Source organism: Psychrobacter sp. 219-2-C (genome assembly GCF_049560815.1).
In the GTDB taxonomy this organism is placed as follows: domain Bacteria; phylum Pseudomonadota; class Gammaproteobacteria; order Pseudomonadales; family Moraxellaceae; genus Psychrobacter; species Psychrobacter faecalis.
Genome location: NZ_CP186933.1, coordinates 2,018,217 through 2,075,887, shown reverse-complemented (window position 1 = coordinate 2,075,887; position 57,671 = coordinate 2,018,217). Strand labels below are relative to the sequence as shown.

The following is a 57,671-nucleotide window of genomic DNA, read 5'->3' as shown; positions in this document are numbered from 1 at the left end:
GATCAACACGCCTTCATCACGTAGTGAGGCAAGCGCTTGGCCCGCTTTTAGATGTACTTTTGGGTCTAAATCATGACGCAGAGATAGCTGTACTACTGGAATATCGGCGTCAGGGAACATCAGTTTCAGTGGAATAAACACCCCATGATCAAAACCTCTGGAACTGTCCTGCTTATTGCTGAAACCAGCATCGATGAGCAAATGACCAATCCGCTCAGCCAGTACTGGCGCACCAGCTGCTGGATAAGTCAGCTGATACGTATGCTCAGGGAAGCCAGAGTAATCATAAATCAGCTCAGGCTGCTTGCTGGCAGTAATACTAAACTCCCGCGTTTGCCAATGGGCACTGACTATTAAAATAGCTTTGGGACGCTCTGGCAAACCATTTGAGCTATTGGTTAAAAAGTCAGCCATCTGATCCCAAGTGTCTGCTGGTTGCCAATCCATAAAAAAACAAGGCCCAGCACCATGAGGTATAAACAATACAGGTTGCTTGACTGTGGTTGATTCATTATTCATGAACTTTACTCCTTTATCTTGCTAAATATGTTCAGGCCCTGTGGGCACGATTCCATTGGGATTTAACGCTTTGATAGAGTAATAGCCTGCTTTGATGTGCTTGATACTCACCGTCTCTGAAATGCCATCAAGCGCTAAGATTCGTAGCATATAAGCATGTAGAGAACTCATATCTTTGATCAAGTTACGGTTGCATTTAAATAGACCGTGATAAGCGGCATCAAAACGTACTAAAGTCACAAACAGTCGAATATCTGTTTCCGTCAGCTGCTCACCAAATAGATAATGACGACCATCACTCAGGCGCGCCTCAAGCATATCTAAGGTGTCAAATACTTGCTGATAAGCTTCTTCATAAGCCCCTTGTGTCGTCGCAAATCCTGCTTTGTATACGCCGTTGTTTAAATTCTCATAGATAACTAAGTTTAGGGCTTCGATATCATCAGCAAGCTCTTTTGGAAACAAGTCAACGTAATTTGGCACGAGTTCTGTAAAAGCGGTATTTAGCATACGTAAGATATCAGCAGACTCATTATTAACGATAGTATTGGTTTTTTTGTCCCAAAGCACAGGTACAGTCGCGCGTCCGGTAAATTGAGGGTCTGCTTTGGTATAAAGTTGATGAGCAAATTGGGCATGATTAATAGGATCACTGTCAGCACCGTCAAAGCCACCAAACTGCCAGCCTTGATTGCCAAGCTGCGGATTGACCACGGTAATATCGATTATATCTTGCAGACCTTTTAACTGACGTGCCATCAAGGTACGTGAGGCCCAAGGGCAAATCAGCGCTACGTATAGATGATAGCGGTCTTTTTCTGCTTTAAAGCCCCCAGTACCCGTTGGTCCTGCTTGTCCATCAGCAGTAATCCAATGACGGAACGATGAGGTTTGACGAATAAAACGCCCTTGCTCGTCTTCTGCTTGTACCGGTTGCCAGTCTTCAGTCCAATTGCCATTGATTAACATAATACTTACTCCTAGTCAGATGATTGCTTTTAAAAAGCATGACCCTACTTTACCATCAACATAAAAAAAGAGTAAGATAGGTGATATTGATTAATTAACAACATATCGTTGATAATGGCTTTATTGTTCAATTTCGATAGTTAAAGAAAAACAGGGCAAAATATGGATAGAATCGATGCGATGCGTGCCTTTGTAGCGGTGGTGACCGAAGGCAGCTTTACTAATGCGGCAAATACTCTGCAACTGTCACCTCAATTGGTGAGCAAATATGTCTCTAAGTTGGAGGAGCAGCTAAATAATCGTCTGCTGAATCGTACCACCCGTAAAGTAAGCCTCACCGAAGCTGGTAGTCATTACTTTGGTCATGCGCAGCAGATTTTATTGAGTATGGATGATATGGAGTCGCAACTAAGTGGTTTGCAGCAAAACCCTAAAGGTGTGTTGCGCATAAGTGCGCCAGTATCTTTTGCTTTAAAACATATGGCTAAATTAGTCACTGACTTTCAGATCCGTTATCCATTGGTCACAGTCGATCTACAATTGACTGATCGTAAAGTCGATATTGTTGAAGAAGGGTTTGATATTGCACTGCGTATAGGTCAACTGAAAAGCTCATCACTTATTGCGAAGGAAGTGGCACCTATTCGTGTGGTTCTGTGTGCGTCGCCTGAATATTTGAAAAAGCATGACACACTCGATAAGCCTGAAGATTTAGAGAAACATCGCTATTTACATTATAGCTATATGAACATGGACGCGAAGGAAGAGGTCTACCAATTATTAAAGGCGAAGATTCTCAAGCAAGGTAGTGAGTTTCTTAGTAATAACGGTGATGTGTTGGTAGAAGGAGCTATTGAAGGTGCAGGATTGGTATTACAGCCGACATTTATTGTCAGTGAAGCAGTTAGCAGTGGCAAGCTGGTGATAGTATTGCCTGAACTTGAACCTAAACGCTTAGGTTTATATGCCGTCTACGCCCATAGAAAGCTACTACCGCACAAAGTCAGGTGTTTTATCGATTTTATGGAAGACTATTATGGAGCGCCGCCTTATTGGGATGAGTCTATAGCCAAAAGCCAGTTGCTCAGTAATATAGTGAGTGAAAAGTAATATCGATACATCACACACTGCTGATATCAATTTTTCTTGCTTGCTGTGCCTGCGCAGACAGAGGCTACAAAAAATTGATATCAGCAATACCGTAGCGTTTTTAGGATATTTTGACTATACGTGAGGCACTGGATAACTAGCTTCTCCTAAGATAGATGCGGCTTGCTATTTTTTATGCTACTACACTTTACGGCGGTTGAGATATTGCTGTTAGTATCCGCTTGTAACTATTCCCTAAACTAACACAGCGATTATTTTATTGAGACGTTATGAATCCCCGTATTTTTTAAGCCCAGCGCAAGCACATATCACTTGGATTCTAAAGGGCGTTGATGGTATTGAAAAAGACTATGAGCATTTTTCGCCACCATTTTTGTTAGCCTTGGACGAAGTTTATAACAAAATCCGTAACATCAATTATCGCTACATGGCGTCAGGTTCGCTGTTTCCTGAAGAGGTGCAGCAGTATGATCCTTATAGTATTCGTGAAGCATTAAGCAATGCCATGGGTCATCAAGACTATCGTCTGGGTAGACTAGCTGACTTTGATAAGATGCTGACTAATAAATTACCGCAAGTACTAAATGATAAACAGCGTAAAAACAAGGTGCGTAATCTATTACAGAAAATGTGCCGTGATACCCTAGTGGCTTCTAAAGATCAAACTTGGTATCTTGCAGATAGCTAGAAGTGGCTAAACGTAGCTAGATGCGGTTAAGGACAGCAAAAAAATAAGCCGCGTAGTGCGGCTTATTTTCTATCCTTGATCAGTGAATCCGATCAGCCATCTTACTCTCAATCCAAGCAGCCACTTCGCTTTCTACCCATGCTACACGTCCCTTTGATAGCTTTACTTGAACAGGGAATGTTGGGTCGTAACGATCAGATTTTTTATTGACCATCTCATAAATCGTAGTACTGCTAAGCGCCGTATAATGCATTACCTGCTTGAGCGGTATCATGCGAGGTATCTGTAAAGTGCTAGCTGTTGATACGTTTTGTTGTGTGTTCGCATTTAATAATTGCATGATTATCTCCTTTGTAAATTAATGAGAATCTTTCTTCTCATACAGTTACGGAGTCCCATATTTTTTTACGGCATCCCATGTAGTCCAGTGACTGGCCTTGTATGAAACAATAAAAGAAGGAGCTGAATGATCAGCTCCTTTTTATGTCGCATCTCTAGCCCGATGGTTTTAGCTCACTACTGTCACGCTTTTTCGTAAGCCTTGCTCAATGATGTTCACGTTCTGAGTGGCTAACCCATTCTGATAATTCCCTTGCTGGTCACTATATTTGTCAGGACGTGAAGGCATGCATTTCTCACTTGGTTTGAGCTTGCGAATCTTACTATCGCTTAACATGTTGGTCTATTCCCTGTGGCTACAAGCTATATAAATCAAGCGATACAACAAAAACGTTGGTCTAAAGCTAAATCATAAAGCTTTTAAATGTTGGTCTTTTTGAGGTCTAATTGAATCATAGACCAACGAATAGACCAACACAAGCCACAGGATAGGTGGGTCACGTTGGGTTGCATTGGGAAAATAGCAGGCATAAAAAAAACGCTAGACGCGTTATTTATAAGGGGTTTGATTGGTATGTGGGTAGAATTGGGGCAAGGTGGAAAAACTAGGAATTTATAAGATTGGCGGTGAAGGAGGGATTCGAACCCTCGATACGCTATGAACGTATACACACTTTCCAGGCGTGCGGTTTCAGCCACTCACCCACTTCACCGTTTTTTGCACGACCAAGATTTTTGGCTGCCTCAGTATAGCGGATAGCATTTAAAATGTCACCACTTACGCCGCATCTTTCTTTATTGCTAACTGCCTGCTAGGATAGCGCATACGTAATGGCAGGCATAGATGGTTGAGAGTGGCATGATAAGTTTTTTTAAAGATAAAGCACGGGTTAAAAATAACCTCATAATGGCAGTATTCACTGTCTTAATAGGGATGTCCTCTGCACACGCGGATGACCTCAGCCCATGTAGCCAGTCTTTTTATGGTGGCGTCTATCCTGAATTTACCAATCCTAAGCTCAGTAACAACACCCAAGCGCTATGTATGGACGGTTTTGCCGTTATGTACTCGGGCGTATCACGCACCCCGCTGTGGTCAGCAGAATATCTCGACCGCAAGCGCTTGCAGCAAGCCAAAGAGATTGACCGTGAAGACAGCTTTCATGAAGAAAGCCGTCTGCCAAAATCCATGCGCGCCAAACTGTCCGATTACTCAGGCTCAGGTTATGATCGCGGGCATTTAGCACCCAATGGCAATATGGCCAATCGCAGCCAGCAGTACGATAGCTTTAGCCTTGCCAACATCGCGCCGCAATCGCCGCGCAATAATCGCTATATTTGGCGTAATATCGAGTCAGCCACCCGCTATTTGACCCAGCAATACGGTGAAGTTTATACCATTACTGGAGTTGCATTTACTGATAAAAAGACCAAACAACTGGCGGATCGTGTACTGGTACCCAGTCATTTTTTTAAAGCGGTCTATATTCCAGCGAGCAACCAAGCAGGCGTGTATTATGCGCCCAATGATGAATCAGAGCGTATAGAAGTGATTAGTCTCGATCAATTAACTGCCAAGATTGGCATCGACGTGTTGCCCGTATTAGATGCTCAAACCAAAGCGCGCGCTTTTGATCTGCCGTTAAAAGCAGGTGACAGCTCAGATTTACCCGAAGACTCACCAGAAGAGCCCACTTGGATGTTATTTGTGCTGGCTATTATCGATTGGCTCATGGCACAATTAAAAGCATAAGGCATGTAAATATCACCATATTCTCACAGTATTGCAAAATCACGTAAATTGCTGTTAAGGTAGAGGAAGCATAAATGATTGAACCCTTTATGAATAATCATGAAAGTATGCAAATTGGCGATTTAGTCATCGAAAACCAAGAAGATAAAATCATCATTTATGGCGACATTAATCTAGTATTTGACGAAGGTGGATATGAGCAAGCACAGCAACTACACGAGTTAACGAGCAAAATTATGCTGGCATTTGAAAACCGCAATCAATATAGTAGTTTTGATGATAAGTCAAAACAAAAAGATGACCAATCGGGTAAAATTATAGACAATCCGTTTCTATAACTGTTTGATATGCTTTTGATTTTAGAGAAATAATAAACTATAAAAAAATTACTAGGCAAAATCTAAAAATTGCTTATAATGGGTCAAGACATCGCTTATGTCGATCGAGATTTCTCTGTCAAACCAATCATTAGTAGCATTTAATAGCATATTAATGAAGGTTACTTGCTTAAAATGAGCGTAGGATCGAAGGGTTTGCAATAAAAGAATGTCGATAAAAGGATAAGCGAAGACATTAGAAACGCAACGTTTCTAGTAATCATTAAATGAAGGGAGTCAGTTTATGAAATTATTCACAAAAACCACTTTAGCAGTTGCTGGTATCAGTATGGCAAGCATGGCATTTGCCGCTGACCCATTACATAACACCACTTGGCAGACTTATGATGAAGGTAAGCCAAAAGGTTTGGTTAAAATTACTGAATCTAATGGTGTCCTAACTGGTACCTTGGTTGATACCAACTCCGCTAAAGGTAAGAAACATATTGGTACAACTATCATCAAAGGTCTAAAGGCCGACGGTGGTGGTAAATATAGTGGCGGTACAATCACCGACCCTGAAAAAGGTAAAGACTATCGTATGACCGCCAATCTAAGCGGCAGTACCTTAAAACTAAAAGGGTATATCGGTCCATTCTCACGTAGCCAAACGTGGAAAAAGAAATAAACTAATATAATCTTACTCTATAAAGGTCAGTTATTAGACTGGGCATTATAAAAAGACAAACTGTTAAAGACTATAGTGTTAGAGAATAAATAATCCCGCAAGACTGAAAGGTTTTGCGGGATTTTTGATGGGATAGGTTTTTACTAAAGAAGTTTTATCGATGATTAGCAAATCAACAATAAAACCCTCTTAAATACTTGTTACCTTATAAACTCTGGATAGGCTTCCATACCACATTCAGCGATGTCTGCTCCTTGATATTCTTCTTCTTCAGAGATACGCAGACCTATGACAAATTTAATGATGCTCCAGACTATCAGACTACTGATAAACACCCAAGTAAAGATGGTCGCAGCACCAGCAATTTGACCGAGCAATGTAGCGGCTGGATTGGTCAGAGGGACAATTAGTAGACCGAATAAGCCTGCCACGCCATGCACCGAAATAGCACCAACTGGATCATCAATTTTTATTTTATCTAATATTAAGATGGATAGTACAACGATGACGCCTGCCACCATTCCAAATAGGGTTGCCTGAAGCGCCGATGGCGTAGAGGGTTCGGCAGTGATAGCGACAAGACCGGCTAATGCACCATTTAAGAGCATGGTCAAATCTGCCTTACCAAAGATAACGCGCGCGATAATAAGGGCGCCGATGGCTCCACCGGCAGCAGCGGCATTGGTATTTAAAAACACTACCGCAACTGCATTGGCGCTGGCGATATCGCCAAGTTTGAGCACTGAGCCGCCGTTAAAACCAAACCAGCCCATCCATAAAATAAGGGTGCCAAGTGCGGCCAAGGGTAAATTGGCCCCAGGGATAGCACGTATCTCACCGTTAGGTCCATATTTACCTCTACGCGCCCCTAACAGCAAGACCCCTGATAGCGCGGCAGCGGCTCCTGCCATATGCACGATACCTGAGCCCGCAAAATCAGAAAATCCCAAATCGCCAAGGCTAAATAGGCCAAACACGGCTTTACCGCCCCACGTCCAGCTGCCTTCTAATGGGTAAATAACTCCGGTCATAACAACGGCAAACAGCAAAAAAGACCATAACTTCATGCGTTCAGCTACGGCACCTGAAACGATTGACATACAGGTGGCGACAAAAACCACTTGGAAGAAGAAATCAGAGGCGGCCGAATATACGGCATCGCCAGCAAAGCCATTTTCAGCTGAGGTCGCTAATGCATCTGCTACTAAAGTTTCAGTGCCAGCAATACCACTCAAAAACAGATTGCCATCATACATAATGGCATAACCGCATATCATATACATGGTACAGGCGGTGGCAAAGAGGGCGATATTTTTGGTGAGGATTTCGACGGTGTTTTTTGAGCGTACCAGTCCAGCTTCTAACATGGTGAAGCCGGCGGCCATCCACATGACTAGCGCGCCACAGATTAAAAAATAAAATGTATCTAGCGCGTACTGGAGCTCAAAGATTTGGTTTTGCATATTAATTCCCCCTTGAATAGATGCAATACAGTGATCGAGATAACCTATAAATCTGTGTTTATAAGTGGTCTAGCGCTTAATTATTCTTAACTACTAAATAGCGTCAGGACCTGTCTCACCCGTACGAATACGAATGACTTGCTCAAGATTGGTCACGAATATCTTGCCGTCACCGATTTTGCCAGTACTGGCGATACGCGTAATGGCTTCGATAGCAGGTTCGACCATCTCATCCATCACCGCTACTTCGACTTTTACTTTAGGTAAAAAGTCCACCACGTACTCGGCGCCGCGATAGAGCTCGGTATGACCTTTTTGACGACCAAAACCCTTGACCTCGGTGACGGTGACACCCTTTACACCGATGTCAGAAAGCGCTTCGCGCACATCATCGAGCTTAAATGGTTTTAAGATCGCAGTGATTAGCTTCATAAAAAAATCCTTATATAGATGATGTCGCAGGTTAATAGAGACCGTTTGCTGGCTCGTATTATTGTCAGGCTCATGGTAAATAGTTCAAGAATTGTGCCAAACCTACTCAAGGGGGTTGGTAGGGTTGCGCGCATTTGCTTAAAAATAACCATGATAATGACAAAAACTCTTGCCTATATCGCAACAATAACTATGCTTTTAGGGATATAAGTTGGAGTTATCAACCTTTAACGTTGGGAGAATAAACACTTTATTATAACCAACTTTTTAAGCCCTTGGGGAGGCTATCACTTTATTTCATGTGACGATTTGATAAGAGGTTTGATAAGAAAAATGGGAAGAGATAGGAGAAAAGTAAGCGCGTAAGCATTGTAAAAACGTCGATTATTAAAAACGCCATTATGAATAATAGCGTTTAAAATCAAAAGTTTATACATAAAAAGAAGGTTTTAAGCTTTGGGGAAGAGTAAATACGGGGTTTTGGTACTGCCAAGTAGTTTTTTGGTTTCACTACCTTTTAGCAGCTCAAGCAGACGCGGTTGCCCAAAGGCGCCGGTCATCAGCAGCCCAATATCATTTTTGCTTTGATAGTAATTTAAGGCAGCGGTCACATCACGGCAGTCGAGTAAGGCTTTTTTACACTTGATACCCGCTTGTTTAAGGCGCGCATAGGCTTCCCGCAGTGCATCGCAGTTTTCTGAGTTTTCTTTAGCAACCATGACAATATGTACGGTCAACGCACGAATAAGCGGCGTTTTACACAGCCAATTGAGCAGCTTATGCGAAGTTGGACTGTTATCAAAAGCAAATAACGCCGTCGTTGGGGGCAAAAATGGTGCATGCGTCACCAAAATGGGGCAGTGGCTCAAACGTATCAGCTGACTCAAGGTTGATTTGCAAGTCACATGATGACCGATGACCATTAATTGTGCTTTGTCATCGACGTAATCAATACTGTCACTCAGACTTTCATGCCGATGTAAGGTATAAGTTTTAAGCTTGTGACTTTGTTGCTCACAATAAGTGCTGGCCTGATGCAGCAGCAGTTTACCTTGGGCTTTTAGCTCGCTATTGCTCAAATGCTCTTGTGCGGTGAATTGGTCTAGCAAGACATTTTCATCGTCAATATTGAGACAACCAGAATAATCAACGGCAGCTTTTTGTTGCAAACTTGGTACAGAATGCAGCAGACCAATGGGTGCCTGCAGACGAATAGAGGCCCACATACTAGCATCCAATACCGCTTGCACATGATTGGGGCAGTCCAAGCAAGCAATCACACTATCTGGCTTCAAATTACTCATAAGGGCACCACATATCTCAATAATAAAATCAGGCTCACGGTTTAAAGGAGTGCCTTTAAGCCGCGAGCCTAATTTTATATACCAATATAATTGCTGAACAATAAAGACACTATTGCGCTCAGCTTGATAACAGCAATACCGTTTTGTTTAATCTAACAGTCCAATATCTCGGCGATCGTGAATCGAAAAGCGATCGATAAGGGTACGGCTGGCGCTGTTGAGTCCAACCACTTTGACATCAATACCTTCGCGCTGCAAACGCATGACCAGTTTGTCCAAGGTATCGACGGCACTCACGTCCCAAAAGTGGGCGTGGCTAACATCGATTTGTACGCTGTCCAACGCTTCTTTGGTATCAAAGCTTTGCAGAAACTGCGTCGTTGACGCAAAGAAAACCTGTCCTTGCACGTAGTAATAACGCGTATTGCTACTGTCGTCATACTCACTAAAGACCGTTAAGAATTGCCCGATTTTATTGGCAAACGCCAACGCTGAGAGCAGCACGCCAACGCCGACGCCGTACGCGAGGTTATGGGTAAACACAGTGGTTATCACGGTCGCCAGCATAACGATATTAAAGGACAGCGGGTGGGTTTTAAATTCTCGAATAGATTGCCAATTAAAGGTACCGATAGAAACCATAATCATCACCGCTACCAATGCCGCCATCGGAATTTGGCTGACCCACTCACTTAAAAATACCACCAAGATGAGTAGCACCACGCCAGCAATAAGCGTTGATAAACGCGTACGGCCGCCAGATTTGACGTTAATCATTGATTGCCCAATCATCGCGCAGCCTGCCATACCACCAAAGAAGCCTGATACGACGTTGGCCATACCCTGACCACGGCATTCGCGGTTTTTATCACTGGGCGTATCGGTCAATTCATCGACGATGGTCGCGGTCATCATAGATTCTAATAAACCTACGATGGCAAGCGCGATAGAATAAGGCGCGATAATGAGCAAGGTTTCAAAGTTCAGCGGAATGTCAGGTAATAAAAACACCGGTAAAGAATCGGGCAAATCGCCCATGCTACCGACGTTACGAATATCAAGATTCATATACATGGCAACCGCAGTCAAACCAACGATACAAATCAGAGGTGAGGGAATCAAGCGTCCGATTTTAGGAAGCAGCGGAAATAAGTAAATAATCGCAAGGCCTGCCGCCGTCATGATATAAACTGTCATGCCGACGCGCTCAGTCATCGGGTTCAGCTCAGGCAGCTGGGCGGCAAAGATTAAAATCGCCAGCGCATTAACAAAACCAATCACCACCGAGCGCGACACAAAGCGCATCAAGTTACCAAGTTTTAAAATACCCATGATGATTTGAATGACGCCGCAAAGTAGCGTAGCGGCAAGCAAGTACTGCAGCCCGTGCTCGGCGACCAAATCAACCATCACCAGTGCCATCGCGCCGGTCGCCGCCGAAATCATACCCGGACGTCCACCGACAAAACTGATGACCACGGCGATGCAAAATGAAGCATATAAACCGACTTTTGGGTCGACACCAGCGATAATAGAAAAGGCAATCGCTTCTGGAATCAAGGCCAGTGCGACCACTAAACCTGATAACGTATCACCGCGAATATTGGAAAACCACTCTTCACGCAAACTGCCAAAAAAAGATGTCATAAGTAAACTGTATAAGGTTAGAGGCAAAAAAAACAACCATTTATGATCGAGCAATAAAGCGTCACCCTAAAATGATTGTATCGAGACTGACGGTTATCGACCTTTATAGCGGTATCGCACAAACCGTCACCCTTAATCAGTAGGATAACAGCTCTTAAAAACATCAATAAGTGTTTGCCGTGAAATACGGCGGAAGAAGATACGTCTCTTGTCAGACAAAACGCCAAAATATGGGGCAGCGGTTGCCTGTCATATCCACCTCAGCATAAAAAACATAACTGCAGGACGATGACAATGGCGCGATAAAGGCGACAACATGCTAAACTAAAATGCTAAATTAAAGATTTGGTTAAAGAGCGCTTACTATCGTGGCGGTTCTTATTAAGGCGGCTATTATAGCATTAGCGGCGCAATATAAAAACAGGCGCATAATAACACAAAGCCTCAAAAAACCAGTACCGAAATTGTGGCAATGGCTTTATGATGCTCATCATCCACAGCAGCTTACTTATACTGGTTCAAGCTGGTTCAGACTTGCTAGAACTGGCTGAGATTAGTTGTAGCCCTGACGTTTAGCGTAAAGCCCACTATAAAAAGCCATTATCAATACTATTGATAAAGCCAAGATGCTTGATACAATTTTGTTCGTCCAATAGATAAAAGGAATAGATATGACCACTAACACCGCAACAGAATCCTTACTTCATAAGGGCAGTGGTTTACAAGTCGTGGTCGGTTTGGGGCAGTCGGGGCTGTCGGTTGCGCAGTATTTGACCAAGCAAGGTTACCAAGTCGCTGTCACCGACAATCAAGTCAGTCCCACTTTAGCAGACCAATTGCCTGCTGCTGTTGAGATTCGCCAGTTTGGCGCGATAGATGCCGATTTATTGCAACAAGCGGCTCGCATTATCATCAGCCCAGGTATCTCCTTAAAAACCCCAGCGGTTGCTGCGGCGCGAGAGGCTAATATTCCCGTTGTCAGTGACATTCAATTATTTTGTGAAGCGTGCCGCGTACCGATTGTTGCGATTACAGGCTCTAATGCTAAAAGTACCGTCACCACCTTGGTTGGACAAATGGCCGCCGATGCTGGGGTCAATGTTGGCGTAGGCGGCAATATTGGCGTGCCAGCACTGACGTTACTGTCCAATACCGAGATGGAGTTGGCAGTTCTCGAGCTATCAAGTTTCCAGTTAGAGACCGTAACCAATTTAGGCGCGCAAGTAGCTACTGTGCTCAATATGTCGCCTGACCACCTAGACCGCCATGGCGATATGCTCGGCTACCATCAAGCCAAGCATCGCATTTTTCAGGGCGCCAAGTCAGTGGTTATCAATCGCGAAGATGCCTTGACGCGCCCGCTAGTGGCGGATAATTTGCCACGCTTAAGCACGGGCATTCACGCCCCTGACAAAGGTCAATATGGACTGATTACCGACTCAGAAGGGCAGACGTATTTGGCCCGCGGGACAGAGCGCTTGCTATCGGCAGATAAACTGCGTATCAAAGGTCGGCACAATTTACTCAATGCGCAAGCGGCCTTGGCTTTGGGTGAGCTTGCCGGTTTACCGCTTGATAGTATGCTCGCTACCTTGCAGAGCTTTACAGGACTTGAGCATCGCTGCGAATATGTGGCTACGGTCGATGGCATTGATTATTTTAATGATTCTAAAGGTACCAATATTGGCTCAACCATGGCGGCAGTCGAGGGCTTAGGAGCGGTATATGCGCCTAAAGATGGTAAGCTACTATTAATTTTAGGTGGGCAGGGTAAAGGTCAGCAATTTGGCGAATTAACGCCATTTATCAATCAATACGTCAGCCAAGTGTTGTTTATTGGCGAAGATAGCCAGCAGATTGAGCAACATTTACGCGCCGCTGGTATCAACGACGATGATGTCTATATGCATCAATGTCAAACGCTAGAAGGCGCTTTTGCGACGATACAGCAAGTCACAAAAAGCAGTTTATCGCAGGTACAAGCGGTGCTCTTATCACCAGCTTGTGCCAGTTTCGATCAGTTTAGTGGTTTTGCCGAACGCGGCAAGTACTTTAGTCAGCTGGTCAACCAGTTAGACAAGGCTTCATAAAGCATCTTGACGTTTTATCATACGTTTTGGCTTGAAGTAGTATCAGCGTTAGGTTTTAAGTAGTTTTACTGATGTTATAAAAATGGAAAGCGTTTTTCGATAAATGATTGTTTTGCTTATAAATTGCTGCTACTGTCAACTAGGTAATAAAGCGGGCGATAAACGATTTGCAAACCATCGTTGCTATTCATGTTGCTAACCACTGTACCATTAATACTGACAAGCTAAACGATTAACAATCGGGGTTTGTCGCCGCTTTGCTGTCTGCTATTATCTATTGGATAAAATCAACTTCATTTTTTTAAACGGTGGCGTTTTATAATGCCGTGTTTTCTCGTTTGTTAGTGTATACAAAATTATGGCGCTCTCTTCTTTTTTTCGATCAAACTCTCAATCGCCGCGAGCTACTGGCTCAGATGGCGTTCTCTCCATGCCCTCAGCGCGCGCCATTTTATTAGCAAGCGTTGGCTGTATGTTGGTGCTCAGCTTATTGATGGTAGCTTCTGCTTCTATCCCGTTTGCCCTTAGTCGCGGCATGAGCGAGCTGCATTTCTTTTATAATCAGCTTTTATACATGGCGATTGGGCTGGTTATCGCTGGTATTTCTTATAAAGCAGTAACGCTAAAAAGGCTTTATAAAACCGAAACCCAGTTTATGCTCTTGGCCATCACAGGGTTATTGTTATTTGCCACTTTATTTAGTACGCCTATTAATGGCTCGAAGCGTTGGCTCACGCTCGGCGGTTTTAATTTTCAGGTCGCAGAGCTTGCCAAATTGGTGATGATTATCTTTGTTTCAGACTTCGTTGTACGGCGCTCATTTGAGGTACGTAACGGCTGGGATGGGTTTTTACGCATAGCCATCGTGGTTGGATTAATCACCGTTCTGTTGCTCGCGCAGCCAGATTTTGGCTCGTTTGTGGTTATTATTGGGACGGTCTTTGCCATCTTTTATATTGCTGGTGCGCCTTATAAACAATTTATCGCGCTCGGCGCTGTGGCCGTTGGCGGTGCTGTATTAATGGTGGCGACCGTACAATACCGACTGGTACGGGTAATGTCGTTTTTGGACCCTTTTGATGATGTACAAGATACCGATTATCAGCTAGCCCGTAGCTTAATTGCTTTTGGTCGCGGTCAGTTTACTGGCGTCGGCTATGGCGAAAGCGTGCAAAAACTGTCGCATTTACCAGAGGCGCATACCGATTTTCTACTAGCCATTACTGGTGAGGAGTTGGGCTTCGTTGGGGTGACCATGATTCTCATCTTTGAGGCGCTGATTATCGGAAGTGCGATGCGCATCAGTTATAATGCCCTAAAACGCCGGCAAATGCGTATGAGCTATACCGCCTTTGGTATCGCGGTGGTGTTTATTGCGCAGACAATTATTAATGCGGCGATGAATATGGGCGCGATTCCCACCAAAGGGTTGACCATGCCGTTTTTCAGTTATGGCGGCTCATCGATGCTGATTAGCTTAGTAATGGTCGCAGTATTGCTAAGGATTTATAAAGAAAGCCCTGAGATTGAAAAGAGCCAGTGCCGTTATTACTAAGTCGTGTAATGATTAGAGTGTTTACGGCAATCCAGTTATTGATGATAAAGAAGCGTCGCTTATAGCGGCGTTTTTTGTTAAATGTCGCTTGTATTAAAAGTCTGCATATTTTGTAATGGCGAGTTGTCCCATTGCGCAATTGCTTGGGTAAGCATGTTTGTCGGCGTGTCTCTATCAACGGCAGGTTGCTGTAATAGCTGCAAAGCATGGGCAATTAGATGACTTGGGTCACGGGTATCAATTGGCTGGGCAAGGTTTTGTTTAGAGAGCTTTTGACCATCAGGACTGCATATCAATGGTAAATGGTACCAATGATCGATAGCTGGCAAATGCGCTGCATGCATAATGCTAATTTGCGCGGTGGTCATCGGTAAAATGTCCAAGCCACGCATAATATGCGTCACACCTTGCAAGCCATCATCGAGGCTAGCAGCCAAAATATAGTTGATCATGCCGTCTTGGCGACGCACCACCATATCTCCCAAGCTTTGCTGCGGATTGCTCCATTGCACACCTTGAATACCATCTTGAAAGCCAATACGGTAATCTGGTAGCTGTATACGCAGTTTGTTTTTTTCTTTATCAAGATTGGCATTTAGACAACAGCGCGGATAGCGTTGTCTGTTCAGCAGTTTTTCCTGTGCCTGCTCTGCGTCCATGCTTTCTCCCATCGCTTTTTGCTGCCAATAACGCTCAAGGCTTTTACGCGAGCATTGACAGCCGTAAGTCAGCGGATATAGGCTTGAAGATAAATAATCATTATAAATATCAAGGCGCTCAGATTGGTAGATGACATCGCCATCCCAGTGCAGCCCAAGCACTTCTAAATCAATCAAAATCTGCTCAGTAAACTGTCGATCACAGCGCTCGGTATCGGTGTCTTCGATACGCAGTAGCCATTTGCCACCAAGAGATTTGATCTGACAAAAGCTGGCAAGCGCGGTGGTTAAGGAACCAAGATGCAGCTCACCGGTTGGTGACGGCGCAAAACGGCCAATAGGTTGGGGCAGAGTAGGAGTAATAGGCGTGTTTGCCATAGAGGTAGCAGATGTTTTCAAAATAGACACTTAGCGAAAGTGGAAATAGATAGAATAAATAAATCGATGCCAAAAAGATATTTGCTAAATATGCGTATTTTGTTGGTGCCGTGTCAACCACTAAAAGCTATTTAATAAAAAATAACGCCGTAAAACGCAACGAGCGACCAATGAATGGTCGCTCGTATTTGTATTTAAATGATTAATGACTATTAAAATAACTGGATTTAAGCGCCTTGGTTTTGACGCTCTTTAATCTCAGATAGAGTTTTACAGTCAATGCACTGGGTCGCAGTTGGACGGGCTTCAAGACGACGCAGGCCAATCTCGACGCCACAAGTTTCACAAAATCCATAATCCTCGTTTTCAATTTCAGCGATAGATTTATCAATTTTGCGAATCAGCTTACGTTCACGATCACGCGTTCGCAAGGTTAGGGCAAACTCTTCTTCTTGAGTGGCGCGGTCATTGATATCAGGCATGGCACTGGACTCATCTTGGATATAAGTCTTGGTACGATCTGCTTCGCCAATCAATTGATGCTTCCAATCTAATAAAATGGCTTTAAAGTGCGCCAATTGTTCATCCGACATGTATTCTTCGTTTTCGGCAGGCGCATAAGGGGTGAACTTTACATCACTTGGATTTGGGTTTGGGGTCAGGGTGCTCATATGGGTATCCTACTTTTTCAAATTAATTCAATAAAACGACCTATCGACAGACAAGGCGTTATCAATTTACCAAACGCTATAAATGGTTTCTTTTATAAGCGTTTTACCACTTAGTGACACAAGTAACACAGCTGATCTAAACATACGGTTATTTCGATATGCTGCTAGCGATCTATCGATTATCAATGGTCAGGTATATTGTTATGAATCTTTTTATTTAAATGCTAGCCATTAAATAAAGATACAAATCACTGACTGTGGAAACTTAGCTTGTGGTCAATTTAGCCGTCCTAGCTATTATAATTTTGTCTAAATGTAGACCGTTCTCATTTTTTACATTATTTATGATATAACTTATTTATCATTTTTAGCTTTACGGTTAGGTTGCTAGTATTAGCAATCACGCTGTGGCTGTCTATAACCAGTAATTTTAGCTAGCCCTATAACATACACACTCTGGCGGTATTATACTAGCTAAATACTAGCCAAATTTCTGCCAATAAAACTGGTTGTCAAGTATCTAGTCTTTCGACCCAGCTTGCAACCTCTCCATTGTTGGCTAATTGCAACCAGCGATAGCCGGGCAGGGCGCTTTTATCATAAGCGAAATCATCTTCAAAAGGCTTAAACTGATAGCAAGTGGATGGCGTGCTATAAACCGTTACCCCATGCCGATGGCGGACTTGCTCTTGGTGGGTATGGCCGCTGATAATGACTTTGAGATGCTCAAATGTTGCCAGCCGTTGCCAAAAGATATCGGCGTTTTCGAGCATATGCTGATCAATCCAAGCTGAATCGACCGCTATCACATGATGGTGCAGCGCAATAAGCGCAGGCTTAGCGCATGTCTCTAGCTGCTTACAGAGCCAATCAATGTCGCTTAGCGTCACTTCTCCTTCTACCTTGCCTGTCATCGAAGAATCTATTAACAACAACTGCCAATGGTCGGTTTCGATAACATGACGGTTCAATAAGCGTCTGTCCGCGGGTCTGGCAATCAGTTCACGCTGAAAAAATGGCAGCTCGCTGTTGTTTTCATCGGTAACGTCATGGTTACCGGCGATACAGGCAAAAGGAATCCCCGTTGCTTGTAGTACGTCAAAAATATGATCGTAAATTTCTGCTTGTACTTTATCGACCAAATCGCCTGTCACGAGAATCAAATCGCAGCGCCGCTCTGCGCTCAACGCTTGCTTGATAATCGCCTCAAAATTGTATTGGCAAACCGCTACTTCGCTACTGGTTTCGTCAGCCGCCGCAGGCACGTGGGAGGATAAGTGCAAATCGGTAATTTGCAAAACATTGACTTGTCCGTCGGGCGTGTTGACTGCGCTGGCGGGGTAGCTAAGCATGGGGGTTAGTCCCTTATCAAGCAAAACGATAATAAATTAAAATATGATGAAACGAAAACGTTCGTTAAAAAAACATCTTAAATTGGTGTACCGAGTATTTATTAACTCAAAAATTCGCCAACTATCGCATTGATAGTATTCAGGAAAGTTTATAACATAATGGGCATTAAAGCTCTAGCAATATTGATGAAATAAAGTTCGACAAAGGCCAAGTAAATATCAAAATCACGACCTAAATGTCATGGCTGAGGTACGTGGTAATTTGGTGCTACATGTAAATAACGCTAACGGCGTGGGGACCAGAATTTTGCTAATATGGATTCCGACCCTGATTTTTTGCTTATTAGCTTTGAGATAATGAGCGCCACAAAAAATAAAATAGCCAGTACCAAAACGATAGCAAGCCCCGTTTGGATATCTAGCCAAATGCTGCCCCAAACGCCAAGCGTGACGCCAAGCTGGGCGATGATTAAAGAGATAACAACCATTTGTTTTGGTGAGGCCGACCATAAACGTGCTGTTAATGCTGGCAACACCAATAGCCCGCTGATTAATAAACTCCCAACCGCTTGCAAGGCAATAGCACAAAACCCAGCTAATACGCCCATAAAAAACAAGCGCTGGCGCATCGGATTAATTCCTTGAATGCGTGCCAAAGCTTCGTGGGTGGCAAGCTTGATTTGTGCTGGCCATATATAAATCAGTAATCCTAAGCCCACCAAAACACTTACTGCAATCAACGGCAAATCTGCCCAGTCAAGCTCGAGCAAATTGCCAAATAAAAAACCTAAAACATTGGCTTGCTGATCGGTAAGCTGCGTCAAGGTTAATAAACCTAAACACAGCAGCGATACTGCAACCACGGCCAGCACTGCATCGACCGGCAGACGCTCATCATCGATGAATACTAAGCCCAGTACGACCAAAATACTGACGATGCCAATGCCAATGCCCATCGGTAATTGCCACAAAACTGCCAACGCCACACCAAGTAACGTGCCATGTGCCAAGGCATCGGCAAAAAATGCCATGCGCCGCCATAAGACTAGGCAGCCTAAAGGCGCAGAAAGTAGCGCTAAAATGCTACCAGCAATCCAAGCAGGAGCTATGATGGCTAACCAAGCGGTCATAATAGATATCCGTAACGTTTTTATAAAAGGAACAAGGCAATTTGCCTAAAAAGCTTGGTTTTTTAATTATATCTCGCTTGGGGCATGGTGCTCACAAGCGTGCGGTTGATGCACATAAGGCTGCTCATAATGATGGCCAAAAAGCTTCTGAAACTCCGAACTAATCGCAAGCTCGCTTGGTTGCCCTTCGCAGCAAATGTGCTTATTTAAACAAATGACACGCCTGCTACCTTTCATGACCCAATGCAAATCATGCGACACCACCAGCATGGCACAGCGCAAAAACTCCGGCAGCTCATCGATAAACTGATACAGCCAAACCTCGGTATCAGGGTCTAGTCCTTGCATCGGCTCATCTAAAATTAATAAATTGGGCTTGTCTAATAAGGCACGCGCCAATAATACTCGCTGGGTTTCACCGCCTGATAAATGCAGCATTTGCCGCGACAATAAATGCGTCAACGACAAATTATCAAAGATAAATTGCCGCTGCTCAGCCGTTAAGCGTTTTTTATCGGCTTGCGCCAATAAATCGCAAACGCGTAACGGCAATATCGGCGGCACGGCAAAGCGCTGCGGCACATAGCCGAGTTGTAATTTTTGGTGCGACGTTATCTGGCCACTGGTCGGTTCGATTAAACCCAAAATAAGCTTGACTAAAGTAGATTTACCCGCGCCATTGGGTCCGATCAGACTGACCGTTTCATTAATAGCGATATCGATATCGATATGCGAGAGGATACGTTGCTGCCCGATATGGTAACTGATATCACTTAAGCTTAGCAGTTTAGCCGCGTTAGACATGGATTTATCACTTGTATTCATAGCAGAGGGCTTGGTTGGTAAAATTGCTAGGCTCATAGGGCAGTACTGATGTATTAATGATAATTAAGAAATGACAGAATAATAATTTAGCATAGAAGCGTAAACCTAAAATTCAGATCAAAAATATAAGCAAACCGTTATTTTACTGACACGCTTGGCAACGACCGCTCAATTCAATGACGCTACGCTCAACCGTAAAGCCAACGTCTTGCTCTGCAAAGCTCATCATTTCTTGTACTGGCAAGCTGCTGCATTCTTGTACCCGCTGACACTGGGCACAGATTAAAAACGCCGCTGTATGTTGGGCGCGTGGGTGACAACAAGGCACATAAGCATTAATCGAGGTTAGCTGGTGAATCAAGCCCTCGCTCAATAAAAACTCCAAGCTGCGATAAACCGTCGGCGGCGCGACATTTTTTGGCGTTTGAGTATTTGCTTGATTGTTCGAGCTGTCGCTTTCTGCTTCAGGCTCGGCAAGGCGCATCTGCTGCAATTGAGTGATTAGATCATAAGCGCCCACTGGTTTATTGGCTTCTAGCACCAACTGGTAGATTTGCTGACGCAGCGGCGTAAAGCGCGCGCCGCTTGAGCGACATTGCTCTTTGGCTGCTAGTAAACGCTCATTGACATCGGACGCTGTAAAATCTTGCACATCATGGACATGAGCGCAAACAGATGAATGAGTAGACATGCAGCAAGCTCCTAAAGACGGTTTAGCGGTGTGATGAACAGTATTTTTAGTTAATGGATATTTTATAATGGTTTTTTATATTGTTATAGTATAACATACTAAAACGTAAAACAGAGAGGTCCTTTGCATTTATTCACAGGTCTGCTGTTTTATAACTAGAATAACGTTGCAAAATATTTATAACTATCTTTGTCATTTATCCTTGAACCTTAAAAGCTGCCATTATGATTCCATTATTTAAAAACTTTATGCATTTACCTCTGCGCTTACCGCGATTGCTCATAACTGGCGTGCTTATATTTGCCTCGTTCATGATGAGCGCGCAAGCAGCAACGGTGAGCGTCAGTAACTATCCGCTGTTTTTATTAAGCCAAGCGGTGACGGAAGGCGCGCCATCAGCCAAGCAATTATTGCAAGCAGGGGAGGTCGGACATCACGGCAGTATCAGTCCCGGCGATATCAAGGCCATTCAAAATAGTAAGTTTGTGGTTTGGTTTGGCGAGCCGCTAGAAAACAACCTAGCCACCACGCTCAATAGCGCGCCTAATGCGATTACGTTATTTAAGTTCGACGCCTTTAATCGTCATCCGCTGCGTGATGTTAAAGGCAAAGCCATTGCTGGTACGCTCGATCCGCATATTTGGCTCGATCCTGAAAACGCTAAAGCCATTACGCGAGCGCTTGCTGTCATTCACAGTCATGCCAATCCGCAATATAAAAACCTCTATCATGCCAATGCGCAAAAATTTGCCCAGCGCATGAATAAAGCCGTGGCGTCAGCTCATGCAAACCACGCGCAAAAACCTTTGCCGTATTGGGCCTATCATGATGCTTATCAATATATGGAAGACAGCGCCAAGTTCCAATTAATTGGCAGCTTAAGTACTGACCATCATTTAGCGCCAAAAGCCAGTCAGTTGCGCTGGTTAAATGAGCAGCGCCCAGCAAAACAAATGTGCTTGGTTAGTCCAAGTCAGCCTGCTAAAGGTTTGCTTACAAAGTTACAGCCAGTTAAGAGTACCGTGCAAGCGGAAGATATGAGCAACAGTAAAGATTTCGTTAGCGGCTGGCAGGCAATGGCGCAGCAAATCCGTCAGTGTATTTCCTAAATATCGGTAACCCTAATAGCAAGCTGAGCTTTTGAGCTATTTGAAATGACATAAGTTAAATTAACGGTAGAATAGGTGGTTTTAGAGGTGATTAGCGCTACTTTATTGACTCTGTAGAGAGATTTTCAGCGCTAAATAACTAAATGCTTGATAAAAGGCATATTTCACTTGCTTAAAATCTGCTTGCTCCCTATAATAAGTGGCGTTTTATTTTGGTTAAAAGATAACGTCTGTAGAGTGAGCCATTCACGGATAATATTGTCGCAACGGTGCGGCATTGTCCCCACGTTATAGAGCTATAGAAATATCAATGACCAAACCTGCCAAACGCACCCAAAGAGATAAGATTGCTATTTATCTAAAACGCCAAGCATGGATTTTATTTATCCTGATTGTGCTCGGTTGGATAGTAGATGTTACTTGGTTGGGTAATAACGGCAATACGCTTGTTATCGCAAAGAGTAACGCTATTGGGGCGCTACTCAGTTTTGCCACCCAAGCGGTCTTTGCTGGATTTATCTTTTGGTATACTGGGTATCGCGCGCGCAGACACATTGTTAGCCAGCTATATCGCGGTCAAATGGTCAAATGGTTATTGACCGTATGTGGTTTTGCACTAATTTTTATTACCATACAACCTCTATCAGCGCCTGCGCTATTCGTCGGTTTTATGGTAATGCAGATTAGTCACAGTTGGATGTTGTGGCAGATACGCTAGCTTTATAAGCTATTATAATTTTAATAGCTCAATAATACAGCACATACATTTGTCATCCTGCGGTCCAGCTTCTCTAAGATTACTGTTATAAAGTCATCAATCAATGATTAAGTGACTGAAAACTGTTTTTACAATAAAAGTATGAATAAAGACGCTTAACTAGAGTTAAGCGTGAAAATCGCGATAAGTAACCCTCTCTTTAAGTAGAGGGTTCAAATACAATTAAATTATCGGCTTTGATGGATAGACGCAAAGCCATAGTAGCGAACGTTAACAGCGCTTAACGTATTCATACCGTAAATAAAAAAGTCATAATTGACTTTACACGATTACAACGCTGCATTAATATAGACAGCTAACTGTCTTGCTGCTGAGCACCGTATTGATTGTGATGAAAGTAAAGCAAGATAAGTAAACACATACTCAAAAATTTGCGTAGATATGCAAGGGCCATTAATGAATAATCGTGCGCCCTTTTTTGATAGCTAAAATTTATCCATGACTATCAAATTGAGCCGCCGCAATAAAAAAATTGGTTATTCCGCTTAATTATTTAAGAATAACAGAGTAGTTATAGAGCTATGGGTTGGATGTTATTGGTTACATGAGGGCTGTAAGTGTTTTTCTGGATTTGCTTAATCGCAGATTGGTGACAACGCAAACGCCTCATCAGATGACAACCATATTTTTTGGTAGTTGATTAAATCGTTGATTAATAAGAAGCTTACATTATGGCATCCGAGCAAACATCATCAGAATATATCTCTCACCACTTAACGAATTGGACGTACGGCTATCTGCCGGGCGAAGGTTGGAAAGTTGCCTATACTGCTGAAGAAGCAGGGTTAATGGGTTTTAAAGCTATCCATCTTGATTCCATGTTATGGTCAATCGGTCTGGGTATTTTATTTTGTGCCATCTTTTGGATGGTTGCCAAAAAAGTTACTTCAGGCGTTCCCGGCAAAACTCAAGCAGCGGTTGAGATGATCGTTGAGTTTGTTGATAACAACGTTCGCGATTCTTATAGTGGTACGTCAAAATTGATTGCGCCGCTAGCGTTGACCATTTTCGTGTGGATTTTCTTGATGAACTTGATGGATTTAATGCCTATCGACTTCATTCCAAGTCTAGCAGGTCAAGTTGGCGCTGCGATGGGTCATGATCCACATCACGTGTTCTTCAAGATTGTACCAACGACTGACCCTAATATCACCCTAGGCATGTCATTTTCTGTCTTTGCGTTGATTATTTACTACAGTATTAAAGAAAAAGGGTTGGGTGGTTTTATCGGTGAGTTAACACTGCATCCGTTTAGCGCCAAAAACCCAATCATGCAAATCATTTTAATCCCCATCAACTTTATCTTAGAGTTTGTTACTTTGATTGCCAAACCCATTTCACTAGGTTTGCGTCTGTTCGGTAACATGTATGCTGGGGAGCTAATCTTCGTATTGATTGCCCTGATGCCGTTTTGGATTCAATGGGCGTTATCGGTGCCGTGGGCGATTTTCCACATCTTAATTATTACCCTTCAAGCGTTCGTATTTATGATGTTGACGATAGTTTATATGTCGCTTGCATCATCAACTGAACATTAATTATATACATTCAATAGGTAAATGAGGATACATCAATGGATCCAGTATTAGGTGGTTACACAGTTATCGCAGTAGCACTGCTTATCGGTCTTGGCGCACTTGGCACAGGCATTGGTTTTGCTATTCTAGGCGGCAAGTTCTTAGAAGGTGTTGCACGTCAACCAGAACTTGGTTCACAACTGCAAACTCGTATGTTCATCGTGGCAGGTCTACTTGATGCCGTACCGATGATTGGTGTTGGTATTGCTATGCTATTGTTGTTCGCTAACCCTCTAGCAGGTTAATCAGAAAGCTCAGTTGTAAATGTTTGGTGGTCAAAGTTTGTATATTAAACATAGCCAAAGTTTGGCTATCAAATATGATCAATGAAACTGATTTTTCATTAACAAAGAGGTGATCACGTGAATATCAATTCTACCCTCATCGGTCAAGCCATTGCTTTTGCAATATTTGTGATTTTTTGCATGAAATTCGTGTGGCCACCACTTATCGGTGCCATTAATGAGCGTCAGCGTAAAATCGCTGAAGGCTTAAACGCCGCAGAAAAAGCAAAAGCAGATTTAGCGACCGCGGAGCAAAATGTACAGCAGGAGCTTGATGTTGCAAAAACTAAAGCTGCTGCGCTAATTGAGCAAGCGAACAAGAGCGCCAATCAGCTTGTTGAAGATGCAAAATTGCAAGCCCAAGCGGAAGGCGAACGCATTCGTCAACAAGCGCAAGCCTCTATCGACCAAGAAATCAATCAAGCGCGCGAATCATTGCGTGCCCAAGTTGCTGAACTGGCTGTACTTGGTGCTGAAAAGATTTTGCAAGACAAAGTCGATGTGCAAAAACATGCCAGTATGTTAGACCAACTGGCGGCGAAGCTGTAATTGTGAGGATATCATGGCTGACTTATCAACCTTAGCACGACCGTACGCTAAAGCCGCGTTTGACTATGCCAATGAAAACGGGGTAGTAAATGAGTGGGAAAACTTCTTATTTATTGCCGCTACCGTTGTCAATGACAAGTCGTTCAGTACTTGGCTAGACAATCCAGCTGTTTCTGCTGAGCATAAGTCAGCTGCTTTGGTCGATCTTTATGATACGCAAGTAGCTAGCGCGAATGATTCTGCTTTTAAGCAGTTATTAGGTGAGACCCAAGGGGCTCGTCATGACCAAAACGCCAGCTATCCTAAAGTATCAGTAGCACTTAGTAACTTCGTTAAACAGTTATCAGAACAAGAGCGTCTGGCGCTGCTTCCTGAAGTTTATGAGCATTATCGCCGTCACAAGGCAATAAGCTTAAAGCAGCTTGACGCTTATGTGACCTCTGCTTATCCATTAACTGATGCTCAGCGTCAGACGCTGCAAACGCGTCTTGCTGACTCGCTCAATGCGAGCGTGGTGATTCACGAGTCGGTTGATCCAAGTCTATTGGCGGGCGCTACGATTAAAGTCGGTGACAAAGTTATCGATGATTCGATGCGTGGCAAGTTACAACAGTTAAAAACACAGCTAACGGCCTAATGCCAATCATCCGTGCAGCTTACTAAAGCTTGCGTGATATAAGAGCATTTAAGTCAGTGGCGGGTTATCATAAATTAAAGGAAACAAGGCAATGCAACAATTGAATCCAGCGGAAATCAGTAATCTGATTAAGCAGCGTATTCAAGACCTTGATGCGGGTGCAACTGCAAAGAATGAAGGCACGATTGTCAAAGTATCTGACGGTATCGTGCAGATTCATGGTCTTGAAGATGCCATGTACGGCGAAATGATTGAGTTTGAAGGTGAAATCTACGGAATGGCGCTTAACTTAGAGCGTGATTCTGTTGGTGCAGTAGTATTAGGCGACTTCCTAAAACTACAAGAAGGTCAAAAAGCCTATTGTACTGGTCGCATTTTGGAAGTACCCGTAGGTCCTGAGTTGCTAGGCCGTGTTGTTGATGCGTTAGGTAACCCTATTGATGGCAAAGGTCCTATCGATGCCAAGATGACTGATAAAGTCGAAAAAATCGCCCCAGGCGTAATCGATCGTCAATCAGTTGATCAACCAGTCATGACGGGTTATAAAGCCGTTGATACCATGATTCCAATCGGTCGTGGTCAGCGTGAGCTTATCATTGGTGACCGTCAGACGGGTAAAACCGCGATGGCTATCGATGCGATCATTGCGCAAAAAGCATCTGGTATTAAATGTGTATACGTCGCAATCGGTCAAAAACGTTCTACCATTGCTAACGTGGTACGTAAGCTTGAGCAAACTGGTGCCCTTGAATATACCACGGTTGTCGTTGCTTCAGCGTCAGAACCAGCAGCACTTCAATATATCGCACCGTACTCAGGTTGTACGATGGGCGAATACTTCCGTGACCGCGGCGAAGATGCACTGATTGTTTTTGATGATTTATCAAAACAAGCCGTTGCTTATCGTCAGATTTCACTATTGCTACGTCGTCCGCCAGGTCGTGAAGCCTATCCGGGTGACGTATTCTACTTACACTCACGTTTACTTGAGCGTGCATCACGCGTAAACGCGGCATACGTAGAAAAATTCACCAATGGTGAAGTGGTTGGTAAAACTGGTTCTTTAACCGCGCTACCTATCATTGAAACCCAAGCCGGTGACGTCTCTGCATTCGTACCAACCAACGTGATTTCAATCACTGATGGTCAGATTTTCTTAGAGTCTAGCCTATTTAACTCAGGTATCCGTCCAGCAGTCAACGCTGGTATCTCGGTATCGCGTGTTGGTGGTGCTGCTCAGACGAAGATTATCAAGAAACTGTCTGGTGGTATCCGTACTGCATTAGCTCAGTATCGTGAATTGGCAGCATTTGCTCAGTTTGCATCAGACCTTGATGACGCAACGCGTGAACAGCTTGATCATGGTGAGCGCGTGACTGAATTGATGAAGCAAAAACAATATCAGCCAATGTCTATCTCTGAGCAAGCGGCAGTTATCTATGCGTCGAACGAAGGCTTCTTAGCGGACGTTCCTGTTGAAAAAATTGGTTCTTTTGAAGAAGCTTACTTACGCTATATGCATGATGAGCAGAGTGAATTGATGCGTGAGATTGATGACACTGCGAATTATAATGATGATATCGCAGGTCGTTTAAAGTCATCTTTAGAGGCCTTTAAACAAAATCACAGTTATTAATTTAACGGGTTAAACCTGAAGTGGTTAGCGCTCTGCTTTAGAGCGCAAAAAGTGGCGCATTATTTAAGAAGCTTTTTAAGTCTAAAAGATTTTCCTTTAAGATAATCGCGCCGCTATTTTAACCAATGAAGGTCTAAGATTGCGTCATGCCACAAGATGTAAAGACATTATTTCGATAAGTTCAGTGTTTTATATTAAACGATTGTTGCATACGCCCATGCTTTTTAACCCTCTTATATTGGAATCATTATGGCAAGCTTAAAAGAGATACGTGCCAAAGTCACCAGTATTAAAAGTACCCAGAAAATTACTCGCGCTATGCAAATGGTAGCCGCTAGTAAAATGCGCCGTGCCCAAGAGCGCATGGAAGTGGGTCGCCCGTATGCTGATAGTATGCGCCGGGTTATTTCGCATTTGGTGCATGCCTCATCAGATTACAAACACCCATATATGGTCTCGCGTCCGGTTGATAAAGTTGGCTATATTGTCATCACATCAGATCGCGGCCTAGCGGGTGGTTTGAATATTAACCTATTCAAAGCTTTATCTAAAAGCATTCAGCAGTATCAAGACCAGTCCGTACAAGCCGAGTTTGCCGTTATTGGTGCTAAAGGCGTGAGTTTCTTTAAAAACTTCGGTGGTAAAGTCACTTCAGCCGTTACTGACTATGGTGATAAACCGACGTTTGAGCAATTAAACGCGCCGGTGCAAGCGATGTTAGAAGACTATAGCAACGGTAAATTAGACCGTATTTATGTGGTCTATAATCAGTTTGTCAACGCTATGACCCAAAAGCCGATTGTCAACCAATTGGTACCTTTACCAGAGGGTTCATTTGGTGATGAAGAAAGTGGCATACAAACAGAGCTGAGCTGGGATTATATCTACGAGCCTGACATTAAAACCTTGATTGATGAATTACTTGGTCGCTATATCGAGTCGATTGTCTATCAAGCGGTAATGGAAAACATTGCCTCTGAGCAGTCTTCACGTATGGTTGCGATGAAAGCGGCAACAGATAATGCTGGTGACCTAATTAACGATTTACAGTTGGTTTATAATAAGCTGCGTCAAGCGGCGATTACCCGAGAAATCTCGGAAATCGTTGGCGGTGCTGCTGCTGTTTCATAATTGAAACCCTTTATAAAACCCACTATATACAGAAGTTCAAGGAGAACGCAATGAGTAGCGGTCGTATTGTACAGATTATTGGCGCGGTTCTTGACGTTGAGTTTGACCGTAACGAAGTTCCTCAAATTTTTGATGCCTTGCAAGTAGACGGCACTGAGACCACCCTAGAAGTCCAGCAACAGCTAGGTGACGGTATCGTACGTACTATTGCGATGGGTTCAACCGAAGGTTTAAAGCGTAACCTACCAGTGACTAACACGGGCGCACCTATTTCTGTACCAGTCGGTATGGGTACATTAGGTCGCATCATGGATGTTCTTGGTCGTCCTATCGATGAAGAAGGTCCAGTTGCTGCTGAAGAAAAATGGTCCATCCACCGTGAAGCCCCAAGCTATGCAGAACAGTCAAACAGTACTGAGCTGTTAGAGACAGGTATTAAAGTTATCGACTTACTTTGCCCGTTTGCTAAAGGTGGTAAAGTTGGTCTGTTTGGCGGTGCTGGTGTTGGTAAAACCGTCAACATGATGGAATTGATCAACAACATCGCCCTTAAACACGAAGGTCTATCCGTGTTTGCTGGTGTTGGTGAGCGTACCCGTGAAGGTAACGACTTCTATCACGAAATGCAAGAAGCTGGCGTTGTCAACGTTGAAGACTTTAGCAAATCTAAAGTCGCGATGGTATATGGCCAGATGAATGAGCCACCAGGTAACCGTTTACGTGTTGCATTGTCTGGTTTGACCATGGCTGAGTACTTCCGTGATACCAAAGATCCTGTCACTGGCAAAGGTCGTGACGTATTATTGTTCGTTGATAACATCTATCGTTATACGCTAGCGGGTACTGAAGTATCAGCACTGCTAGGCCGTATGCCATCAGCAGTTGGTTATCAGCCAACGCTCGCTGAAGAGATGGGTATGCTGCAAGAGCGTATTACTTCAACGCAATCAGGTTCAATTACTTCTGTACAAGCGGTGTATGTACCTGCGGATGACTTGACGGATCCATCACCAGCAACGACGTTTGCTCACTTGGATGCGACAGTGGTACTAAGCCGTGATATCGCTTCACAAGGTATCTATCCTGCGGTTGATCCACTAGATTCAACCTCACGTCAGCTTGATCCATTGGTTATCGGTGAAGAGCATTACAACGTTGCTCGCGGCGTGCAGGAAGTTCTTCAGCGTTATAAAGAGCTTAAAGACATTATCGCCATTCTAGGTATGGATGAGTTGTCAGAAGAAGATAAACTAGTCGTTTATCGTGCGCGTAAGATCCAGCGCTTCTTGTCACAGCCATTCCACGTAGCGGAAGTATTCACCGGTGCTCCTGGTAAATATGTTGCATTACGCGATACCATTGCTAGCTTTAAAGCAATCATCGCGGGTGAATACGATGACCTACCAGAGCAAGCTTTCTATATGGCAGGCGGCATCGACGAAGTTGTTGCTAAAGCAGAAAAAATGAAGTCTTCTGCAGCGTAAGTTTTATAAGTATGGGCTAACGAGTAGGTATAATATAACCTTTATATCTACTCCTCAGTAACGCATCGCAGTTTTTACTGTTTTTTGATCGCGCTTTGATGGTAAGGAATTAAGTATGGCAACGTTACAATGTCGCGTCGTAAGTGCTCGTGAAGAGTTGTATTCAGGCGAAATTAGCATGTTAATAGCTAGTGGTACCGAAGGCGAAATTGGTATATTGCCAGGTCACACCCCGCTTATTACTTTGCTAAAACCCGGTCCGATGCGCGTACAAACGCCTAACGGTGAAGAAGAAGTTATTTATGTATCTGGCGGTGTGTTAGAAGTACAACCAAAAATGGTCACCGTACTTGCTGATACTGCGATGCGTGCGCACAATCTTGACGAAAGTAAAATCGTTGAAGCACGTAAGAAAGCTGAGCAAATGCTGGTCAACCAATCTGATACTGTACAAACCAATGCAGCATTAGCGTCATTGGCTGAATCAGTCGCCCAGTTGCAGACTATTCGTAAATATAAAAACCGCGCCTAGCACATAGTTACGCTTTAGTTTTTGTTATAAACATAAAAACAGTCCATTAGGGGCTGTTTTTTTATGCCTGTTCTTCTAATAGTTAGCTTTCTAGTAGTTAGCGCTTAATATTTGCCATAGCTCAGACATTTACTATAGTGAGTGAAAAGTAATATCGATACATTACGCACTGCTGATATCAGTTTTTCTTGCTTGCTGTGCCTGCGCAGACAGAGGCTACAAAAAATTGATATCAGCAATACCATAGCGTTTTTAGGATATTTTGACTATATTTGAAAATCTCCTAGGTTATGCAATATTTATCAAAAACTAAATCGAAAACTAAACTGATTTTCATAAAATGATGGAAAAGTGACTAGCGGCAACGCTAATATATGGTTATATTAGAGAGTAGCAACCACATTTTTTATTTTAAAAGTCCAGCAGTTATTTGGCGTCATCCAATAACATTTAATGTTTGAGCTTTTAAAGCGTTTGTTCGATATAAGACCAGTAGAATGATTAAATAAATTTATCCTATGCCTTTTAAAGTTAGTAAAAGGTATAATTTTTGGACGCAAACTAACGTTTTAAATGACGTAGTTTATAGGTTTTGTTACTAACTATAAGCTATAGTATAGGAAGCTGTGTGTTTAATAGTATACTGTGCTACCAAGTTTGTAACCGTGTTACGGTCACTGCCTGTATTGGATTACAAATTGATTGAGTTACGGTGCTATTAATTTACCGCTCTTATTTTCACCGCTTTTAAATAAGATGTATTAGAGGATATAACAATGACAACGAATGAAGAAGACAACACCCCCCGAATCTTGATTGTTGAGGATGACGAGCGCTTAGCCATGTTGACCCAAGATTACTTGGTTAAAAATGGTTTAGAAGTGGCAATTGAAACCGATGGTAATCGCGCCATTCGCCGTATTGTCAATGAACAACCAGATTTGGTCGTACTTGATGTCATGCTTCCTGGTAGCGATGGCTTGACGGTATGTCGTGAAGTACGTCCACACTATCAAAATCCTATTTTGATGCTGACCGCGCGCACAGAAGATATGGATCAGGTTTTGGGTCTTGAAATGGGCGCTGATGACTATGTCGCTAAGCCTGCACAGCCACGCGTATTGCTTGCCCGTATCCGTGCTTTACTACGCCGCTCAGAAAATGCGCCATCAGAAGATGTGCCGCAGCGTCTTGAGTTTGGTGAGTTGGTTATCGATAACGGTGGTCGCTCAGTGAACTTGGGTGATGAATTGGTTGATTTCACCAGTGCCGAATATGACTTATTATGGTTACTTGCGTCTAATGCTGGTCGTATCTTGTCACGCGAAGATATCTTTGAGCGTCTACGCGGTATCGAATATGATGGTCAAGATCGCTCAATCGACGTACGTATCTCGCGTATCCGTCCAAAAATCGGTGATGATCCAGAAAATCCTAAACGTATCAAAACCGTGCGTAGTAAAGGTTATTTATTCGTTAAAGAAGGCAATTAACAGCGAATTGTTAATACAATTCTCTTTACTAAAATACTTTTTAATAAAAAACCAGCGTAAAGCTGGTTTTTTATGGTCTAAATTTTAATTTTTAAACTTAAATGCTGCGTAATGTGGTTTAATTGAGCGATAATTATAGGCGTTAGATAAATAGCATGAGATAAATTGCGCTGCAAGGATTTCTCTTCTTCCTCTATCAATAATTCTTTATTAGGTTGGTCACGGCACGTATGTCATTAGTTTCTTCTCTTAAACACAGTATCTTTGTTCGTATTTATGCTGGACTACTCATCGTCTGTTTGTGTGTGGCATTATTTGCGCAATTGTTGATGGATACGATCAATAAAGAACGCGTCCAATCTTACCGGGAAAATATGGCTACGGGCGCTTTTCATATCGTTGCTGAAGGCATTGCGCATCAAGAAAGCGAATCGCAGCGTGAGTATTGGCTGTCTGATGCCAGTAGCTTATTTGGCGCAGAATTTAACATTGTGCCTATTAACGAGGTTGATTTTAATGCCAGTGAGCTGCGCCGTTTTGAAAAAGGCAATACCGTCGTTCGCTATGTTGCCCAGCCGATTTACGCCGATGTTTATTATCGCTTGCCAGACAATGAAAGTGTTTTAACCGCACGTATCTCGCAAGTGACCGAGCAGCAAGTACGCGCCATCGCGGTATTTTTGCTCGATGATTTGTCTTATTACGCGACTTTATCCGATAAGCGTGCGCGTTTGGCTCAATTGGAAGAGAAGTTTTCTTTTCCATTAGAGTTTAGAGCGATCAATACTCTTAATTTAGACCCCGATCAAATGGCACGCTTACGCCGCGATGAGGTCGTCATCTTATTACAAGATACCAATACCAGCAAAAGTAACTCGTCGATTAAAGTGGTCGTACCGTCTGAAATCAATGATATGGCGATTTTAATCGGGCCGGTACCTTTGTTTAACTGGTTCCCGCTCAATCTGATTGTCAGTATGATTTTGATCAGTATGTTCCTAATCAGCTTAGGCGTGTATGCGCTTATTTTCCCGCTAGAGCGCAAGCTGCAACTGATTCAGGTGGGCGTTAACGAAGTCAGTAAAGGCAATCTTGATATCAAAGTACAAGTCATCGGACAAGATGAAATTGCGCGTTTATCGGCGACATTTAATGCGATGACGGCCCATATTAAGCGTTTGATTGAGTCACAGCGCGAGCTGACGCGGGCAGTATCGCACGAACTGCGAACGCCGGTTGCACGTATTCGTTTCGCTGTCGACATGCTGGCAGATACCGATGATGAAGATTCGCGCTTTATGCAGCGTGATTATATTGATGAAGATATCGAAGCGCTAAATGGTTTGATTGATGAGATTCTAACGTACGCCAAGCTTGAAGAGGGCTCACCAAAACTGGATTTAGAACCGGTCAATCTGCGTGAATTGCTTGAGCAAATTGAGCGTGAAACCAATGCTTTGGGCAAACCGATTAAGATAGTGACTAAGCTACCAAATGCAAAAGTAACGGCAGTTGCGGATAGACGTTACCTGCATCGCGTGATTCAGAATTTGGCCGGAAATGCTTTACGTTATGCTGAGAGTACGATTATCATTAGTGCTGGGGTGAGAAAAGGCAATGCTTTTGTCAGCGTAGAAGATGATGGGCACGGCATTCCAGAAGCCGACCGTGAAAAAGTCTTTATTCCGTTTTCACGCTTGGACGATAGTCGTACACGTGCCTCAGGTGGTTATGGTTTGGGCTTGTCTATTGTGTCGCGTATCGCTTTTTGGTTTAATGGCAATATGAAAGTGGACGAGAGCCGTGAGCTTGGCGGCGCACGCTTTGTCATGACTTGGCCGATTAAACCATTGACCCAAGTTCTTGCAGCCGATGAATTGACATAAGAAAAAAGTGAACGCGATTTCGATGCTTAATCTTTTATAATGACGGATAAATTGATATTGATGATTTATTAAAATGATTGAAATGAGCTTATTAATAGTAGAGGAGGGCAAGGGATGCCGTATTTGTTTGGTGGTTTAGTGGTATTGAACGCAGCAGCGCTTGGATATTATTTATTTTTGCAGCAGCCAACCAGCACTGAGACGCTAAAGGCTGCGCAGCAAGAAATAACCCAACCTTTAACTTTTAGCAATAGCGCTGAGTACATTCCTCCAGTGATTGGTACCAAAAAGTAGGGCTATTAAAGTGTCCAATAACGATCAGTTATTAGCAATTCTTTGATGTTGTCTGCTACTTTTATTTAACGACCATCTATTTTATTGGTCGTCTATATTGCTAGGAGCGTTAGATAGTCTGTCATTGTCAGAAGCCAATGGCGGCTCTCCGGCAACTTTGGAAATAAGAGGGATACGAACACACACTTGTAGACCGCCATCTGGGTGATTGATGGCCTCAACCGTCCCATGATGTAAGCGCGCGATACGATCGACAATTGCTAAACCGAGTCCGCTACCCTGAGTAGTACGCGCTGACTCCCCGCGCTCAAACGGTTGCATGATACGCTCTAATTGGTCTTCTGCGACGCCCTCACCGCAGTCGCGCACGCATATCAATAACTGCTCTTTTGCTTCTTTATTGACCTCATTTTCAGTCACTACATCGCTGTCTTCTACCACCGTTTTTTCTATGAATGTCGGCACCACGGTCGCGGATAAATAAATGGGCGGTTTGCCGTAACGTTTGGCATTATTAACCAAGTTAATCACCAAGCGTTTGATAGACATTGGCCGCACAGGCACCATTTTTTGACATTCCGATTGATAAATAAATTCCAGCGGCGCAAATTGCACCATGATTTCATTAAATATAGTGTCCAAATTGGTCAGGTGCACTGGCTCATCGGAACCGTCTTTCATAAAGGAAATAAACTGCTCCAAAATCGCATCCATATCTTCGATATCGTAAATCAAACCTTCACGGAAAAATTCATCGGGCAGCATCTCAGCGGTTAAACGCATACGGGTCAGCGGCGTGCGCAAGTCGTGCGAGATGCCCGCCAGCATAATCGTCCGCTCTTTTTGTGCTTGATTGAGGGTAGTAAATAAGCGATTAAATGCCATATTAACTTGGCGGATCTCAGTAGGACCATTGTGGGTCGGTAAAGTGGTAGCGTGACCCAAGCGAATATAGTTGGTCGCCGCACGCTGCAAATAGCGTAGTGGACGATTTAATTGCCGCGCTAATAAAATAATGGTCAGCAAGGTTAAAATTGGTAAGCCAACTAAAAATAATACTAATAAAGCGGGACTGTACTGTGAGTAATATACCACCGGCTCGCGAATCCAAAAGCTGGTATCGCGACTGTCTTGCACCCACAGCTGCGGCGTTGGTTTAAACTTAAAGTAGACCTCTACGGGACGACCCAATTGCGCACCAATTTCGCGCTGCAACACATCGGTAAAGACGCCAACAAACGCCTTATCTTCTATCACTGGAAAATCGCTAGGATTATTGACCACCACCACATGCGAATGCTGATAAATCCATTGCCGGACGGCCGGATCATTTTTCCAGTCTTTATTGACGCTGTTCATCAAGTGCAATTCGCTGGTCAGATAGCGCGCATGATTTTTAAGCTCTGGCAAATACAGACTGCGCCAAAAAAATGAAATCGACACCCCGACGCTAATAATGACGATAAAAGCGACCATCAAGGTGGTGAGCCAACTGTTAGAGTAGGAGCGGGCGAGCCAACCTTTGCGCCGAGGCTGTGATTTTGCGGTGGTCATATATATCCAAAAAATTAATCAAAATATGGGTAAAGTGATTTTCTTTAAAATGGCAGCTAAAGCAGGTAGATAAGGTATTTTTATTGAATGTCTATATAAATTAAATATCTAAATAAAAAGTAACTCGCTGTATGCGCGCTTACAAGCTTATGTTTTATGGATTTCTATCACTGCTATTGTTGGTAGCATAGCATAATAAAATAGTAAGACAGGTTGCTTTACGATAGTCAATTTGCAAGAAGACCCAGACCTGAAATAGCATTCTGTCGCTATAAATTGACAAGATATTTTGAATTGTATTTTACATGCTTTGCCATTTAAGCTATTGTTAATAAATAATTAAATAAGCACGGTTTATGTTTTCAATAAAATAAGACTGTGCTATAATTATGCCCTTTTTGGTATACCTGCGAAAGAGAGAATTCACATGGTTGTTATTCGTTTAGCACGGGGCGGTGCCAAGAAACGCCCATTTTATCAAGTAGTTGTTGCTGATCAACGCCGCGCGCGTGACGGTCGCTACATTGAAAACATCGGCTTTTTTAACCCACTCGCTAAAGAGTCTGAAGAAGCAGTACGCCTAAACATGGAAGCGTACAATGCGTGGATCGCTAAAGGTGCACAACCTTCAGATCGCGTTGCTTCATTAGCAAAAGCTTATAACAAGTCTGCCGCTCAAACTGAAGCAACTGCTTAAGTTTGTACCGTCAATGAGGCGCTGATAGCTGGTCTATGGCAGTCTCAACAGACTTTAGAAAACATAGCGTAACTGGTCTGACCAGGGTGCGCCATTAACTGTTTATGACTTTTGATTGCGCTTAGCGCTGTTGATTGAACTGTATTTACCCTCGTTTTTTAGTCATTGCTTTATCTATCATTGTTGTTTTAGTCATCGTTAGGTTAGCCGTTATGTCATCTGTTCCAAACGCTAGTGCGCTTATGAAAATCGGTCAGCTAAAAAAGCCTTATGGCATCAAAGGCTGGCTGTGGGTATTTAGTGACACGGATGATCGCACGGCAATCTTTGACATGCAGCCTTGGTGGATGAAAACTGCTACTGGCATGAAGCCTTTAACCGTAAAGGCGTGGCGCGAGCAAGGGACGGGCATTGTCGCTCAATTTGAGCAAGTCCCTGATCGTAACGTTGCAGAGACCATGAATGGCGTGACCATTTGGGTTGAGCAAAACGTTTTGCCAGAAACCGGTGAAGACGAATATTATTGGTCAGATTTGGTGGGCCTGCGCGTGATAAACGAGCAGGACGAAAACTTAGGCGAGATTACTGAAATGTTTGAAACCGGGGCCCATGACATCATGCGTGTCGCGGCAACGTCAGACAGTTTGGACGCCGAGGAGCGCCTAATACCTTGGCATAAGCAAACGGTGATTGAGGTCAATTTGGCTGAGAAAACCGTGCTTGTGGCATGGCAAAGTGATTATTAGTCGTAATTTTTTTTGATTGATAAAAACGTCATTCACGCAGTGTTTATGCAAGTAGAGATCTGATGTATTTTGCCGTGATTAGTATTTTCCCTGAAATGTTTGCCACAATTCGTGAGTTTGGAATCACGGGACGGGCAGTCACTCAGGAGCAAGTCACGATTGAATGCATCAATCCACGTGATTATACCAAGGATAATTATCGCCGTATTGATGAGCGCCCGTATGGTGGAGGTCCTGGTATGGTGATGATGGCTGAGCCATTATCCCAAGCAATTGAGGATGCCCGCCTGCGCGCTAGTCAGCATGGTTGCCGTGTCGATAGTGCGCACTGTCCGGTGATATATATGTCACCACAAGGCAAAACGCTCAGCGAAAGTAGTGTGGTCAGTATGACTGAGTATGACGGCATGATTTTATTATGTGGTCGTTACGAAGGTATTGATGAGCGCTTACTGACGCAGTATGTCGATATGGAAATTTCACTTGGTGATTATGTGTTGACCGGTGGCGAGCTACCAGCAATGGTGCTCATGGATAGTGTGATACGTCGTCTGCCTGATATTATGGGTGATGATAAATCCGCTGAGCAAGACTCGTTTGTCGATGGTTTGCTTGATTGTCCGCACTATACCAAGCCGCATGAATTTGCTGGGTTGGCGGTTCCTGAAGTTCTACTTTCAGGTCATCATGGCAATATCGCCAAGTGGCGCTTTAGCCAACAGGTCGAACGTACGCAAGCGCGGCGTCCAGATTTATGGCAAGCGTTTACGCCAACGGTCGAGCAAGCGAAGTGGTTAAAGGCATTGACAAAAGCAGATAAAAAATAGCGTTAATAGCGGTTAATAAATAAACAGTTAAGCAATAAAATTTTGAGCAACAATAAAACGTGTCATAGCATCATGGCCGTTGGTCATAACCCATTTACGTTGTAGTTATTATTAATCCAAGATATTAATAATAGCTATGATTCATTATTACAAACAGGTGATATGCGTCAAGCCTCTATTATCTAATGTGAGGAGATAACTCTCATGAGCAACAAGCATCCATTGGTTCAGGTCATCGAAAATGCGCAATTGATTGAGCGCCCAAGCTTTGCACCCGGCGATACCGTTGTGGTTCAAGTAAAAGTACGTGAAGGTGAGCGTGAGCGTTTACAGGCTTTTGAAGGCGTTGTAATTGCCAAGCGTAACCGCGGTCTAAACTCAGCGTTTACCGTACGTAAAATCTCAAGCGGTGTTGGTGTAGAACGTGCATTCCAATTGCATTCACCAATCATTGATAGCATCGAAGTGAAACGCCGTGGCGCAGTTCGCCGTGCGAAACTATACTACTTACGTGAGCGTTCTGGTAAATCAGCCCGTATCCGCGAAAAACTTGGTGCTCGTCCAGCTGCAAACAAAAAAACTGACGCTGGCGTACCTAAAGCAGTTGATACTGCTCCTGGTATTTAAGAACCAGTTTGCTTTGCCGCGCTTAGTCGTCTGATTGGACGCTTGATGCTTGGCAAAGCAAAAGTAGATACAAGCCCTTATTCATAGGTTTATTTATAAATAAGCGGGCCATACCAAAAAAGACAAAACCCCAATCTGTGCTGATGCCAGATTGGGGTTTTTGTTTCTACCGCTTTTATTTAGGCTTTAATTGCTGATTTCATGCTGTTTTCATTCAAGATTTGCGTGATACGTTGGCTTTCAATGTTTTAGATTTCAATATTGTCTACGCGGCTGGTTTGGTCTTTAGATTTGCTGTACTTACGCAAGCGAATATAAAGAGTCTTATTAACAGTAGCAACGACTTTTTGCTGCTCATCGACGATATCGACGCTGTATTCACGAAAAACGGGCTCGCCATCTTTTGCCAACTCTTGAATAGCGATTACTTCAGCACTGCTAACCTTGATACGCGCGGTGACTTTGCTCTTACCCGGCGCGATAAATTCAATATGTGAGCTTTTATCCCACACTACGTAGCTGCTGCCCAGTTGGTGCATAAGCATCAGCATATAAAACGGATCTACCATCGAGTATAAGCTGCCCCCAAACTGGGTGCCGACGATGTTTTTGTTTAAATTATTTAAGCCCATGCTGACCACGCATAAACCTTGATCTAAATTCATGTGTTCAATCTTGATACCAGCGCCGATGTAGGGCGCATAAGTGTTGATACGCAGTTTAAGCAAGTAGGGCGTCAGTAATGGCATGATATTTTTTTTCGCGTTACGTTTAAGCGTTTCAAGTCTTTTAGGCAGTAAATTCATCAATATTTCCTATTCCCTTTTTAGATATTGCTAGTCTGGTGGTATGGGTTATTTTTATTGTATTAAGTTAAGTATGACTGCAAGGATTGTTGCTTATAAGGTAAGTTTTCAAGCAATGAGCCATAAAAAGACATTTATCATAGTGAAAAACCATGAAGCTCGCCAGTTTTAAAGCGTAACGAAACGGCAAATGCGACGATAAAGCCATTATCTTGTTTGCATTCATTACCGTTTTCTAAGTATGACCGATTGAGTCATAAAAAATACTTTTCATAATGATACGGGTAGTATCTTTTAATGGCGAAAGTCTCGCATTATCTTTAACGATGTCTTACAATAGCGGGATTTTGTTTTGGGCGGTTTAATATTTACTCGATATTAGGATAATAACGCCGCTCAAACCTCAGTTGACATAAGGAAATGTGATGAGTGGTACACAGCTTCCCACCTCAGGGCGCAACCCGCAGCAACCAATCTCTTCTAATAATGACGATTTGCAAGGCAGCTATGTAGAGTTACATAAGCCCAGCGCTAGCTTTAAAAATCGTAATGCCTACCTCAATCATGAACTGCAAATCATGCAACCAAAACGTTGGCGTGCTAATTTGCCGTTCCGCGATTATCGTTTTGAATATGAAGATACGATTCCGGCAATGGCAGCGACCATCGGTAAAGTGGTGATGGTGGGCGCCATTGCTGCAACCTTTGCTGGTCCGCTTGGTTTGGGCGATGCTTTTGTGTTAGAAAACGTGCGTTATGAATTGCTTATCGTGGCGTTTTTTGTGATTTTATTCTCAGGCTTCCTGCTACCGACTGCTAACCTTGCTGGTACGCACGGCCCACTGATTCCACTGATTCCTATCGTCGTTGCCGCGGGTGGTCACCCGATGGCCTTTGGTCTACTAATCGGTGCTTTTGGTTTGCTACTTGCCATTAGTAAAGGCGGCAGTCTGCTGGCGAACTTGACCAGTAAAGGCGTGTGCGGCGGCCTACTGCTATATTTAGGCTTTATCGGCACCACCTCCCAAGTCAAAAACCTATTTGCTTGGGCGGAAGGGATTGGTATGTCGCATATCGCCTTTGTGGTGATTCTACTGACGATTATCTTATATGCGCTGTTAGAGAATTATCAAAAACGCTGGCTGGCGGTGCCACTCAGCTGCTTGTTAGGCGGCGGAGTTGCCTTTGCGATGGGCGCGCCTTTTACCTTTAAAACCGCACCCGGCCTACCAAATATGAACCCAATGTATTGGTGGGGCGAAAACACGGGCTGGATGTTAGGCTTGCCAACTGTCGAAAGCTTTATCGTGGTATTGCCCTTTGCAGTATTGGCAGTCGCTATGTGGTCACCAGACTTTTTAGGTCATCAAGTCTTTCAAAAAATCAGCTATCCAAAACGTACTGAGCGTGTGCTGATGGATATCGATGACACCATGACCAGTGCGTCTATTCGTCAGGTGGCGGGCTCTGTGCTTGGCGGTGCTAACTTCGCTTCTTCATGGGGCACCTATATTGTACCAGCGGCAATTGCGAAGCGTCCTATTCCAGCCGGTGCGATATTAACGGGATTATTCTGTATTATTGCTGGTGTTTGGGGTTACCCCATGGATTTAGCGATTTGGGAGCCGGTAATGTGTGTGGCGTTGATTGTTGGCGTCTTTATCCCGCTACTTGAAGCGGGTATGGAGATGACCCGCGAAGGTAAAACCACGCAGTCTGCGGCGATTGTCGTGTTTGCTTCTGCCTTGGTCAATCCAGCCTTTGGTTGGTCGATTACGCTGGTGCTGGATAACTTAGGCTTGATTGGTTCAAAAGAGCGCAGTGCCAGCTTAACAAAAATGAGTCGCTGGATTATTCCTGTGGTGACCTTTGTCATTTTAACCACAGTGATGGCTATCGTCGGCATGTTGCCCGGTATTCCAGCGCTTTTGCCAAACTTCCGTCACTAGATTTTTAACGTTTTCCATAAAAAGCCAGCCTCGATGCTGGCTTTTTTTATGACTTTGGTTAAGCCAGTTTTTGGCTTGCAAAATACCTGCTGTTGCCCCATACATATGATATTAATTACGTTTTTACAGTGTGCTATTTTTACTCTGTACTAACGTTAAAGCCCTAATTTAAGAGTCAAAAATTCTATGGTCAATGTCTCCGCATCGAGTCCCGTCGACGATAAAAAAGCCCGCCTAAAGCATTTAATTCAGCGCCTGCCAAATCTACCAGGGGTGTATAAAATGCTGGGTAAAAACGGCGATATTCTTTATGTCGGCAAAGCCAAATCGCTGAAAAGTCGCGTCAATAGCTACTTTGCTAAGACCATTGACCATCCAAAAACTCGGGCACTGGTAGCACGAATTCATAATATCGAAACCATTATTACCCGTAGTGAGACCGAAGCGCTATTACTTGAGCAAAACCTGATTAAAGAGCATCGTCCGCCTTATAACGTGCTACTACGTGATGATAAATCTTACCTTTATGTGTTTATCTCTGCGGATAAGCCTTATCCAAGATTGGCTTATGGTCGCGGTAAGGGCAATCACCAAAAAGGTCGCTTTTTTGGGCCGTTTCCATCGGCTCATGCGGCGAAAGAGACGTTGGTGCTGATGCAAAAAATGTTTCAAATGCGCCAATGTACCAATACTTTTTTTAAACAGCGTAAGCGCCCGTGCCTTGAGTATCAGATTAAGCGTTGCCGTGCGCCCTGCGTTGGTTTGGTGTCGCCAGAAGAATACGCCGAGGACGTTAATAATACCATTCGCTTTTTAAAAGGTGATTCGAGTGATATTCATCAGACGTTAATTAAAAAGATGGAGAGCGCAGCGGAAGCCTTAGACTTTGAAAAGGCGGTTTTTTATCGCGATCAGCTGTCTATGCTGCGCGAAGTACAAGCAAAGCAAGCCGTTTATACCGTAGAAGGTGAGGCGGATGTGATTGCGATTGCCAGTCAGGCGGGCATGACTTGCGTCAATGTGCTGACTGTGCGCGGCGGGCGCGTGCTTGGCGGTAAAAACTATTTTCCCGATATCGATAGCAATGAGCCACTTGCCGATAATTTATCGGCGTTTATTACTTCGTTTTATTTTCAAGTAACCGATGATTTGCCAGCTGAGATTATACTCAGCCATGAGCTACCGGATCAAACAGCGGTCAACGAAGCATTGATAACCCACTTTGGCAGTAAGACGGTCGTTAAGACCAACGTTCGCGAGCACCGCGCTGAATGGTTAGATTTGGCCAAACTCAATGCTAATAACGCCCTAAAAACCAAGCTTGGCGATTATCTAGAGTTGCATGCGCGCTTTGGTGCACTGAAAGACGTCCTCGCCGACGTTACCGATCGAACCATTGACCGTATCGAGTGTTTTGATATCTCACATACCATGGGCGAAGCGACCATCGGTAGCTGCGTGGTCTTTGACCAAGGTGGTTCGCGTCGCCGTGATTATCGTCAGTATGCGATTCATGATATCCAAGGTGGTGATGACTATGCGGCGATGAAGCAAGTGCTGACGCGGCGTTATAAGAAGCAGCCATTGCCGGATTTATTGCTGATTGATGGTGGTAAAGGTCAACTTGGTATTGCTAAAGAAGTACTCACAGAGTTGGGTATTCTCAATGATACGTTGCTCATTAGTGTGGCAAAAGGTGAAGGGCGTAAAGCAGGCTTGGAAGTATTGCACTTTATCGATCACGAGCCGCTTGACTTGCCGATGGATAGCAAAGCGCTGCATTTATTGATGCATATCCGCGATGAAGCGCATCGGTTTGCCATTACCGCGCACCGTAAAAAGCGCGATAAACGCCGTTCCTCGTCGGTGTTAGAAGTCATACCAGGGCTTGGCGAAAAGCGCCGCCGTGACCTGCTTAATCACTTTGGCGGTATGCAGCAATTGCTTGGCGCATCGCAGCAGGAGCTGGCTGGCGTGCAGGGAATTGGTCCGGTATTAGCAAAAACGATTTATAAAGTGCTGCATGAGTAGTTTAAGCAATATGGGCTAAATTTGAGTTTGTGCTCATAAAGCCCAACAATAAAAAAGCTGTCTTAGAATTATCTAGGACAGCTTTTTTTATTTTAATAAACTACAATTATTATTCGGCATTTTCTATTTTATAAGTCACAAACCTAAAGTCTAAGCCACTTTTTTCATCGTGTTTTTGCTCAGATTCTGCTGTGACTACAAACTCATTTGGCAGTTCGGGATAAAAGGCATCACCATCTTCAATAACAGTATCGACATGCGTCAGCTCGACGCGGTCGGTATACATCATCGCCTCACTAAAGACCCGCTCGCCGCCAATCACCCAAATGGTATCAAGGTGCGCACCATGAGCAAGGCTGGCCGCTTGGGTCAGCGCATCGTCTAAATTGTGCATCACATACGCTTTTTCACTACCGACTAAGTTATTTTGCTCGGCGTAGTCTAGTTGGGTCGTGATAATAAAGCTGATACGTTTTGGTAGCGGTTTGCTGCCCATCGACTCAAAGGTTTTGCGACCCATGATGACGATACCTTGTATCGCGCCGTCACTTTGTTTGGTCGTCATGCTTTTAAAATGCTGCAAGTCAGCTGAGATATGCCACGGCAAATCATTCCCTTTGCCGATACAGCGATTGCGACTGATGGCCGCGATTTGGGCAACTTCGGTATTGGCATAGCTCATAACCTATCCTTTTTATGGTCTTTTAAAAGTAAAGCGATTAAATTTAGACGGCAACTTTGGCTTTAATAGCTGGATGCGACTCATAACCTTCAACGCTGATATCGTCAAAGGTAAAGGCAAAAATATCCTTAATGTCAGGGTTTAGGGTTAAGGTTGGCAGCTCATACAGCGAGCGCGTCAACTGCAATTCAACTTGCTCACGATGGTTTTGGTAAATATGACAATCGCCACCCGTCCAAACAAATTCACCAACTTCTAAACCACACACTTGCGCCACCATATGGGTAAGCAAGGCGTAGCTAGCGATATTAAATGGCACACCGAGGAATATTATAACCCCTAATTTATGCACAAGACGCCTAATAATATAGATATGAAGGCTATAATAGCATTGTGCACTTTTAATTCTGCACATTATGGATTATACATACAAGGTTATTATACCTGATTTTAAAATATCGCTGCTAATAGAAGGTCTTGTTTATTTCTTTTGGTTGTACTAAAGCATATAAAACGTGATTGTTCCAATATTAAAACTCACCCTAAAGCCCTATCAATCAACGCATCGGTAAGCTGAACCTGCGTCTCTTGAGATTGCTGCAACTTAACTTTTAACTGATCGCAAATAGCCATTAGCTCGTCAACTTTAGCAACGATGCGATGTTGTTCAGCTAGAGGAGGTAAAGCTATCTTTAAAGCTCTGACCTGACTTCTAGATACATTTTTCATAGAGCTGCTAGTACCTCCTGCTACCTCTGCATAATATTCGCGAGAATAACTACTATTATTCACTAAATTTATATAATAGCTAAATACATCTTTAGTAAAACTAAAACGAATGATTTTGTCACTCATCATTAGTTTCTCGGGTGTGTTCTTTGGAACAACAACAGAACGTGCTACTAAATCGGCCGTATTAGCTCTGGAAATAAGGAAGTCATTAGCTTTTACTTCATACTGAGGTTTTGGCTCTAAATAGTTTGGCAAAGCTTTATTCTCATCAGGCTGATATTTACCCCAAGTTACAGCACTTACTTTAAGTACACCCCAATTATCTCCTTCTTTTGGCGTAGGATCACATTTGGGACTCCAACCAGCCTCCGAGCTTAAAGATAAACTATCTATTTGACACCATTCCCATCCTTTTGGTAGCTCAAAGAATTTTTCTCCGTCACTAATCGGTGGTAATGGTTTTTCTTTCTTAATCTTCTTTTCTTCAATCAACCGCTCTTTTTCTTCCGCAATCTTTTCTAACAACACCGAAGCGGGTTCATCTTCTGGATTCTGTGGAACTAATTTACCCATCACTGCTAATTGCAACACGGTTTGCTTTAGGGCTTCGATGCTTTGCTCGGTGGTAAATAGACTATCAAAATGCTCAGCAATTCTTGCCCAGTTTTGCGCCAATTCATCAGCATTCCCACTATCCGTCAATGTGGCTAGCAAGACTTCTACAAGTGTCGCATGAGCCTCGATACTGGCTTCGGTTTGTTGCTCTAGTTGATCACATAGTAGCATCAGCTCATCGACTTTTGCGACGATACGTTGTTGTTCATTAGTAGGAGGTAAGGAAACTATTGAGTTAATTGCTTTATCTGTTCCTAATCGGGGTAAGCTCATACCATGCGTTGAACCATTAGCATATTTGATGAAACTAGGGCTTTTTAGGAAATAGCGCAAATAATAAGGTAATAGATTATCATGACAGGTTATTGGAATAATTTCAGTCGTACATACACCTGACTCATCAGCAACCACAACTTTATCTAAATAAGGCCTTAGCTTTCCATATAAAACATCATCCTTACTGAAAACATTTTTTGTACTTTTAAACTGGCGCTCAGAAAACCTAACCTTTTCTAAAAGTCGGGAGGTTCCTTTTTCAATATCTTCAAGCTCAAGAATCCAAGTATCAGATTGAACAGTATTTGACTCGGCTTTAGAGGGATTTCCATAGCTTGCTATATTTCCAAGTTTGCACCACTCCCAACCTTTAGGTAAGTTGAAAGACTTTTCCTCATCATTAATAGCAAGTAAAGGCTTATTTTTCTTAATTTTTTTATCTTTAATTAACTCAGCTTTTTCAGCCGCTATTTTTTCTAATAAAACCGATGCAGGCTCATCATTGGCGTCTTGTGGCACAAGCTTGCCACGTACTGCTAACTCCAAGATCAGCTCACGTAATTTAGTAATACCATATAGCTCATACTTTTTACTGCTGCCACGCCCACTAGTGGATTTAGCTAATATAGCGCTGGTCCAGATATCGATATGTTCAGTGATTAACTGCTCTGGCTTGCTTATGTCTTTACTCATCTCTACGCTCATGACTAGTTACCCTCTGTCGTGTTAGTAGACAGTGCAACGCCCAGTCCATCTTTTAATTGGCTACGTAGCGTATCGATGCTCTGTTGCTGTTCGGCATAGTCAGCTAGTAGCTTATTAGGATCATAATCAATGACTTCACCTTGGTAAGGGTTGGAAATATCTAGGTTATAATTACGTTCGATGACTTCTTCAATACTGACCTTCCAAGCGTGATCGTTTTCGATACGACTGGCAAAACCATCAGACTCATCACCCCACCAGTCAATCTCGGTTTGAAACTCTTCAAACTTCATTGGTTTGGTTTTGCTATAGTTTTTGACGCCTTCAGGATAAGGATGCTCATAAAACCAAATATCTTTGGTTGGCTGACCTTTGGTAAAGAAGAGAATATTGGTCTTAATCCCTGTATAAGGGTTAAATACACCGTTTGGTAAACGTACGATGGTATGCAGATTACATTCTTCTGTCAGCATTTTCTTTAGCTTGGTTTTTACCCCTTCACCAAACAGGGTGCCATCAGGCAATACGACGGCGGCGCGACCTTTATCTGCCAAGACCTCGATGATCAACTGTAAAAACAAATCTGCTGTTTCGCGTGTTTGGAACTCAGCAGGGAAATTCTTTTCGATACCGTGCTCTTCAGTGCCTCCAAAAGGTGGGTTGGTTACAATGACATCAATATCACTGTCCCAGCTCGATAGCGGCTTATTTAGGGTGTTATCGTGGCGTATCTGTACGGGTACTTCGATACCATGCAGCATCATATTGGTCGTACAGAGCAAATGTGGCAGTTGTTTCTTTTCAACACCTAAGATTTGTTTTTGTAGTATCTGATGATCTTCGGCAGTTTCGACATAGTTGTTTTTGACATGATCAAATGAGCAAGCCAAAAAACCACCTGTACCACAAGCTGGATCCATGATGCGCTCACCTAACTTTGGGTCGACACGGTCAACGATAAAACGTGTCACTGCACGCGGCGTATAAAATTCACCTGCATTACCCGCACTCTGTAAATCACGCAGCAGTTGCTCATAGATATCACCAAACAGATGACGCTCATCTGAACGGTTAAAGTCCACTTCGTTAAGCTTATTGATTACTTGGCGTAGTAGCGTGCCGTTCTTCATGTAGTTGTAAGCATCGCTCAAACCTTGACGCACGACAAAGCCACGTGGGTTAGTATCTACTGGCGCGGTAAGGTTTTTTAGCTCAACGAATATTTCATCGTTGACGAAATCTAGTAACTCATCACCAGTGATACCTTCGGGATCAGCCGCCCAATTACGCCAAAGGTATTTCTCAGGGATGGGGGTCTTATAGTTTTCTTGTTCAAACTCAAGCGCTTCTTCTTGTGCATCAAATATCTTGAGAAACAATAACCATGACAATTGGCTTAGACGTTGGGCATCACCATCAACACCAGCATCTTGGCGCATGATATCTTGAATAGACTTGATAACGGAACTGATTGACATGTGGTTTCTCTTTTTAATAAACGATAGGAATAAAACAAGCCTCAATAAGAGGCTTAGATATGTAGATCGTAGCTAATTCTTTCTAGTTGCTTAAGCTTGCTTAGGCGGTGGTGTCCAATATATTTCATCTTCGAGATCACTAATGGCTTGCTGATAGTCTTTTTTGCTACCAAAGCCTTCTCTGACAATTTCCATCGGACTACCTAACTGATCAAGTGGTTTTACTTTGAGCACGTTCAAGCTTTCGATTTCTTCTACACCCGCATCAGCATATTTATCGAGTAAGGCATTAAGCACCTTTTGGGCGGTATCTGAATACTTGGTAAAGTAATTGCGCTTTTTGACTTCATTCGCACGTTCACGACGTGTCAAAGGTGGCTGGTCGTAGACCACATGACAGATCAGATCGAAGGGGTCCATATCTGACCCAATCTCTTCTTGTAAGGCTTCCCAAATAATACCAGCGTTTGCCAGCTCATCAATAATGGTTTGTTTACGTTCCTCATCGTTCCAACGCTTGGTAAACTCATCCAAACTAGCAAACTGCTTGCTGAAGGTTTTGCGAGTATAGTCCTGAAAAGACTCTGTAACCAGCTTACCATCAGTATCATAATACTGGATACGCTGAGCCATTACTTTTACAGGTACGCCTTTCACATGGTATTTTTTAGCAGGCTCACTAACACCCATGTCATCACCCATACCAGCCCCTAAATCAAAGTCGTTATTATCAGTTTGAGTTGTATAGGCTAAATCAGTACCATTAGCAATATCTAGCTCTGCGTCTGACTCGCCATCCACCACTTCATCAAGCTCATCGCTCCCTTCATTAATCTGCGATGGCGTCACAGTCATGATACGTTCAGGAATACCATCGAAGCGCTCATCTGCAAATAGCTCAGTCGCTTTTTTGAAGTCGAGAATCGTAAACCATAGCTTGCCGTATTTATCATTGATACGGGTGCCACGACCGATAACCTGCTTAAACTTGGTCATCGATTTGATGTTTTGATCTAGCACGATTAGCTTACAGGTTTGGGCATCGACACCTGTGGTCATCAGCTCTGAAGTCGTCGCTATCACTGGATAGGGCTTTTTGGGGTTGATGAAATTATCAAGCTGAGCCTTACCCAACTCATCATCGCCCGTAATTTTCATGACATACTTTTCGTTCTTTTTGACTTGCTCTGGATTGCAGTTAATCAGAGCACGGCGCATTCGCTCCGCATGATCAATGTCATTACAGAACACAATGGTTTTGGCCATTGGATCAGTGCGCTGAAGGTAGCTAGTGATGGTCTGTGCTACCAACTCAGTACGTTCATCAATTACTAGAGTACGATCAAAATCTTTTTGGTTATAGATACGATCCTCAATCAATTCACCATGCTTATCTGTCTGTCCTTTCGTTGGACGCCAGCCTTGCATATCGACATCGATATCAATTCGAACCACTTTATAAGGCGCTAAAAAACCATCTTCAATACCCTGTTTTAGGGTATAGGTATAGACAGGGTCCCCGAAATAATACGAATTAGAGACCTCGTCAGTCTCTTTAGGTGTCGCCGTTAAGCCTACTTGTGTGGCGCTATTAAAGTATTCCAGTATCTCACGCCAAGCACTGTCTTCAGCGGCACTACCTCTATGGCACTCGTCAATGACGATTAGGTCAAAGAAGTCTGGTGCGACCTGTTTAAAAGCCTTCTGATGCTCTTCTGGGCCTGTTAACGCCTGATATAAGCCAAGATGAATCTCAAAGGCTGGATCAACCGTACGGCCTTCTATTTTAGTCATCGCAGTGCCAAAAGGCTGAAAGTCATTCACCCGAGTTTGATCGACTAAAATATTGCGGTCAGCTAAAAACAAAATGCGCTTTTTTTCTCTAGCCTTCCACAGACGCCAAATGATTTGAAAGGCAGTGTAGGTTTTGCCCGTTCCTGTTGACATCACGAGCAGGATACGATTCTGTCCGCGAGCAATGGCTTCTATGGTCTTATTGATAGCTTGGAGCTGGTAGTATCGCGGTGATTTGCCACTGCCATCATCGTGATAGTCTTGAGTGATGATAGGCAGCTGTGCTTGCGTATAGCCTTTCCACTGACAATACTTATCCCATAGCTCAGCTGGCGTTGGGAAGTCTGATAGTGAAATCTCTGTTTCGAGAGTAGTGGTACTGGTTTTATCATGAAAAATAAAGCCATCGCCATTAGATGAAAATATAAACGGTACTTCAAGCAGCCCAGCATAGTCAAGCGCTTGCTGCATACCTTTACCAATAGAGTATTTGTTCGCTTTAGCTTCGATAACAGCAAGTGGCAGGTTAGGCTTGTGGTACAAAACAATGTCAGCAGACTTAACTGTCTTACGCACTGCCATTTGACCGCGAACGATAACCTTACCATCGCGAAGCTTCACCTCTTCACGAATTTGGGTCATGTCATCCCAGCCTGAGCTGATAACAGCAGGTAGAATAAACTTACTGATAATGTCCGCTTCGGATAATTCTAATTTGTTGATACCAGCCATGGCAGTACTTTTCCTATCTAGCTAGTGTTAGGGGTAATCAGTACTTTAACATATGTTGTGTATTTATAATCTGCTAGACTACCAAGTTATAAATTTTTAAAAGGTATTTGAACTTATGCAATTTTAAGTATCTTTGTTGAATAATAATAGAATAGCCAAGTTATTATAGTTAAAGTATCTTAAAATCGCCACGGTACTGCTGATACTAATTTTTCTCGCTTGCTGAGCCTACGCAGACAGAGGCTACGAAAAATTAACATCAGCAGTGCGCTATGTATCGATATTACTTTTCTCTAACTATAGTTTCGACTAGAACTAAAGGGATTTCATGATACTAAAAACAATACGTCTCTCTAACTTTCAATGTTTTGGTAGTGAGCCAACAGAAATACATTTCGATAAGTTGACTTACTTAATTGGTCCGAATGGTTCTGGTAAAACTGCTGTTTTACAAGCGCTATGTAAGATGTTTTCTATAGATCCTACTATACGCAGGCTGAAACCTTCTGACTTCTATGTACCACATAATGAGCCTGAAGTACCTCATGAAAGAAAATTATGGGTAGAAGCAGAATTCGAATTGCCTGAAGCATTGAATGCTTCCGATGATTCAACGACTATTCCCCCTATGTTTAGCCATATGCGACTTAGAAGCGCCTTAGCATCTCCTACGGTTAGATTTAGGCTTGAAGCGATTATGGGGGTTGATGGTGATATTGACGATCCAGCTTTATTTTATGTACTAGAGACTGATGAAGCAGGAGAGCCAATAAATCCACATAGAGTTCCTCGTTCAGATAGAAACCTAATTCAAGTTCACTATTTGCCTGCTAAACGAGAACCTTCTGATCATGTAGCTTTTGGTACGAACGCATTGCTTGGACGTCTACTTCGTTCAGTAAACTGGTCCAATGACCGAGAAGCAATTAAAAACCTTACTGACGAAATCAGTGATAGCTTGTCTACCAACGATTCAGTTAGTTTAGTGAGCTCAATACTTCAAAGTGTATGGAGTGATCTACACAAAGGAAGCTACTTTACCAATCCAAAAATCAATTTCTCTAACTCAGATATTGAGTCGCTGCTTCGTCATATGTCTGTGTCTTTCTCACCTGGCCATGGTCAAAATAATGTAGATTTCTCACAATTAAGCGATGGTCAGAAATCAATGCTCTACCTTTCTTTAGTCTTAACTTCTCAAGCTGTTGGAAGAAAAGTTCTTAAAGGAGAAGATAGTACGTTCGATCCAGAGAAATTAAACCCTCCTATATTTACTATTATTGCACTTGAAGAGCCAGAAAATAGTTTATCTCCTCATTTTCTTGGCAGAATTGTTAACTCTTTAAATAAACTGATATGTGAGAATGATGCTCAAGCATTAATAGCGACGCACGCACCTTCGATATTAAAAAGAGTAGCACCTGAACAGATACGCTACCTAAGGTTAGGTGCTGATAGGCAAGCAATAATTAGCTATATAAAATTACCAGATGAAAACGATGAAGCATATAAATTTGTCAGACAAGCAGTTCAAGCCTATCCTGAAGTTTATTTTTCAAGATTAGTCGTTCTTGGAGAGGGTGACAGTGAGGAAATCGTCATACCAAGGTTATTGGAAGTTAAAGGTATACCAGCAGATGAAAATGCTATTACTATTGCCCCGTTAGGTGGTAGGCATGTTAATCACTTTTGGCGACTTCTTACAGGACTTGGAATACCTTATATTACACTTTTAGACTTAGATCTAGCTCGTCATCAGGGCGGATGGGGAAGAATTAACTACGTTAACAACCAACTGTTAAACTATCGTCCAAACGATATTTTAACACCTGAAAACTATATTCCGAAATGGAATGACCCTACTAATCTTTTTAGAGAAAAGGCAAACTACGTTGCTTACTTTGAAAGTAAACGCATATTTTTTTCTTATCCATTAGATTTAGATTTTTCGATGCTATATAGCTTTCAGGACGCTTTTGAAGCTGAAACAGAGACACCTACAGAGTCTACAATTAAAGCAGTATTAGGGAAGAGTTATTTCGATTCGACACAATATGACGAGGGTGAACGTTCACTATTTAGAGCTTATCATAAGAAATTTAAGTTAAGCAGTAAACCTGCAAGCCATATTGATGCTTTGGCTAATTTATCAGATCGGGATATTCTTGATAATATGCCAGAATCTTATTCAAGAATGATTGATGCCATCATAAGCCTAATAGATGAGTTACCTGAATGATCTCTACTGATGATTGGACACCTGCTGATAGCCTTATTCTTGAGCCTAGCGCCATGACTGTCGTGACGTCTACAGAAGGTTGTTATGCCCTCACAGCAGGACCTGGCGCAGGTAAAACTGAAATGCTTGCTCAGAGAGCTGATTTTCTTTTAAGGACTCAAACTTGTCGTTATCCGAAAAGAATTTTAGCCATATCATTTAAAACTGATGCGAGTGGTAATTTAAGAGATAGAGTTATAAAACGTTGTGGTCATGAGTTAGCAACTCGATTTGATAGCTTTACCTTTCATGCATTTGCTAAAAAAATAATTGACCGATTTAGATTAATTTTGACAGGTCATGATGCATTAGATTCTGATTACAAAATTGGAGAAGTTCGGGTTCATAGGAAACAAATAACTTTTGGTGAGCTAGTACCGTTTGCCATCTCTATTCTAGAAAGCTCGGATATGGTGAGAAATATAATCAAAAACACATATACTGATGTATTTCTTGACGAATTCCAAGACTGTACTAATTTGCAATATAAGCTTATTAAGCTGGCTTTTTTAGGTACAAATGCTCGTATAGTATCTGTAGGTGATAGTAAACAAAGAATAATGGGTTGGGCTGGGGCCCTTGAAGGTGTATTTAAAACTTACGCAGATGATTTTTCAGCTACTCCATTAAGACTTTACCTAAATTTTCGTTCAAAGCCTAGATTATTAAGATTACAAAATGAAATTATACGAGTGCTGGAGCCCGAATCTGTGATGCCTGATGGCTCATTTGACGGCGAAGAGGGAGAAATTCTTATAGAGTCTTTTACGGACGCTCAAGCTGAAGCAGTATTTCTAGCAGGCCAAATCCAGAACTGGCTTGAAGTAGAACATGTTCCAGCCCATGAAGTTGCTATTCTTATATCTAAACAAGTAGACTTATATGCCCATTGCTTAATGGATGAATTAAATAGATTAAATATTCCATTTCGTAATGAACAACAACTGCAAGATTTAAGCAGTGAGCCCATTTCTCAATTACTGATCGACTTCTTATTATGCATATATGGTGAGTATGAACCAAAATCTTGGATTGAATTAAATGAAAAAATTTCAATTTTTGATGATTTTGATCAGTCAAACGTAGCTTTTAAGATAGGTAGTTACATTCAAAAAGAGTCCAAAGCCTATAAACAGTCTAAAGACCATTCAAATTGGTGGGATAACGTCTACTTTCTTCTAGAGATTTTGGAAACGAAAAGACTAATTATGCTTTCTCCTTCTTATGAATCTATTGATCACCTAAGCCAGCTTATAATCAAACTTAAACAAGAACTAGAAAGTATATTAAGTTTAGAATCAAACTTAATTAATGCTCTGATAAGATTTTCAGGAGATAACGCTATTAGATTATTAACGATTCATAAGAGTAAAGGTTTGGAGTTTGACACAGTTATCATGATGGCGGTGGAAAAAGAGATTTTCTTTGGCAAAGAGTACGATGAAAGATGTGCCTTTTTCGTCGGGGTTTCTAGAGCAAAACGACGCCTATTGTTAACTCATACAGATAGTCGTAATCGCCCTCCTAACTCAAAGCGTTGGAGTATAAACCGAACACCTTACGATGAGTTTTTAAGCTATTGTCGTTTAGTGCAATGAATTTAAGTAAGACACTATTTGTTCTCTCTCAGTACTCGATAAACAGTAGCCACTCCAACACCAACCGCCTTGGCTATCTCATCTTTTGTCATAGTGTTTTGACTACCTAATTCTAAGATACGCTTATGCTTTGCTACATTAGGCTTCTTACCTGAGGGCTTATAACCACTTCTAGCTAAACCCTGTTTGATACGCTCTCTACGCTTATCGTTATCAAGCTTTGCCATTGTTGCTAATAAGTCTATGAGCATATTATTTACTACGTTTAGAATTTCACCAGTCATACCCTCGCTAACTGTATGGGTGGTTGGTAGATCAGCCACTACCAATCGTAAGCCCTTGTCTTTGATACGCTGCTTTAGAATTGCAAAATCATCTTGGGATAGCCTGCTTAATCTGTCTACGCTTTCAACCAGCAGCATATCGCCTTGCTCAGCATCCTTTAGCAGCTTGGCTAAAACTGGTCTATCAAGCTTCGTACCACTGAAATGCTCAACGTACTCAACATGGTTATCATCATAGCTTTGGCTAAAGCTAATCAACTCAGACAAGGCTCTCTTAGCATCTTGGTCTTTAGTGCTCGCTCTTACATAAATTCTAACTGTCATAGCTTATCCTATCGTTTAGACTTGTAATTCAGTGTTTAAAGATAATACTATCGTTTAATATGTGAAACAAGACTAATGATAGGTTAGGTTATCATTTAATTATTTTACAGTTAAGGTATAGGCTAATGATAGGGCAAAAGCGCGTCGACCAGTCCCATAATTCAAAAGCCTGTTATAGATAGTTCCATATTAACAGTCTATTTTGAGTAGTCTGTTAATAGGTTTAAAGGGTGAAATAGCTGGTTCCTTTGGGGTATACCTCAAACATATGTAATTCAAAATAAATATATTACGTTAACCCTACACAGAGTAGATACAATCACATTGAATTAGATAATTATTAGCCGTAGCCTAAATAATATTTGGCTTAATAATTATTAAACTTTATTAGTGAATTACATATTTTTTAATAATAAAGTTGTAGGTTTATAGAATAAATACAGTGTATCAATCTTAAAAAGATTACAAGAAAGTTAAAAACTATTGACATTTTTTTGAAAAAGTACAGCCAAAAATGAGTTTTCTGCAATTAGATATTTTTTATCTACTTTGTTTAGGACTGACGATATCTAGAGTCTTGTAACTTTTAGATTATTGAAACCTCCAAAATGAAAATTAAGGAAATCATCATGGATAACTTTAAAGCTCTTAGGCAGCAAATGATAGATGACCAGCTCGTAGCGCGGGGTCTGCATGATCAGACGGTGCTTGATGCGCTAGGTAGCGTGCCACGTGAAAAATTTATACCTGCCGATCTTATCGATTCTGCTTATAGGGATGCCCCTTTACCTATTGAAGAGAGTCAGACCATCTCGCAGCCTTATATTGTGGCCTTAATGACAGCGGCGCTTGAGCTGCAATCAGATGACCGCGTGCTTGAGGTCGGGACAGGGTCGGGCTATGCTGCCGCCGTGCTTGGGGAGAGTTGCGATACTGTCTATACGATTGAGCGCCACAAGGCATTAGCTGATACAGCGAAGGCCAAACTTAACGCGCTAGGATATGCCAATATTCAAGTCAAACACAGCGATGGGACGCTTGGCTGGGCGGACAAAGCACCTTTTGATGCCATCATCGTTGCCGCAGCAGCGCCTGAGGTTCCGCAAACGCTTAAAGAGCAATTAGCGATTGGCGGTCGATTGGTCATTCCTGTTGGTGCCTCCTTAAAATCACAAAAACTGCTTCGCATTCGGCGCGTCAGTCAAAATGACTATCAAACAGAAGATTTGGGCGGCGTTCGTTTTGTCCCATTAATTGGCGCGGCAGGTTGGCACGATAAAAGCAGTAAAGAAAAAAACAGTAAAGATAAAAGCGAGAACACGTCAAAGGCGACAACTTTGCCTGAATTGATTGGTCAAGCAAGTGAATCGTTTACCAGTATCGATGAGGTCAATTTAGATAATCTTTTAGAGCGTATCGACGATAGCCGTGTGGTGCTGCTGGGCGAGGCCTCACATGGCACTGCTGAATTTTATGATATGCGAGCAAAAATCACCAAAGCGCTTATTGAAAAAAAGGGCTTTAGCATTGTCAGCGCTGAGGCGGACTGGCCGGATGCCGCGCATATCAATCGCTATATCCAAGGTCAAGAGCAAGATGCGCTGCGTCAACATAAACCTTTCTCCAGATTCCCGACTTGGATGTGGGCCAATCAGTCTATGCTCACGTTTACCCATTGGCTTCATGACTATAATAATAAAATCAAATCTTTAGAACAAAAAGTAGGGTTTTATGGTTTGGACTTATACAGCTTGTACGGCTCTATCGAAAGCGTCTTAAGCTATTTACAAGACATAGACCCTAAGACGGCGGAGATTGCCCGCGAGCGTTATGGTTGCCTGATGCCTTGGGCAGGTGAGCCTTCATTATACGGCCGTGCTGTGATTACTCAGCAACATAGGGACTGTGAAGCTGAGGTACTCAAAAACCTGCAAGATTTACTCAAGAAGCGTCTAGAGTACGCTGCCGCCAATGAAGAGCGGTTTTTTGATGCCAAGCAAAACGCCAAGCTGATCGTCGATGCCGAACGCTATTACCGAACCATGTATTACGCTGAAGACAGCTCATGGAATCAGCGCGATCAGCACATGATGGACACCTTACAGGCGGTGCTTGACTTTAAGGGGTCTGAATCCAAGGCGGTCGTTTGGGCGCACAACTCCCACATCGGCGATGCGCGAGCCACCCAAATGAGCGCTCGCGGCGAGCTAAATATAGGTCAGTTGGCACGGCAGAAATTTGGCGACAAGGTCTATAACATTGGTTTTGGCACCGATCATGGTACGGTGGCTGCCGCTTCTGACTGGGATGGCGCGATGGAGATCAAACAAGTTCAGCACGCGCGACCAGACAGTTATGAGCGCCTCTTTCACGATGCGCCCGCTGATAACTTACTTTTGCCGCTGCGTTATCCTTTAGATGATGAGGTGCGTAAAAAGCTATTGCCAGAGCGACTAGAGCGCGCGATCGGCGTTATTTATAGACCCCAGACGGAGCGGCAAAGTCATTATTTTTATGCCTCTTTGCCCGCGCAGTTTGATGAGTATATCTGGTTTGATGAATCGCGCGCGGTTGAGGCGTTGAGCAAAGAGAGGGAGGACGGCGCGCTCGATACCTTCCCATTTGGATTATAAGCATTGGGGTGAACAATGACATCATTTATACCAGAAAACCAACCATTATTCGTCTTAACTGGTCTGATTTTTCTGGTCATCATTGTTTTATTGTTATGGCAGTACGTGGCTATCCGTTATGGCCAGAGTCTTTTTACTCAAATGACTCGTTATGTGACGCGAACCCAACGAGAGCTTGAGCAAAACCAGCGCCTCCTGCAATTTAAAGACAAGTATCCCAAGACGTATAAGATACTGTCTCAGCGGTTTGACGTACAGCATTTTTATGGTCTGCCTTTGACGTTGATAGGCGTGATGATGGCCTGCATATTGGTGCTATTTATAACGCTGATA

The 57,671-nt window shown here is 43.0% G+C and carries 50 protein-coding genes, 1 tRNA gene and 1 pseudogene (2 of these 52 cut by a window edge); 30 read left to right on the top strand and 22 right to left on the bottom strand.

From position 1 onward, the window contains the following. On the bottom strand, positions 1-519 hold the 5' portion of the coding sequence (locus ACPEGP_RS08480) for a DODA-type extradiol aromatic ring-opening family dioxygenase (RefSeq protein ID WP_423813139.1). Its footprint begins 300 nt before the window's first position; 519 of the gene's 819 nt are visible here — the first part of the coding sequence; the start codon lies at positions 517-519; its stop codon lies beyond the left edge, outside the window. Positions 520-540: 21 nt separating this feature from the next. Continuing rightward, positions 541-1,488, bottom strand: coding sequence for a glutathione S-transferase family protein (locus ACPEGP_RS08475; RefSeq protein ID WP_045452401.1), 948 nt, complete (start codon positions 1,486-1,488; stop codon positions 541-543). 162 nt (positions 1,489-1,650) lie between these two features. On the opposite strand from ACPEGP_RS08475, the gene ACPEGP_RS08470 reads away from it, so the two are divergent. Beyond that, a complete protein-coding gene (locus ACPEGP_RS08470; protein ID WP_288726060.1) occupies positions 1,651-2,598 on the top strand; it encodes a LysR family transcriptional regulator in 948 nt (315 codons plus the stop codon). 259 nt (positions 2,599-2,857) lie between these two features. After that, the gene (locus ACPEGP_RS08465; protein ID WP_201591989.1) at positions 2,858-3,286 is read left to right on the top strand and encodes a hypothetical protein; all 429 of its coding nucleotides are present in this window, start codon (positions 2,858-2,860) and stop codon (positions 3,284-3,286) included. Positions 3,287-3,365: 79 nt separating this feature from the next. Here the strand turns inward: ACPEGP_RS08465 and ACPEGP_RS08460 are convergent, their stop codons facing one another. Both ACPEGP_RS08460 and ACPEGP_RS08455 read right to left on the bottom strand, forming a co-directional pair. After that, positions 3,366-3,626 carry a helix-turn-helix transcriptional regulator gene (locus ACPEGP_RS08460; RefSeq protein ID WP_201599710.1) on the bottom strand — a complete coding sequence of 87 codons (261 nt, stop codon included), beginning with the start codon at positions 3,624-3,626 and terminating at the stop codon, positions 3,366-3,368. A gap of 621 nt (positions 3,627-4,247) precedes the next feature. After that, a tRNA-Ser gene (locus ACPEGP_RS08455) sits at positions 4,248-4,338 on the bottom strand. A 194-nt stretch (positions 4,339-4,532) separates the two neighbouring features. On the opposite strand from ACPEGP_RS08455, the gene ACPEGP_RS08450 reads away from it, so the two are divergent. From ACPEGP_RS08450 to ACPEGP_RS08440, 3 genes are all read left to right on the top strand, one after another. Next, entirely contained in the window at positions 4,533-5,378 is an 846-nt protein-coding gene (locus ACPEGP_RS08450; RefSeq protein ID WP_423813138.1) for a DNA/RNA non-specific endonuclease, read from the top strand. Between the two features lie 74 nt (positions 5,379-5,452). Then, the gene (locus tag ACPEGP_RS08445; RefSeq protein WP_201591995.1) at positions 5,453-5,716 is read left to right on the top strand and encodes a hypothetical protein; all 264 of its coding nucleotides are present in this window, start codon (positions 5,453-5,455) and stop codon (positions 5,714-5,716) included. A 283-nt stretch (positions 5,717-5,999) separates the two neighbouring features. Further along, positions 6,000-6,383 (top strand): DUF2147 domain-containing protein, encoded by a 384-nt coding sequence (locus ACPEGP_RS08440; RefSeq protein WP_068404286.1) that lies wholly within the window; start codon positions 6,000-6,002, stop codon positions 6,381-6,383. 200 nt (positions 6,384-6,583) lie between these two features. Here ACPEGP_RS08440 and ACPEGP_RS08435 read toward each other — a convergent pair whose 3' ends face one another. The 4 genes from ACPEGP_RS08435 to ACPEGP_RS08420 form a co-directional block, all read right to left on the bottom strand. Next, positions 6,584-7,846 carry an ammonium transporter gene (locus ACPEGP_RS08435; protein WP_423813137.1) on the bottom strand — a complete coding sequence of 421 codons (1,263 nt, stop codon included), beginning with the start codon at positions 7,844-7,846 and terminating at the stop codon, positions 6,584-6,586. A gap of 93 nt (positions 7,847-7,939) precedes the next feature. Next, positions 7,940-8,278 (bottom strand): P-II family nitrogen regulator, encoded by a 339-nt coding sequence (locus tag ACPEGP_RS08430; RefSeq protein ID WP_011514651.1) that lies wholly within the window; start codon positions 8,276-8,278, stop codon positions 7,940-7,942. A 449-nt stretch (positions 8,279-8,727) separates the two neighbouring features. Beyond that, complete coding sequence (locus tag ACPEGP_RS08425) at positions 8,728-9,582, bottom strand: universal stress protein (RefSeq protein WP_191690682.1); 855 nt, start codon at positions 9,580-9,582, stop codon at positions 8,728-8,730. Positions 9,583-9,729: 147 nt separating this feature from the next. Further along, positions 9,730-11,229, bottom strand: coding sequence for a SulP family inorganic anion transporter (locus ACPEGP_RS08420; RefSeq protein WP_369957821.1), 1,500 nt, complete (start codon positions 11,227-11,229; stop codon positions 9,730-9,732). A 671-nt stretch (positions 11,230-11,900) separates the two neighbouring features. Between ACPEGP_RS08420 and murD the strand changes: the two genes are divergently transcribed. Further along, positions 11,901-13,319: a UDP-N-acetylmuramoyl-L-alanine--D-glutamate ligase gene (gene murD, locus ACPEGP_RS08415; RefSeq protein WP_423813136.1), complete on the top strand. Its 1,419-nt coding sequence runs from the start codon at positions 11,901-11,903 to the stop codon at positions 13,317-13,319. A gap of 430 nt (positions 13,320-13,749) precedes the next feature. After that, entirely contained in the window at positions 13,750-14,874 is a 1,125-nt protein-coding gene (locus tag ACPEGP_RS08410) for an FtsW/RodA/SpoVE family cell cycle protein (RefSeq protein WP_191690688.1), read from the top strand. A 77-nt stretch (positions 14,875-14,951) separates the two neighbouring features. Here ACPEGP_RS08410 and gluQRS read toward each other — a convergent pair whose 3' ends face one another. The 6 genes from gluQRS to ACPEGP_RS08380 form a co-directional block, all read right to left on the bottom strand. Further along, the gene (gene gluQRS, locus ACPEGP_RS08405; RefSeq protein ID WP_423814271.1) at positions 14,952-15,911 is read right to left on the bottom strand and encodes a tRNA glutamyl-Q(34) synthetase GluQRS; all 960 of its coding nucleotides are present in this window, start codon (positions 15,909-15,911) and stop codon (positions 14,952-14,954) included. A gap of 227 nt (positions 15,912-16,138) precedes the next feature. After that, a complete protein-coding gene (dksA, locus tag ACPEGP_RS08400) occupies positions 16,139-16,582 on the bottom strand; it encodes an RNA polymerase-binding protein DksA (RefSeq protein WP_068404274.1) in 444 nt (147 codons plus the stop codon). A gap of 512 nt (positions 16,583-17,094) precedes the next feature. After that, positions 17,095-17,934 (bottom strand): metallophosphoesterase, encoded by an 840-nt coding sequence (locus tag ACPEGP_RS08395; RefSeq protein ID WP_423813135.1) that lies wholly within the window; start codon positions 17,932-17,934, stop codon positions 17,095-17,097. A gap of 284 nt (positions 17,935-18,218) precedes the next feature. Continuing rightward, positions 18,219-19,064 carry a metal ABC transporter permease gene (locus tag ACPEGP_RS08390; RefSeq protein WP_144297501.1) on the bottom strand — a complete coding sequence of 282 codons (846 nt, stop codon included), beginning with the start codon at positions 19,062-19,064 and terminating at the stop codon, positions 18,219-18,221. A gap of 66 nt (positions 19,065-19,130) precedes the next feature. Continuing rightward, positions 19,131-19,868: a metal ABC transporter ATP-binding protein gene (locus tag ACPEGP_RS08385; RefSeq protein ID WP_423814270.1), complete on the bottom strand. Its 738-nt coding sequence runs from the start codon at positions 19,866-19,868 to the stop codon at positions 19,131-19,133. 163 nt (positions 19,869-20,031) lie between these two features. After that, the gene (locus ACPEGP_RS08380) at positions 20,032-20,580 is read right to left on the bottom strand and encodes a transcriptional repressor (RefSeq protein ID WP_191690697.1); all 549 of its coding nucleotides are present in this window, start codon (positions 20,578-20,580) and stop codon (positions 20,032-20,034) included. A 224-nt stretch (positions 20,581-20,804) separates the two neighbouring features. On the opposite strand from ACPEGP_RS08380, the gene ACPEGP_RS08375 reads away from it, so the two are divergent. The 13 genes from ACPEGP_RS08375 (at position 20,805) to ACPEGP_RS08315 (ending at position 33,970) form a co-directional block, all read left to right on the top strand. Next, positions 20,805-21,689 carry a metal ABC transporter solute-binding protein, Zn/Mn family gene (locus ACPEGP_RS08375; protein WP_423813134.1) on the top strand — a complete coding sequence of 295 codons (885 nt, stop codon included), beginning with the start codon at positions 20,805-20,807 and terminating at the stop codon, positions 21,687-21,689. Positions 21,690-21,999: 310 nt separating this feature from the next. Then, positions 22,000-22,407, top strand: coding sequence for an ATP synthase subunit I (locus tag ACPEGP_RS08370; protein WP_068404263.1), 408 nt, complete (start codon positions 22,000-22,002; stop codon positions 22,405-22,407). A 731-nt stretch (positions 22,408-23,138) separates the two neighbouring features. After that, positions 23,139-24,005 carry a F0F1 ATP synthase subunit A gene (atpB, locus tag ACPEGP_RS08365; RefSeq protein WP_423813133.1) on the top strand — a complete coding sequence of 289 codons (867 nt, stop codon included), beginning with the start codon at positions 23,139-23,141 and terminating at the stop codon, positions 24,003-24,005. A 35-nt stretch (positions 24,006-24,040) separates the two neighbouring features. Further along, entirely contained in the window at positions 24,041-24,289 is a 249-nt protein-coding gene (gene atpE / locus ACPEGP_RS08360) for a F0F1 ATP synthase subunit C (protein WP_025651437.1), read from the top strand. A gap of 117 nt (positions 24,290-24,406) precedes the next feature. Continuing rightward, positions 24,407-24,877: a F0F1 ATP synthase subunit B gene (locus ACPEGP_RS08355; RefSeq protein ID WP_025651436.1), complete on the top strand. Its 471-nt coding sequence runs from the start codon at positions 24,407-24,409 to the stop codon at positions 24,875-24,877. Between the two features lie 13 nt (positions 24,878-24,890). Next, a complete protein-coding gene (locus tag ACPEGP_RS08350; RefSeq protein WP_068404260.1) occupies positions 24,891-25,514 on the top strand; it encodes a F0F1 ATP synthase subunit delta in 624 nt (207 codons plus the stop codon). 91 nt (positions 25,515-25,605) lie between these two features. Next, a complete protein-coding gene (gene atpA, locus ACPEGP_RS08345) occupies positions 25,606-27,150 on the top strand; it encodes a F0F1 ATP synthase subunit alpha (protein WP_423813132.1) in 1,545 nt (514 codons plus the stop codon). Between the two features lie 249 nt (positions 27,151-27,399). Continuing rightward, complete coding sequence (gene atpG / locus ACPEGP_RS08340; protein WP_068404256.1) at positions 27,400-28,281, top strand: F0F1 ATP synthase subunit gamma; 882 nt, start codon at positions 27,400-27,402, stop codon at positions 28,279-28,281. Between the two features lie 50 nt (positions 28,282-28,331). Then, positions 28,332-29,765: a F0F1 ATP synthase subunit beta gene (atpD, locus tag ACPEGP_RS08335; RefSeq protein WP_200662733.1), complete on the top strand. Its 1,434-nt coding sequence runs from the start codon at positions 28,332-28,334 to the stop codon at positions 29,763-29,765. Positions 29,766-29,880: 115 nt separating this feature from the next. After that, complete coding sequence (locus tag ACPEGP_RS08330) at positions 29,881-30,297, top strand: F0F1 ATP synthase subunit epsilon (RefSeq protein WP_191690707.1); 417 nt, start codon at positions 29,881-29,883, stop codon at positions 30,295-30,297. Between the two features lie 776 nt (positions 30,298-31,073). Then, positions 31,074-31,790, top strand: coding sequence for a response regulator (locus ACPEGP_RS08325; RefSeq protein WP_021812806.1), 717 nt, complete (start codon positions 31,074-31,076; stop codon positions 31,788-31,790). A 230-nt stretch (positions 31,791-32,020) separates the two neighbouring features. After that, a complete protein-coding gene (locus ACPEGP_RS08320) occupies positions 32,021-33,676 on the top strand; it encodes an ATP-binding protein (RefSeq protein WP_423813131.1) in 1,656 nt (551 codons plus the stop codon). A 114-nt stretch (positions 33,677-33,790) separates the two neighbouring features. Beyond that, the gene (locus tag ACPEGP_RS08315) at positions 33,791-33,970 is read left to right on the top strand and encodes a hypothetical protein (RefSeq protein ID WP_068404248.1); all 180 of its coding nucleotides are present in this window, start codon (positions 33,791-33,793) and stop codon (positions 33,968-33,970) included. 81 nt (positions 33,971-34,051) lie between these two features. Here the strand turns inward: ACPEGP_RS08315 and ACPEGP_RS08310 are convergent, their stop codons facing one another. Continuing rightward, on the bottom strand, positions 34,052-35,524 hold the full coding sequence (locus tag ACPEGP_RS08310; protein WP_423813130.1) for an ATP-binding protein: 1,473 nt from the start codon (positions 35,522-35,524) through the stop codon (positions 34,052-34,054). A gap of 427 nt (positions 35,525-35,951) precedes the next feature. Between ACPEGP_RS08310 and rpsP the strand changes: the two genes are divergently transcribed. The 4 genes from rpsP to rplS all read left to right on the top strand — a co-directional run bounded on the left by rpsP (position 35,952) and on the right by rplS (position 38,421). After that, a complete protein-coding gene (rpsP, locus tag ACPEGP_RS08305; protein ID WP_021812802.1) occupies positions 35,952-36,221 on the top strand; it encodes a 30S ribosomal protein S16 in 270 nt (89 codons plus the stop codon). Positions 36,222-36,433: 212 nt separating this feature from the next. Continuing rightward, entirely contained in the window at positions 36,434-36,967 is a 534-nt protein-coding gene (gene rimM / locus ACPEGP_RS08300) for a ribosome maturation factor RimM (protein ID WP_144297691.1), read from the top strand. A gap of 62 nt (positions 36,968-37,029) precedes the next feature. Continuing rightward, positions 37,030-37,794 (top strand): tRNA (guanosine(37)-N1)-methyltransferase TrmD, encoded by a 765-nt coding sequence (gene trmD / locus ACPEGP_RS08295; RefSeq protein WP_423813129.1) that lies wholly within the window; start codon positions 37,030-37,032, stop codon positions 37,792-37,794. 204 nt (positions 37,795-37,998) lie between these two features. After that, positions 37,999-38,421, top strand: coding sequence for a 50S ribosomal protein L19 (rplS, locus tag ACPEGP_RS08290; protein ID WP_068403752.1), 423 nt, complete (start codon positions 37,999-38,001; stop codon positions 38,419-38,421). A 248-nt stretch (positions 38,422-38,669) separates the two neighbouring features. Here the strand turns inward: rplS and ACPEGP_RS08285 are convergent, their stop codons facing one another. Next, the gene (locus ACPEGP_RS08285; RefSeq protein WP_423813128.1) at positions 38,670-39,227 is read right to left on the bottom strand and encodes a DUF4442 domain-containing protein; all 558 of its coding nucleotides are present in this window, start codon (positions 39,225-39,227) and stop codon (positions 38,670-38,672) included. Positions 39,228-39,652: 425 nt separating this feature from the next. Between ACPEGP_RS08285 and ACPEGP_RS08280 the strand changes: the two genes are divergently transcribed. Together ACPEGP_RS08280 and uvrC are read left to right on the top strand one after the other, a co-directional pair. Then, positions 39,653-41,176 carry a DUF3360 family protein gene (locus ACPEGP_RS08280; protein ID WP_423813127.1) on the top strand — a complete coding sequence of 508 codons (1,524 nt, stop codon included), beginning with the start codon at positions 39,653-39,655 and terminating at the stop codon, positions 41,174-41,176. Positions 41,177-41,362: 186 nt separating this feature from the next. Further along, positions 41,363-43,207 (top strand): excinuclease ABC subunit UvrC, encoded by a 1,845-nt coding sequence (gene uvrC, locus ACPEGP_RS08275; protein ID WP_201592036.1) that lies wholly within the window; start codon positions 41,363-41,365, stop codon positions 43,205-43,207. Positions 43,208-43,316: 109 nt separating this feature from the next. Here the strand turns inward: uvrC and ACPEGP_RS08270 are convergent, their stop codons facing one another. The 5 genes and pseudogenes from ACPEGP_RS08270 to hsdR all read right to left on the bottom strand — a co-directional run bounded on the left by ACPEGP_RS08270 (position 43,317) and on the right by hsdR (position 50,212). Further along, on the bottom strand, positions 43,317-43,889 hold the full coding sequence (locus tag ACPEGP_RS08270; RefSeq protein WP_423813126.1) for a dihydrofolate reductase: 573 nt from the start codon (positions 43,887-43,889) through the stop codon (positions 43,317-43,319). Between the two features lie 43 nt (positions 43,890-43,932). Beyond that, positions 43,933-44,220: pseudogene (thyA, locus tag ACPEGP_RS08265) on the bottom strand (thymidylate synthase); the annotation flags it as partial. A gap of 206 nt (positions 44,221-44,426) precedes the next feature. Next, complete coding sequence (locus ACPEGP_RS08260; protein WP_423813125.1) at positions 44,427-46,217, bottom strand: restriction endonuclease subunit S; 1,791 nt, start codon at positions 46,215-46,217, stop codon at positions 44,427-44,429. 2 nt (positions 46,218-46,219) lie between these two features. Further along, positions 46,220-47,695, bottom strand: a complete 1,476-nt coding sequence (locus tag ACPEGP_RS08255; RefSeq protein WP_423813124.1) for an N-6 DNA methylase — start codon at positions 47,693-47,695, stop codon at positions 46,220-46,222. A gap of 90 nt (positions 47,696-47,785) precedes the next feature. Next, a complete protein-coding gene (gene hsdR / locus ACPEGP_RS08250; protein ID WP_423814269.1) occupies positions 47,786-50,212 on the bottom strand; it encodes an EcoAI/FtnUII family type I restriction enzme subunit R in 2,427 nt (808 codons plus the stop codon). A gap of 337 nt (positions 50,213-50,549) precedes the next feature. On the opposite strand from hsdR, the gene ACPEGP_RS08245 reads away from it, so the two are divergent. Both ACPEGP_RS08245 and ACPEGP_RS08240 read left to right on the top strand, forming a co-directional pair. Further along, positions 50,550-52,460 carry an ATP-dependent nuclease gene (locus tag ACPEGP_RS08245; protein ID WP_423813123.1) on the top strand — a complete coding sequence of 637 codons (1,911 nt, stop codon included), beginning with the start codon at positions 50,550-50,552 and terminating at the stop codon, positions 52,458-52,460. Beyond that, positions 52,457-54,097 carry a UvrD-helicase domain-containing protein gene (locus ACPEGP_RS08240; protein ID WP_423813122.1) on the top strand — a complete coding sequence of 547 codons (1,641 nt, stop codon included), beginning with the start codon at positions 52,457-52,459 and terminating at the stop codon, positions 54,095-54,097. The genes ACPEGP_RS08245 and ACPEGP_RS08240 overlap by 4 nt, the downstream gene beginning before the upstream one ends. A 14-nt stretch (positions 54,098-54,111) precedes the next feature. On the opposite strand, the gene ACPEGP_RS08235 is transcribed toward ACPEGP_RS08240, so the two are convergent. Continuing rightward, positions 54,112-54,705, bottom strand: coding sequence for a recombinase family protein (locus ACPEGP_RS08235; protein WP_423813121.1), 594 nt, complete (start codon positions 54,703-54,705; stop codon positions 54,112-54,114). Between the two features lie 629 nt (positions 54,706-55,334). On the opposite strand from ACPEGP_RS08235, the gene ACPEGP_RS08230 reads away from it, so the two are divergent. Both ACPEGP_RS08230 and ACPEGP_RS08225 read left to right on the top strand, forming a co-directional pair. Continuing rightward, entirely contained in the window at positions 55,335-57,338 is a 2,004-nt protein-coding gene (locus tag ACPEGP_RS08230) for a protein-L-isoaspartate(D-aspartate) O-methyltransferase (protein WP_423813120.1), read from the top strand. Between the two features lie 15 nt (positions 57,339-57,353). Beyond that, positions 57,354-57,671: the 5' end (the start) of a phosphatase PAP2 family protein gene (locus ACPEGP_RS08225; RefSeq protein WP_313206079.1), read on the top strand. 687 nt of this gene lie beyond the right edge of the window; the window shows 318 of its 1,005 coding nt (coding positions 1-318); it begins with the start codon at positions 57,354-57,356; its stop codon lies off the right edge, out of view.

Bases quoted from the DNA above. Each gene is read 5' to 3' on its own strand.
- ACPEGP_RS08440 (WP_068404286.1), top strand. From the start codon at position 6,000: ATGAAATTATTCACAAAAACCACTTTAGCAGTTGCTGGTATCAGTATG.
- ACPEGP_RS08330 (WP_191690707.1), top strand. From the start codon at position 29,881: ATGGCAACGTTACAATGTCGCGTCGTAAGTGCTCGTGAAGAGTTGTAT.
- ACPEGP_RS08370 (WP_068404263.1), top strand. From the start codon at position 22,000: ATGACCAAACCTGCCAAACGCACCCAAAGAGATAAGATTGCTATTTAT.
- ACPEGP_RS08235 (WP_423813121.1), bottom strand. From the start codon at position 54,705: ATGACAGTTAGAATTTATGTAAGAGCGAGCACTAAAGACCAAGATGCT.
- murD (WP_423813136.1), top strand. From the start codon at position 11,901: ATGACCACTAACACCGCAACAGAATCCTTACTTCATAAGGGCAGTGGT.
- atpG (WP_068404256.1), top strand. From the start codon at position 27,400: ATGGCAAGCTTAAAAGAGATACGTGCCAAAGTCACCAGTATTAAAAGT.
- ACPEGP_RS08375 (WP_423813134.1), top strand. From the start codon at position 20,805: ATGATTCCATTATTTAAAAACTTTATGCATTTACCTCTGCGCTTACCG.
- gluQRS (WP_423814271.1), bottom strand. From the start codon at position 15,911: ATGGCAAACACGCCTATTACTCCTACTCTGCCCCAACCTATTGGCCGT.
- atpD (WP_200662733.1), top strand. From the start codon at position 28,332: ATGAGTAGCGGTCGTATTGTACAGATTATTGGCGCGGTTCTTGACGTT.
- ACPEGP_RS08310 (WP_423813130.1), bottom strand. From the start codon at position 35,524: ATGACCACCGCAAAATCACAGCCTCGGCGCAAAGGTTGGCTCGCCCGC.
- dksA (WP_068404274.1), bottom strand. From the start codon at position 16,582: ATGAGCACCCTGACCCCAAACCCAAATCCAAGTGATGTAAAGTTCACC.
- ACPEGP_RS08320 (WP_423813131.1), top strand. From the start codon at position 32,021: ATGTCATTAGTTTCTTCTCTTAAACACAGTATCTTTGTTCGTATTTAT.
- ACPEGP_RS08350 (WP_068404260.1), top strand. From the start codon at position 24,891: ATGGCTGACTTATCAACCTTAGCACGACCGTACGCTAAAGCCGCGTTT.
- ACPEGP_RS08435 (WP_423813137.1), bottom strand. From the start codon at position 7,846: ATGCAAAACCAAATCTTTGAGCTCCAGTACGCGCTAGATACATTTTAT.
- ACPEGP_RS08255 (WP_423813124.1), bottom strand. From the start codon at position 47,695: ATGTCAATCAGTTCCGTTATCAAGTCTATTCAAGATATCATGCGCCAA.
- atpB (WP_423813133.1), top strand. From the start codon at position 23,139: ATGGCATCCGAGCAAACATCATCAGAATATATCTCTCACCACTTAACG.
- uvrC (WP_201592036.1), top strand. From the start codon at position 41,363: ATGGTCAATGTCTCCGCATCGAGTCCCGTCGACGATAAAAAAGCCCGC.
- ACPEGP_RS08430 (WP_011514651.1), bottom strand. From the start codon at position 8,278: ATGAAGCTAATCACTGCGATCTTAAAACCATTTAAGCTCGATGATGTG.
- ACPEGP_RS08325 (WP_021812806.1), top strand. From the start codon at position 31,074: ATGACAACGAATGAAGAAGACAACACCCCCCGAATCTTGATTGTTGAG.
- ACPEGP_RS08425 (WP_191690682.1), bottom strand. From the start codon at position 9,582: ATGAGTAATTTGAAGCCAGATAGTGTGATTGCTTGCTTGGACTGCCCC.
- ACPEGP_RS08470 (WP_288726060.1), top strand. From the start codon at position 1,651: ATGGATAGAATCGATGCGATGCGTGCCTTTGTAGCGGTGGTGACCGAA.
- ACPEGP_RS08380 (WP_191690697.1), bottom strand. From the start codon at position 20,580: ATGTCTACTCATTCATCTGTTTGCGCTCATGTCCATGATGTGCAAGAT.
- ACPEGP_RS08280 (WP_423813127.1), top strand. From the start codon at position 39,653: ATGAGTGGTACACAGCTTCCCACCTCAGGGCGCAACCCGCAGCAACCA.
- ACPEGP_RS08260 (WP_423813125.1), bottom strand. From the start codon at position 46,217: ATGAGCGTAGAGATGAGTAAAGACATAAGCAAGCCAGAGCAGTTAATC.
- ACPEGP_RS08390 (WP_144297501.1), bottom strand. From the start codon at position 19,064: ATGACCGCTTGGTTAGCCATCATAGCTCCTGCTTGGATTGCTGGTAGC.
- atpA (WP_423813132.1), top strand. From the start codon at position 25,606: ATGCAACAATTGAATCCAGCGGAAATCAGTAATCTGATTAAGCAGCGT.
- ACPEGP_RS08460 (WP_201599710.1), bottom strand. From the start codon at position 3,626: ATGCAATTATTAAATGCGAACACACAACAAAACGTATCAACAGCTAGC.
- ACPEGP_RS08240 (WP_423813122.1), top strand. From the start codon at position 52,457: ATGATCTCTACTGATGATTGGACACCTGCTGATAGCCTTATTCTTGAG.
- rimM (WP_144297691.1), top strand. From the start codon at position 36,434: ATGTCATCTGTTCCAAACGCTAGTGCGCTTATGAAAATCGGTCAGCTA.
- atpE (WP_025651437.1), top strand. From the start codon at position 24,041: ATGGATCCAGTATTAGGTGGTTACACAGTTATCGCAGTAGCACTGCTT.
- ACPEGP_RS08245 (WP_423813123.1), top strand. From the start codon at position 50,550: ATGATACTAAAAACAATACGTCTCTCTAACTTTCAATGTTTTGGTAGT.
- ACPEGP_RS08315 (WP_068404248.1), top strand. From the start codon at position 33,791: ATGCCGTATTTGTTTGGTGGTTTAGTGGTATTGAACGCAGCAGCGCTT.
- ACPEGP_RS08230 (WP_423813120.1), top strand. From the start codon at position 55,335: ATGGATAACTTTAAAGCTCTTAGGCAGCAAATGATAGATGACCAGCTC.
- ACPEGP_RS08270 (WP_423813126.1), bottom strand. From the start codon at position 43,889: ATGAGCTATGCCAATACCGAAGTTGCCCAAATCGCGGCCATCAGTCGC.
- ACPEGP_RS08475 (WP_045452401.1), bottom strand. From the start codon at position 1,488: ATGTTAATCAATGGCAATTGGACTGAAGACTGGCAACCGGTACAAGCA.
- ACPEGP_RS08395 (WP_423813135.1), bottom strand. From the start codon at position 17,934: ATGCTTAGCTACCCCGCCAGCGCAGTCAACACGCCCGACGGACAAGTC.
- ACPEGP_RS08450 (WP_423813138.1), top strand. From the start codon at position 4,533: ATGGCAGTATTCACTGTCTTAATAGGGATGTCCTCTGCACACGCGGAT.
- ACPEGP_RS08385 (WP_423814270.1), bottom strand. From the start codon at position 19,868: ATGTCTAACGCGGCTAAACTGCTAAGCTTAAGTGATATCAGTTACCAT.
- ACPEGP_RS08410 (WP_191690688.1), top strand. From the start codon at position 13,750: ATGCCCTCAGCGCGCGCCATTTTATTAGCAAGCGTTGGCTGTATGTTG.
- rpsP (WP_021812802.1), top strand. From the start codon at position 35,952: ATGGTTGTTATTCGTTTAGCACGGGGCGGTGCCAAGAAACGCCCATTT.
- ACPEGP_RS08445 (WP_201591995.1), top strand. From the start codon at position 5,453: ATGATTGAACCCTTTATGAATAATCATGAAAGTATGCAAATTGGCGAT.
- trmD (WP_423813129.1), top strand. From the start codon at position 37,030: ATGTATTTTGCCGTGATTAGTATTTTCCCTGAAATGTTTGCCACAATT.
- rplS (WP_068403752.1), top strand. From the start codon at position 37,999: ATGAGCAACAAGCATCCATTGGTTCAGGTCATCGAAAATGCGCAATTG.
- ACPEGP_RS08420 (WP_369957821.1), bottom strand. From the start codon at position 11,229: ATGACATCTTTTTTTGGCAGTTTGCGTGAAGAGTGGTTTTCCAATATT.
- ACPEGP_RS08285 (WP_423813128.1), bottom strand. From the start codon at position 39,227: ATGAATTTACTGCCTAAAAGACTTGAAACGCTTAAACGTAACGCGAAA.